The organism is Aeromonas sp. INTO2, assembly GCF_049860605.1.
GTDB lineage: Bacteria > Pseudomonadota > Gammaproteobacteria > Enterobacterales > Aeromonadaceae > Aeromonas > Aeromonas caviae.
In genome coordinates this window covers 4102501-4157731 of sequence record NZ_CP187588.1, presented here as the reverse complement: position 1 = coordinate 4157731, position 55231 = coordinate 4102501, and the positions used below count along the sequence as shown (strand labels likewise).

Here is a 55231-nt window from a genome sequence, read left to right as displayed (position 1 = left end):
AAGGGTACCGGCAACATGGAACTGCACCTCTCGCGCAAGATTGCCGAGAAGCGCGTCTACCCGGCCATCGACATCACCCGTTCCGGCACCCGCAAGGAAGAGCTGCTGACCGCCCCGGACGAGCTGCAGAAGATGTGGATCCTGCGCAAGATCATTCACCCCATGGGCGAGATCGACAGCATCGAGTTCCTCATCGACAAGCTGGCTGCGACCAAGACCAACGACGAGTTCTTCGACTCCATGAAGCGTCAACAGAAGTAACAGCCTCTTCAATGACAAAACCGCGGCCCAGGTCGCGGTTTTTGTTTATCTATTTCACGGCTGGCTTAGTAGTATGAAGCCTCGATGTCACAAGGAAAGGGACGTCATGAAGCTGGTGTTGTTCATATGGATGGGTTGGTTGTGGCTGGCGGCCCCGGTGCATGCCGACTCCCCGCCGCAATTGCAGGCTCCCCTGGTGGCGGACGAGGGACTGGAGGGGCATCGGGCGTACCTGGACGGCCGCATGGCGCTCGGGCAGTTTGATGCCATCGACTCGTTGCTCGAGACCCTGTCGGTGGGGCAGCGGGAGTTCCTGTTGTTCCAGTTGCTGGGGGAGCTCAAGTCATCGGGCGCACCGAGCCCGGCGCTGCTGGCCTGGGTGCGGGCACAAGCGGCCAAGGCGCCACAATGGCTGGTGGAAGGGAAGGTGGACGGTTTCCTGGTGCAGCTACCCGCCTACGACTTCCCCGCCGAGGCCCGGCTGGTGCTGAGCCACTGGCAGCAGCTGGCCTGGCAGGACAACTATCGCCAGTTGCTGGAGCAGGATCGCTTCGACTTCAAGCAGGTCTACTACAGCCGCAATCCCGAGCTGGCACAGCAGCAGCAGGCCCTGCTGGCGGTGCTCGATCGGCAGCCGGTATCCGTGTTGCGCCGGGAGGCGCAGCGGCTTGCCGCCCTCAATCTCTTCCTGCCGGACAACCAGTTGCTGCTGCACTTCATCGAACAGACCGGGGAGACGGCACTCTACCTCAAGCTGTGGCGTCAGCCAGTGGATCACGATAGCCTGACTGCGCTGCACACCATTTCCCGCTTTTATTCAGGTCAGGAGGCGAGCGATCTGCTGATCGCCGCCAGCCAGAACAGCCGCCTGATGGTCCCCGCCCTGCACCAGCTCAGCCGCCTCTCCCCCTTGCCGGACGGGGCCCAGCAGTTCCTCCTGGCCGAACTCGGCAAGCACCAGTATGGCGGGCTGGTGGCCGGCCTGTTGTTGCAGATGGACGAGCCCAGGCTCCTGGGTCAATTGGCAAACCGGTTGACGCTTCAGGAGCGGCGACACGCCTCGTCCGTCATGAGGTCCGATACGGGTACACCGGATACGCCGCCAGGGTTATAATGCGGGACCACCTGATCCCGCTGGGGTACTTGCATGAAATACAAGGACTTGCGTGATTTTATCGCGCAGTTGGAACAAAACGGACAGCTCAGGCGCATCAGTCGCGAGATAGACCCCTATCTGGAGATGACCGAGATCAGCGACCGTACCCTGCGTGCGGGGGGCCCGGCTCTGCTGTTTGAGAATCCCAAGGGCTACGCCATGCCGGTGTTGACCAACCTGTTCGGCACGCCGGACCGGGTTGCCATGGGCATGGGCCAGCCCAACGTCAGCGCCCTGCGCCAGGTGGGGACCTGGCTCTCCTATCTGAAAGAGCCGGAGCCGCCTCGCGGGCTCAAGGAGCTGATGGAGAAGCTGCCCATCTTCAAGCAGGTGCTCAACATGCCGACCAAGCGGCTCTCTTCGGCCCCCTGTCAGCAGGTGGTGCTGGAAGGGGACGCGGTGGATCTGGATCAGATCCCCATCCAGCACTGCTGGCCCGGGGATGTGGCGCCACTGGTCACCTGGGGTCTGACCATCACCCGCGGTCCCTACAAGAAGCGGCAGAACCTTGGCATCTATCGCCAGCAGAAGATCGGCAAGAACAAGCTGATCATGCGCTGGCTGGATCACCGGGGCGGCGCCATCGATTTTCGCGAGTGGCAGGAGGCCCACCCGGGCGAACGCTTCCCGGTGGCGGTGGCGCTGGGCGCCGATCCGGCGACCATCCTGGGCGCGGTGACGCCGGTGCCGGACAGCCTCTCCGAATACGCCTTTGCCGGTCTGCTGCGGGGCAGCCGTACCGAGGTGGTGAAGGCGCTGAGCTGCGATCTGGAAGTGCCCGCCAGCGCCGAGATCGTGCTGGAAGGCTATCTGGAGCCGGGGGAGATGGCCCCCGAAGGGCCTTACGGCGATCACACCGGCTACTACAACGAAGTGGACGAGTTCCCGGTCTTCACCATCACCCACATGACGATGCGCCGGGATGCCATCTACCACAGCACCTACACCGGACGTCCGCCCGATGAGCCGGCGGTGCTCGGGGTGGCGCTCAACGAGGTGTTCGTACCGCTGTTGCAGAAGCAGTTCCCCGAGATCGTGGATTTCTACCTGCCGCCGGAGGGGTGCTCCTACCGGATGGCGGTGGTGACCATCAAGAAGCGCTACCCCGGCCACGCCAAGCGGGTGATGCTGGGGGTCTGGTCCTTCCTGCGCCAGTTCATGTACACCAAGTTCGTGATCGTCTGCGATGACGACATCAACGCCCGGGACTGGAAGGACGTTATCTGGGCCATCACCACCCGGATGGATCCGGCCAGGGACACCACCCTGATCGAGCACACCCCCATCGACTACCTGGACTTCGCCTCGCCGGTCTCCGGGCTCGGCTCCAAAATGGGGCTGGATGCCACCAACAAGTGGCCGGGGGAGAGCAACCGGGAGTGGGGTCAGCCCATCGTCCAGGACGAGGCGGTAAAGCAGAAGATCGATGCCATCTGGGACGAGCTGAAGATCCTCGACTGAGGGATCCCCGATGGGGCGCGGCCATTGTGACGCAAAAGTGCGGTATTGCCTTGCCGAATTGGGTATGCTCGACGGACCTGACCACCAACTGGTCGCCATAAAAACAGTGAAACCATGAGCGAAGCGGGCCGGGCAGGCCCCTCACAAGGACAAGAATGCAACGTATCAAGTGCCGCGTAGAGGAACTGCGCGAATATGTCGACACCATCTGGCACGTGGCGCTGGCGCCGCAGCAGGAGGTGAGCTTCAAGCCGGGCCAGTATCTGCTGGTGGTGATGAGCGATTCGGACAAGCGCCCCTTCTCCATCGCCAACTCGCCGACCCGCTCCGGCGTGCTGGAGCTGCAGATCGGTGCCACTCCCGAGAATGCCTATGCCGGTCAGGTGCTGGCCCGCATGCGCGAGCAGGGGGAGATCGAGGTCGAGCTGGCCGCTGGCAAGGCGTTCCTGCGCGACGAATCCCCCCGACCGCTGATCCTGATGGCGGGCGGCACCGGCTTCTCCTATGCCCGCGCCATCCTGGAATACCTGATCGGCAGCGGCAGCAAGCGTCCGGTGTTCCTCTACTGGGGGGTACGCCAGGCGCACTGGCTCTACGAGCTGGAGCAGATGCAGCAGTGGGAGCGCGACTACGCGCCGCTGACCTTCATTCCCGTGGTGCAGGAGCCCGAGAGCGACTGGACCGGCAGGACCGGGCTGGTGCACAAGGCCATCATGGATGACTTCGTCAGCCTGCATGACTACGACATCTATGTGGCGGGCCGCTTCGAGATGGCCGGTGCCGCGCGGGAAGAGTTCAAGGTGCTGGGCGCCGAGCCCGAGCGCATCTTCGGCGATGCCTACGAGTTTATCTGACCACGGCCAACCGCAGAGCGTCGATCTGCCCCCTTATCGTCTTGCGAGAGAAGGGGGGATGAGAAACTCGTTGTCCCCATAAAAACGACAAACCCCAGCCTGGCTGGGGTTTGTGCTATCTACGGCGGGTCACGCCGGATCATTCGCCCTTGGCAGCGAGCTGCTGCTCGAGCTGGGCCAGCTTGGCCTCGAGGGCGGTCAGCTTCTCCCGGGTGCGCAGCAGCACCTTGGTCTGCACGTCGAACTCCTCGCGGCTCACCAGATCCAGCTTGTTGAGCTGAGCCTGCAAGACCTGACGGGTCTTTTTCTCCACCTCTTCACCCATGCTGCGAATGCCGGGGGGCAGGGCGTTGTGTATCTGTTTGGCGATCTCTTCCAGTTTTTTCGGGTCGATCATGGGGGTCTCCTTAAGCAATGGCGCCATTCTACCGACAAATCGTCCCCTTTGCCGAGATCGGGGCGGCTTTTTGCGCCATGGATCCCATCGGGCTCTGGTCGGGTCTGGTTGATGCACCCTGGCTGCTACCCTGTGACGCCGGGGATCAATTCCAATTCCTTGATGGTGTACACAAAAAAATCAGATCAGATGACTGACCAGAGGCTTATTAATTGTTGCGTTGCTGTTAATATGATTCGGTCGGGTTTGAACCCTACCCCGTCAGGCTCATCATGGATAACAACATAAAAGAGATAAGGATATGAAGAAAAAGCTAATTTACGCGGCCGTCGTCAGTGCGCTGCTGAGCGGTTGTGGTGGCAGTGACGACAACACAGGCGATACCTCAAGCTATCTCGATTATCTGCTGAGCGGCTCCAATGCAGTCCGACCCAGCGCCCTGGCAGCCCGTGCGACCGACGGTACCCTGAAATTCTCCACGGAAACGGCGGATCTCTCCAACCCGGTGTCCGCCCTCTCCACCCTGGATGGCTGGTCGACTACCCAGGCGATCCAGATAGTGCCGGTGACGGCCTCCGGCATCCAGGTCAAGGCGCCGGCCGCTGCTGAATTCGCAGCCTCCGTGGCACCCCTCTACCTGATGGAGCTGGAGTTTGACAGTGCGGCCCTGCGTCCGAGCGGCGTGAAAAAGGTGCTGACCTACGGGGTGGACTTCGTGGTGGCCGAGACGACCGGCAAGCTGAATCTGGTGCCGCTCAAGCCGCTCAACCCCTCTTCCTACTACATGATAGTGGCGACCGATACCCTCAAAGACAGCACGGGTGCCCCCCTGCGACCGGGTAGCGACTACAGCAACTACAAGACCAGCACCGGCAGCAACGCCCAGGAGCAGACCATCAGCGGCCTGATTGCGCTGCAGGAAGGGCTGTTCAAGGCTGCCACCGGTATCACCAGCGACCACGTGATCTTCTCCGACTGGTTCGGTACCCAGTCCGGCGCCGACGTGCTGGTGGCGGTGAAAGGGGCGGCCGCATCCGTGCTCAAGAGCCCGACCCTGGACGCCGCCGCCCTGTGGAAGCAGGACGCCCTGGGCAATACCAGCCTGCCTGGCACCTATACCCTGTCGGTGAGCGGCGGCAGCCCCTTCCTGACCCAGCTGGACGCCGAGAACTTCCTGCCCCAGGAGCAGAAGGATGCGATTGCCGCCGCTTTTGGTGACGGCACTCCACTCCACAATCTGGCCTTGGGTACCACCGTCTACAGCGGTACCGTCAAGCTGCCCTACTTCCTCTCCTCCCCGGCCACCGCCGGCTCCTGGGACAAGGCGAAGACCCAGTCCTGGCACGGTGCCATCCCCAGCCTCTACGCCATCGCGAACGCCCTGAAGGCCCAGGATGCCGAAGTGATCGGCGGCCTGGTGGGGGCGGGCGTGGATCCGGCCCTGCTGGGCGAACTCATCGCCGATCCGAGCCGTCAGGCCGAGCTGCTGGCGGAGGCGAGCAAGCTGATCGGGGTGACCCTCACCTCCGGCGGCAAGGCGCTGGATCCCGAGATGAATATCGGGCGCTTCAACCCGCTGCCGGCACTGGAAGAGGTGCAGTCCGTCCCGATGCGGATCTTCGCCGCCGCACCGCTGGCGAACATCACCGACGTGATCATCTATCAGCACGGCGTCACCTCCGTGAAGGAGAACGCCTACGCCCTGGCCCTTGGCCAGATCGGTGCCGGTGCCCAGGCGAGCAAGAACGTGGCCGTGGTGGTGATCGATCATCCGTTGCATGGTGAACGCGGCTTCGCCCTGACCGGCAGCATGGACTCGGTGACCACCTCCGACAACCCGACCCCCTACCTGAACCTGAGCTACCTGACCGTGGCCCGCGACAACCTGAAACAGAGCGTGGCGGATCTGCTGGGCCTGCGTCTGGCAGTGGGGCTGGCCAATGCCAAGGGCGCCATCGGCACCGCAGGCAGCCTCAAGGTACACTTCCTGGGTCACTCTCTGGGCGCCATCGCGGGGGCCAACCTGCTGGCGGTGGCCAACCAGTCTGTTGGCAACCCGACGGCAGACGCCCTGTTCAAGTTCGACACTGGCGGCCTGGCCATGCCGGGTGGCGGCATAGCGCCGCTGCTGCTGAACTCGCCGACCTTCGGTCCGACCATCCAGATGAGCGTGCTGACCGCTGGCAGTGCGGCCCTGAAGGCAGCTTTTACCGCCTACGCCCCGAACTGCAAGACGGCAGTACCGACCTGCTTCGTCAACGAATTCCTGCCGAGCCAGGATGCGGCCACCCAGGCCACGGCGGCCAGTACCTTGCAGAGCTACAGCTTTGCGGCGCAGTCGGTGCTGGATTCGGCAGACCCCATCAACCTGGGGAGCGGCATCGCGGCGGACTTCCCGCTGTTTGCCACCGAAATCGTCGGCGACGGCGCCCTGAGCCTGTCGGATCGAGTGATCCCGAACAGCATCGCCACCGCCCCGCTGGGTGGCACCGAGCCGCTGTTCAAGGTCCTGGCCCTGCAACCGCTGACCGCCACCGGCGCCGCCAACCACAGAGCGGCCCGCTTCGTGGCCGGGGGTCACAGCTCGCTGCTGGCACCGGACGAGAACTTCGATCCGACCGGCGCCGTCACCACCGAGATGCAGACCCAGTTCGGCAGCTTCTTCGCAAGCGGCGGTACCGCGGTCAAGGTGACCGACGGCAGCCTGCTCAAGCAGTAAGCCGGCCGACCAATAAAAACGCCGCCCCTTGGGGCGGCGTTTTTTTATGGCAAATCGGCTCAGGCTGGCCTGTGGCGCCTGTCCAGCCAGCCTTGGGCAAGGCCGACCAGTAGGCCTGCCAGGTGAGCCATGTTGGTGGTCGCTTTGGTTGCCGAGCAATTGCCGACAACCAGGCCTCACCCCGGCCGATGGCGCCTGTCCAGCCAGCCCTGGGCAAGGCCGATCAGCAGGCCTGCCAGGTGAGCCATGTTGGTGGTCGCTATGGTTGCCGAGCCGTTGCCGGCAACCAGGCTTCACCCCGGCCTGTGTTGCCTGTCCAGCCAGCCTTGGGCAAGGCTGACCAGCAGGCCTGCCAGGTGAGCCATGTTGGTGGTGGCTTTGGTTGCCGAGCCGTTGCCGGCAACCAGGCGTCACCCCGGCCTGTGGTGTCTGTCCAGCCAGCCCTGGGCAAGGCCGACCAGCAGGCCGACCAAATGGGCCATGTTGGCGGTGGGGGTGCCGAGCATGTCCAAGAAGCCGAGCACCAGCCAGACCAGCATGAAGCCCATCAGGGCTGGCGGCATGGCGAGGCCGCAATCCGGTTGCAGCCTGGTTCGCAGCCAGCTGTAGCCGAGCAGGGCATAGACCACCCCGGAGAGGCCGCCAAAGCGCGGGCCGCTGGCAAAGAACTCGGCGATATTGGGCAGGGCCGCCCCGACGATGAGCAGGATGAACAGCTTGCCGCTGCCGAGGCGCTGCTCTATCTGGCCACCGAGATACCACCACCACAACAGGTTGAACACCAGATGCAGCACCGAGAAGTGGATGAAGGCCGGAGTGACGTAGCGCCAGGCCTGCCAGTCGGTGAACTGGGCCAGGGTGGGGTGGAAGGCGAGCTCGTCGAAGATGGGCAGGCCTATGGCATCCAGAGCGTAGATGGCCAGGCAGGCGATGATGACCACCAGGGTCAGGGGGCCCGCCTGGTGGAGGAAGTCGGTGACCGGATCCGTCATCCCCTTGCTGTAGTCGATCCGGGCATCGGCATGGCCGGATTGCCAGGAGGCCTCCATGTAGCGGGGGTGATTGGGTTCGCTCAGGAAGCGTTTGACCTCCTGCTGGGCCTGGGCGAGGCGCCGTTCGTCTGCCAGCCAGACCGAGACGCCGAGCTCGGACTGGGTCAGCTCGCACGGAATGCCCAGGGTAGCGAGATAATCCACCAGCGCCTGGGCCATGCGGGCGTCGCCCAGCACCAGCAGCTGGATCATGCCGGTGGAGGAGGAGCGACCCGCTTCTGTCATGCGTCCCCCGCCTGGATGGGGAACTCCCTGCGCCAGGCCTCGAAACCGCCATCCAGGCTATAGACCTCGTCATAGCCCTGTTGCAGCAGGTACTGGGCCGCCCCCTGGCTGCTGTTGCCGTGATAGCACATCACGATGACGGGGGTATCGAAGTCCACCTCGTTCATAAAGCGAACCAGGGTGCCGTTGGTGAGGTGGAAGGCGCCGACCGCGTGGGCCGTCTCGAAGGATTGGGGATCGCGAATGTCCACGAGACGGGCTTCGCCTGCGCTCAGCTTCTGGTGGGCATCATGGGCGCTGATATGGGCAAACTGGTCCATTGAGATGTCCTGAAAATGGAGTGTTGAAGGGCAGTTTACCGCAAGCGGCGGTTTGCGCTAAGTGTGCAATGGGGGCGGCATCCAGGGGATCGCAATTTTCTTCAATATCGGGCCGCCCGGGCCGGGTAGGCTCGGGCTTCCCTCAATTGAACGAGCATCATCCATGGAATTCAGTCTGCTGTTATCCATGGCCGGGTTTGCCCTGGCCATGTCCATCTCCCCGGGGCCGGTCAATCTGGTCGCCCTTGGCACCGGCGCCCGGTACGGTTTCACGGCCAGCCTGCGCCACGTGGTGGGGGCCACCCTCGGCTTCATCCTGCTGCTCCTGCTGATGGGGCTGGGTCTTGGCGGCGCCCTGTCCCGCTGGCCTGTGGCGCTGGGGGCCATTCACTGGGGCGGCGTGCTCTTTCTCGGCTGGATGGCCTGGCAGTTGCTGATGGACAGCGGCGAGGTGGAGGAAGTGGAGGGCGTACCCCCCGCTTTCTGGTACGGGGCCTTGATGCAGTGGCTCAATCCCAAGGCCTGGCTCGCCGCCAGCATGGGGATGGGAGCCTATGGGATCGCGGGCGGCATGAGCCAGATCGCCCTCTTTACCGGCATCTATCTGGTGATCTGCCTCGGCTCCATCGCCTGCTGGGCCTATGCGGGCAGCCGATTGCAGGGGTGGCTGGTCTCTCCTCGCCGATTGCGCTGGTTCAATCGGGCCATGGCGCTCTTGCTGCTGCTCAGCGCCGCCTATCTGGTGCGCTCGTCCTGAGGGGCGAGCTGCGCTCTGTACTGGCCCGGGGTGGCGGCCACCCGGCGTTTGAACTGGCGCTGGAAGTGGGCCTGATCGGCAAAACCGCTGGCAAGGGCCACTTCCGCCAGGGGCTGCCCCTGGCGCAGCAGGGTGCGGGCGTGGCGAATGCGCTGATCGAGCAGGTAGGCGTGGGGCGTCATGCCGTAGTGGCGGCTGAAGGCGCGCACGAAATGGGAAGGGGTAAGCCCGGCCACCGCACTCAGCTGCGCCAGGGTGAGGGCGCAGGCACTCTCGTCCTGCATCAGCTCGGCGGCTCGCTGCAGGTGCCGGGGAGGGCGGTCATCCCACTTGGCCGGGGTGAGCCTGGCCAGAAGCTGGCGGCTGAAGAGGTGGCAGGCCACTTCGCGAGCCAGGGGATCCGGCTCCTCCACCAGTTGCCGATGAAGCCGGCAGAGCCCCTGGTAGAGCAGGGGATCCCGGCTTGCGGTCATGTCGAAGGGGCGAAACGCGTTGCCGAGCCCGGCCTCCTCCTGCTGGCGCTGCAACCAGAGGTTGTCGATGTAGAACATCAGATAGGACCAGGGCTGGTCAGCGACGGGATTGCAGGCGTGCACCTCTTCCGGGTTCATCAGCACCAGGCTGCCGCGGCCGACCTCTTGCAGGCTGCGCTGGTTGAGGTAGTGGCTGTGGCCGCCGGTGATGGCGCCGATGGAGAAGTGGGGGTGGCTGTGCTTGTCGTAGCAGACGCGCCGGCCATCCTGCACCGCCCTCGCCTCGATGAAGGGCAGGGCGGGATCGTGCCAGAAGTGGTGCTGATCCTGTGTCGCCCGCGCACGGCTCACAATGTGCTCCTCGGCGGGGGGCTGTTCCCCTGCCGGGCTCGGGGAGCGCGGCAGGGGAAGGGTGACGATGGTTGCTGCATCCTCAGCCGCCGAGATAGGCCTGGCGGACGGCGGGGTTGGCCAGCAGGGCCTCTCCCGTGTCTTGCAGCACCACCCGGCCGTTCTCCAGCACATAGCCGCGATCCGCCAGCTTGAGCGCCTGGTTCGCGTTCTGCTCCACCAGGAAGATGGTCATCCCCTTCTGGCGCAGTTGCTCTATGGTGTCGAAGATCTGCTGGATGACGATGGGCGCGAGTCCCAGGGAGGGTTCATCCAGCAGCAGCAGGCGCGGCTTGCTCATCAGGGCGCGGCCGATGGCCAGCATCTGCTGCTCGCCGCCGGACATGGTGCCTGCACGCTGCTCCAGCCGCTCGTGCAGGCGGGGGAACAAGGTAAAAATCTGATCCAGCAGGCCGCGCTGCTCCGCCTTGTCGACGAAGAAGGCCCCCATCAGCAGGTTCTCCTCCACCGTGAGGCGGGCGAAGATGCGGCGCCCCTCCGGCACCACGGCGATGTCCTTGCGCATGATGCGGGCGGTGGTGAGAGAGTCTATCTGCTCCCCCTCGAACCAGATGGAACCGCTGCTGGGCTTGGGCTCGCCACACAGGGTCATCAGCAGAGTGGTCTTGCCGGCGCCGTTGGCGCCGATCAGGGTGACGATTTCCCCCTCTTTCACCTCGACGCTGACGTCGTGCAGCGCCTGAATTTTGCCGTAGTGGGTCGATACGTTGCGAAGTTCTAACATCTTTTTGTCCTTACGACTCGCCCAGATAGGCCTTGATCACTGCCGGATTGCTGCGGATTTCGTCCGGTTTGCCGTGGGCCAGCGGGGTGCCCTGGTTGACCACGAAGATGCGGTTGGAGATCTCCATCACCAGCTTCATGTCGTGCTCGATCAGCAGCACCGAGACCCCGAACTCGTCCCTCAGGTTGGAGATGAGCTCGTTGAGCTCGTCGGTCTCCTTGGGGTTGAGACCTGCGGCCGGTTCATCCAGCATCAGCAGCTCGGGCCGGGTCGCCATGCAGCGGGCGATCTCGAGCCGGCGCTGCTGGCCGTAAGCCAGGTTGCCCGCGGCGCGGTTGGCGAGATCCTTGAGGCCCACCTTTTCCAGCCAGAAGGCGGACTGCTCCAGCCCCTCTTTCTCGGCGCGGCGGAAGGAGGGGGTCTTGAACAGGCCGGCGATGAAGCCGGTATTGAGATGCCTGTGCTGGGCCACCAGCAGGTTTTCCACCGCTGTCATCTCCTTGAACAGGCGCACGTGCTGGAAAGTCCGCACAATGCCCTTGCGGGCGATGAGGTGGCCGGGCAACCCCTGGATCTCCTCACCCTTGTAGCGAATGACACCGCCACTCGGGCGATAGAAGCCGGTCAGGCAGTTGAAGATGGTGGTCTTGCCCGCCCCGTTGGGGCCGATGATGGAGATCACCTCCCCCTTTTCCACATCCAGCTTGACGCCGTTGACCGCGAGCAGGCCGCCAAAGCGCATCGACAGATCTGAGACATCCAACAATGGTTGATTGTTGCTCATTTACGCAGCTCCATATGGGGTCGACTCATGGGCAGCAGTCCCTGCGGCCGCCAGATCATCATGAATACCATCAAGAGACCGAACATCAGCATGCGATATTCGTTGAACTCGCGGGCGAGCTCCGGCAGCACCGTCATCACGATGGCCGCCAGCACCACCCCGATCTGGGATCCCATGCCCCCCAGCACCACAATCGCAAGGACGATGGCCGACTCGATGAAGACGAAGGATTCCGGGCTGATGAAGCCCTGGCGCGAGGCGAAGAAGCTGCCGGCAAAGCCCGCGAAGCAGGCGCCTATGGTGAAGGCGGTCAGCTTGATGATGGTGGGGTTGAGCCCCAGGGACTTGCAGGCGATCTCGTCTTCCCGCAGCGCCTCCCAGGCACGGCCGAGCGGCATGCGCAGCAGGCGGTTGATGACGAACAGGGTCGCCACTACCAGCACCAGGGCCATCAGGTAGAGGAAGATCACCTTGTGGTTGGCGTTGTAGGCGATGCCGAAGAAGTCGTGGAAGGTGCCAAAGCCCCCATCCTTGACGGTGCGGTTGAACTCGAGCCCCCCCAGGGTCGGTTTCGGAATGCCGGAGATCCCGTTCGGACCGCCGGTCAGGGTGGTCATGTTGTTGAGCAGGATGCGGATGATCTCGCCAAAGCCCAGGGTGACGATGGCCAGGTAGTCCCCCCGCAGCCGCAGCACCGGGAACCCGAGCAGGAAGCCGAAGGTGGCCGCCAGCAGACCGGCGATGGGCAGACACTCCCAGAAGCTCAGACCGAAGTAGGTGTTGAGCAGGGCGTAGCTGTAGGCGCCGACCGCATAGAAGCCGACATAGCCGAGGTCGAGCAGACCGGCGAGGCCCACCACCACGTTCAGTCCCAGCCCCAGCATGATGTAAATCAGGGTGAGGGTGGCCAGATCGATGGCGCCGCGAGAGGCCATGAAGGGCCAGCTCACCGCAAACAGCAGCACCAGCACGGCGGTGAGGTTATAGAGCTTGGGGGCCTCTTCGGGGCTTGGCAGCACCAGCTTGGTGAAGCCGACGGAGAAGCCGCTGATGGAGGCCTGGAACAGCCGGCTTATCTGGCCGCGCAGCATCTGGAACCAGAAAACGATAGTGGCGCCCCCCAGCAGCCAGGCCAGCGATACATCGAGGCGGCTCACCACCAGCAGGCGGGAGCCATCGGTCTCCAGCTTGAAGCCGAGCAGCCAGAAGGAGAGCACCAGCAGCACCAGGCTGGCGATGCAGGCATGGATAAATTGACGTTTCATCAGACTTTCTCCACTTCCGGACGGCCGAGAATGCCAGTGATGGTCATGAACAGCAGCACGAGGGCATGCATAGATTGGTTTTTCATACCTTCTCGACCTCCGGACGACCCAGGATGCCGGTGGGCATGAAGAGCAACACGAAGATGAGCAGGGCGAACGCCATCACATCCTTGTACTCGGTGCTGAGATAGCCCGCGGTGAGCGCTTCCACCACGCCGAGCAGCAGGCCGCCCAGTACGGCACCGGGAATGCTGCCGATGCCGCCCAATACCGCGGCAGTGAAGGCCTTCAAGCCTGCCATGAAGCCGAGATAGGGGTTGATGACACCGTAGTACATGCCGAGCAGCACCCCCGCGACGGCGGCCAGGGCGGCCCCCAGCACGAAGGTGATGGAGATGACCACGTGGGTGTCTATCCCTAACAGGTTGGCCATCTTGATGTCTTCGGAACAGGCACGGCAGGCACGCCCCATGCGGGAGCGGCCGATGAACTGGGTCAACGCCAGCATGGTGACGAAGGTCACCACGAAGATGATGAGCTGCATGTAGGAGAGGCTGGCCTGGAAGCCATCCTCGCCGCCGAGGGTCCAGCCCCCGGAGATCAGAGTGGGCATGGCGATGTCACGCGAGCCCTGGGCCATCCGCATCATGTTCTGCAGGAAGATCGACATGCCGATGGCGGAGATGAGGGGGATCAGGCGGTTGCCGCCCCGCAGCGGACGATAGGCCACCCGCTCTATGGACCAGCCATAGCTGCCGGTGATGATGATGCTGACCAGGAAGGCGCCCCCCAGCAGCAGCACGGTGCTGTCGATGCCCATCATCATGAGCCCGGCCATCACCATGAAGGCGACATAGGAGCCGATCATGTAGACCTCGCCGTGGGCGAAGTTGATCATGCCGATGATGCCGTAGACCATGGTGTAGCCGATGGCGATCAACGCATAGGTGCTGCCTATGGTCAATCCGTTCAGCAACTGCTGAACCAGATAAAGAAGGTGTTCGGACATACCGCGTTCCCTGTGTACTTGCCCGCAAGAAAGGAGGGGTGACTCACGTCACCCCGACCGGCAGATTATTTGAGTTGAGTGGAGGTACCGTCGGCGTGCCACTGGAACACACCGAACTCGAAGCCTTTCAGGTCACCGTTCGGTGCCCAGGTCAGGGGGCCCATCACGGTGTCGATCGGTGCGGCCTTGATGGCGGCAGCGACGGCAGCCGGATCATCCTCGCCCGCCTTGGCGATACCGGCCGCCAGGGCCTGCATGGCGGCGTAGGTGGTCCAGACGAACGGACCGGAGGAGTCCTGACCCTTGGCCTTGAACGCTTCTACGATGGGGGCGTTGGCCGGCACCAGGTCATATTTGTTCGGAAGGGTCACCAGCAGGCCTTCGGAAGCCGGGCCGCCGATGGCGGAGATGTCCTTGTTGCCCACGCCTTCCGGACCCATGAACTTGGCCTTCAGACCCTTCTCGCCAGCCTGGCGCAGGATCAGACCCAGCTCGGGGTGGTAGCCGCCGTAGTAGACGAAGTCGACGTTCTCTTTTTGCAGCTTGGCGATCAGGGCGGAGAAGTCCTTGTCGCCGGCGGTGATGCCCTCATAGGCAACGACCTTGACGCCGGCCTTGTCCAGCGCGGCTTTCACGCTGGAGGCGATGCCTTCACCGTACTGTTTCTTGTCGTGGATGACGGCCACGCGCTGGGGTTTGACCTGCTCGATGATGTACTTGGCGGCGGTCGGGCCCTGGTCGCTGTCCAGACCGATGGTACGCAGGGTCAGCTGGTAACCGCGCTCGGTGATCTTGGGGTTGGTGGAGGCGGGGGTGACCATCAGTACCCCTTCATCTTCATAGATGTCGGAGGCGGGCAGGGTGTTGTCGGAGCAGAGGTGGCCGACCACGAACTTGACGCCGTCGTTGATCACCTTGTTGGCGATGGCCACGGCCTGCTTGGGATCGCAGGCATCGTCATAGATGACGGCTTCGATCTGCTTGCCCTTGATGCCGCCCGCCTTGTTGATCTGCTCGACCGCCATCTTGCCGCCGGTGAACTGCATGTCACCGTACTGGGCGACCGGGCCGGTCAGGGGGCCGGCGATGCCGATCTTGATGGTATCGGCCGCATTGGCCATGGAAACTGATCCAAACAGAGCCAAAGAAACCGCTGCTCTGACTGCCATTTTGCTGAAGTTATGCATTGATTCGTCCCTTAATCAGTGAATTGTTTCATTTTATGCACGTCATTCCGAGCCTGTGTCCCGCCAGCCCGGCGATAGATAAGGTTCTATCATTCCTCGCCGGGCAATAACAAGATGTTAAAGATACTAACCGGAGCAGGCGCGAGAGGGGTTTTGTGAAACTAACACGCAGTTTATTGCTGTTTATTGGAGTTTAATGTTGTCGTGATGGTGCAACATACAGATAACAAATTGTCATGGTGACAATTTCCAGAGTAAAAAACTGACGATATTTCATTCTGCGTCCGCTCTCATTTTGACCAAAATCCGTTTGCGCAAAAAGAAATGACCGCATAGATTAGCCAGCATTGATAATTCACTGGCAGCGCCCGTTAAAACCAAGCCTTTATTCGGGAAATCTGCTACTGTTCCGCCTTTGTTATTCAGGAGACAGAGATGGCAACTATCAAGGATGTCGCCTCGCGCGCAGGCGTATCCATCTCCACCGTCTCACATGTACTCAATCACACCCGTCGGGTCAGCGAAGACGCAACCCAGAAAGTGCTTGAGGCGGTGGCAGAGCTGAACTACGCGCCCAACTCGGTGGCGCGCAGTCTCAAGATCAATTCGACCAAGACCATTGGCATGCTGGTGACCACCAGTGCCAACCCCTTCTTCGCGGAAGTGGTACAGGGGGTGGAAGCCTACTGCTTCGAGCAGGGTTACAGCCTGATCCTGTGCAACACCGAGAACCAGCCGCCCCGCCAGCAGCACTATCTGCGCATGCTGATGGAGAAGCGGGTCGACGGTCTGCTGGTGCTGGGGACCGATATCGACACCCAGTTCAGGGACATGCTGCGTATCCACAAAAACGTGCCGCAAGTGGTGCTGGACTGGGGCAACGAGTGCGATTTCGCCAACGTGATCAACGACAACGCCCGCATCGGCGCGCGTCTGGCGGTGCGCCATCTGCTGGAGCAGGGCCACACCAACATCGTCTGCATCACCGGCCATCTCGCCAAGCCTACCACCCAGCAACGGCTGGACGGGGTGCGCGATGCCCTGGCTGAACAGGGGATGACCCTGAAAGAAGAGCAGATCTTCGAAGGGGACTACGAGAGCCAGAGCGGCTTCGATGCCATGCAGCGCATCCTGGCCCTCACCCCTCGCCCGACCGCGGTCTTTGCCTTCGACGATCCCATGGCCATCGGTGCCATCTGCGCCGCCTGGGAGGCCGGGGTCAAGGTGCCGGACGATATCTCCATGATCGGCTATGACGACGTGGAGATGGCGCGCTTCTCCAGCCCGCCGCTCACCACCATCCGCCACCCCAAGGCCGAGCTCGGCCTGCTGGCGGTGCAGCAACTGGTGAGCCGGATCCGCAACAAGGAGCTGGAAGTGGAGTCCATGACGGTGCAGCCCGAGCTCATCGTCCGCCGCTCGGTCAAGTCCCTGCGCTGACGGCGCCACGGGTGCCATGAACAAGAAACCCCCTCGCCAGCGAGGGGGTTTCTGTTTTTGGGCCCCTCTCGTATCTGGGGGCGTCAGGCCTTGAGACCGAGCCGCCTGGCGAGGCGGTGCAGGTTGCCGCCGTCCAGATCCAGCGCCCGGGCGCTGGCGGCCCAGTTGCCGTCATGGGCCGTCAGGGTCTGCTCGATGAGCTGGCGCTGGAACAGATCGGTGGCGGCGCGAAGGCCCAGGCCGGCAATGGCCGGAGAGGCGGGCTGGCTGACGGTGTCGGCGGGAAGGGATGAGCCCGTCGGTCCCAGGTTGAAGTGGTGAGGTTTCAGGGTCGGCGAGGGGCTGCCCTGTTCGGCCCTGGCCAGCACGGCGGCGCGGTGGATGGCGTGCTCCAGCTCCCGCACGTTGCCGGGCCAGTCGTGGCGCTCGAGCAGTTGCAGCGCTTGTGGCTGGATACGCAGCTGCTCCAGCCCCAGGCCGAGCCGGCAGCGCTCGCAAAAGTAACCAGCCAGCAGGGGAATGTCGCCCGGACGTTCCCGCAGTGCCGGGGCGTGGATCGGGAAGACGCTCAGCCGGTGGTAGAGGTCGGCCCGAAACTGCCCCTCGACCACCGCCTGTTTCAGATCCCGGTTGGTGGCCGCCAGGATGCGCACATTCACCTTGAGCGGGGTGTCGTCACCGATCCGCTGCAGATCGCCGTATTGCAGCACCCGCAGCAGCTTAGCCTGCAGCGCCAGGGAGAGCTCCCCTATCTCGTCGAGAAACAGAGTGCCCTTGTCCGCGAGCTCGAACTTGCCCGCCCGATTGTGGATGGCGCCGGTGAAGGCCCCCTTCACGTGGCCGAACAGCTCGCTCTCGGCCACGGATTCGGGCAGGGCGGCACAGTTGAGGTAGACCAGGGGGGCATGGGCGCGGGGCGAGCCGCCATGCACCGCCTTGGCGATCAGCTCCTTGCCGACCCCGGTCTCCCCCAAAATCAGCACATTCAGCTCGGAGCTTGCCACCACGTCTATCTCGTGGCGCAACCGGGCCATGGCGGGGGAGCGGCCAATCATCTCGGGCTGGCCCGGCCCATTCTGGGTGGAGGGAGCGAGGGGTTCGCTGCTCTGGCGGGCGAGCCGCTCCAGCAGCAGGGCGTTGTCGAGGGCGGCGGCGGCCAGAGCCCCCACCAGCCGCAGCTCCTCGTCGCTGATGCCGTCGAACTGGGTCGGGTTCATGCCGTCTATGGTCAGGGCGCCGATCAGCGCCTGATCCGAGAAGAGCGGCAGGCCGACACAGGCGTGCACCTTGAAGTCGTCGTGATCCGGCAGCAGGCCGTCATAGGGGTCGGGCAGGGCGCTGTCGGCAGGGAAGCGCACCACATCCCCGGCGCGGGCGATGGCCTCGAGGCGCGGGTGATCCTTGAGGGCGAAGCGGCGCCCCAGCACGTCCTGCATCAGGCCGTCGATGGCCAGCGGGATAAACTGGCCCCCCTCGTAGCGCAGCAGGGCCGAGGCATCCGAGTTCAGCAGGCTGCGCACGCTCTGGATCAGACGGTGGAAGCGGTCTTGATGAGAGATGCCGAGTTGCAGGTCGAGGGCGATGCGCGCCAGGCTGTCGGTCGAGATCACGATAATTGTCCAAATGACAGTGTGTTTGTGATTTTGACTATAAAGGCATGGTGTCATAATGACAATGTGTGATATGCAAAACCATTAAAAACAACGAGTTACATTTTGGCGCGTCCGCTGCAATAGCTGGTTCAGTTGAACATCCACTATTGCATTCGAGGAACTGCCTGATGAGCATTCACGTCAAGAACAACATCCACTGGGTCGGCCAACGGGACTGGGAGGTACGCGACTTCCACGGCACCGAGTACAAGACCCACAAGGGCACCAGCTACAACAGCTACCTCATCCGCGAAGGGAAAAACGTGCTGATCGATACCGTCGATCACAAGTTCAGCCGCGAGTTCGTGCAGAACCTGGCGGCCGAGATCGATCTCGCCGCCATCGACTACGTGGTGATCAACCACGCCGAGGAGGATCACGCCGGCGCCCTGACCGAGCTGATGGCCCGCATCCCAGGCACCCCCATCTATTGCACCCACAACGCCATCGACTCCATCACCGGCCATCATCACCACCCGGAGTGGAACTTCCACCCGGTCAAAACCGGTGACAGCCTGGACATCGGCAACGGCAAGCAGCTGGTGTTCATCGAGACCCCCATGCTGCACTGGCCCGACAGCATGATGACCTACATGACCGAAGATGCGGTGCTCTTCTCCAACGACGCCTTCGGCCAGCACTACTGCGACGAGCACCTGTTCAACGACGAGGTGGACCAGACCGAGCTGATGGAGCAGTGCCAGCGCTACTACGCCAACATCCTTACCCCCTTCAGCCCGCTGGTGACCGCCAAGATCAAGGAGGTGCTGGGCTTCAACCTGCCGGTGAGCATGGTGGCCACCTCCCACGGCATCGTCTGGCGCGAAGATCCCACCCAGATCATCCTGAAATACCTGGAGTGGGCCGACCACTATCAGGAAGACCGCATCACCCTCTTCTACGACTCCATGTCCAACAACACCCGCATGATGGCCGACGCCATCGCCCAGGGCATCCACGAGGTGGACCCGGGCGTGGCAGTGAAGATCTACAACGTGGCCCGCCACGACAAGAACGAGATCCTGACCCAGGTGTTCCGCTCCAAGGGGATACTGGTGGGCTCCTCCACCATGAACAACGTCATGATGCCCAAGGTGGCGGGTATGCTCGAAGAGATCACCGGCCTGCGTTTTCGCAACAAGCGTGCCTCGGCCTTCGGCAGCTACGGCTGGACCGGCGGTGCGGTGGACCGGATCCAGACTCGCCTGATGGATGCAGGTTTCGATATCAGCATCTCCCTCAAGGCCAAGTGGCGGCCGGATGGCTCGGCGCTGGCCGAATGCCGCGAGCATGGCCGCCAGCTCGCCCGTCAGTGGGCGCTGCACCCGCTCGAGGCGCCCCGCCCGATCACCACAACCCAGGCAACCGTGACGCCAGTATCCGTGCCAGCCAAGACCCCGCAAGCCACTCCGGCTGCCGCCGAATGGGATGACGACCAGGCCATGCTCTGCACCGTCTGCCAGTGGGTTTACGACCCGGCCCAGGGCGAGCCGGATCAGCTGGTGGCGCCGGGCACCCCCTGGGCCCAGGTGCCGGACAGTTTCCTCTGCCCCGGCTGCGGCATCGGCAAGGAGGTATTTGAACCCTGCGCCGTGGAGGCCTGTGTATGAGCGCAGCAACGCAGAGTGACGCCGGCATCAGCCGGGAGATAGTGGTGATCGGCAGCGGCTTCGCTGCCCAGCAACTGGTCAAGAGCCTGCGCAAGCTTAACGCCGAGCAGCCCATCCGCCTCATCACCGCCGACAGCGGCGATGAGTACAACAAGCCCGACTTGAGCCACGTGGTGAGTCGGGGCTGCCCTGCCGCAGCCATGACCCGTCAGAGCGGCAGCGATTTTGCCGAGCAGCAGCGCCTCGCGCTGCTGCCCCACTGCCCGGTGCATGGCATCGATCCAGCCCGGCGGTTGGTGCTGACCGAGCAGGGGGAATTCCCCTACGGCAAGCTGGTGCTGGCCACCGGGGCGAGCGCGGTGCGCCCCGATCTGCCGGGCAGCGAACACCTGGTCACCCTCAACAGCCAGCAGGAGTACGCCGCCATCGAGGCGCAACTGCGCCAGGCCCGCCGCATCCTGGTGCTGGGGGCGGGGCTCATCGGCTGCGAGCTGGCGATGGACATGGCGAGCGCAGGAAAAGAGGTGACGCTGGTGGATCTGGCCGACAGCCCCTTAAGCGCCCTGCTGCCCGCCGCCCTGACCGAGCCGCTGCAACAGGCCCTGCGCAGCCAGGGGGTCAGCCTGCAGTTCGGGACGGGTCTCGCCAGGATAGATGCCCAGCCGGGGGATGGCTGGCGCGTCACCCTGACCGATGGGCGCATCAGCGAGCAGGATCTGGTGATCGCCGCGATCGGCCTGCGGCCGAATCTGGCCCTGGCCCGTGGGGCCGGGCTGGCAGTGGAGTGCGGCATCCTGGTCGATGATCGGCTGCAGACCAGCGATCCCCATATCTTCGCGCTGGGGGATTGCGTGCAGTGGCAAGGTCAGCTGCTCCCCTTCCTGCAACCCATAGTGCTGGGGGCCAATGCGCTGGCGCGCACCCTGCTCGGCACACCGACCCCGCTGGCCCTGCCGCCCATGCTGGTGAAGGTGAAGACGCCGCGCTACCCGCTGCAACTGGCGGGTCGTACCCGGGGTGAAGATCTCGCCTGGCAGTGCCGCTGGAACAGCCACGGCATGGTGGCCGAGGCGCACGGCGAAGATGGCAAGCTGTGCGGCTTCGTGGTGGGGGGCGACCAGATGAGCGCCGCCTTCCCGCTGCTGCGTCAGCTGCCCCGTTGAACCATTAATAGCCGAAGGCCGGGCTGACCCGGCCACTCGAGGAGAACCGATATGGCCATGCAACTGATCCCGTCTCACTGGGTGGTACGCCGTTCCACCCCCTTTTTCACCCGCCAGAACGTGCCCCAGGCCCTGCTCACCCACCACAACACCGCGGCCGGGGTGTTCGGCCAGCTCTGCGTGATGGAGGGAACCGTCACCTATCACGGCTTTGCCGACGAACATGCCGAGGAGCCCGAGGTGAGCCTGGTGATCCGGGCCGGGGAGTTTGCCACCAGCCCGCCCCAGTACTGGCACAGGGTTGAGCTGTCGGAGGATGCCCGCTTCAACATCCACTTCTGGGCCGAGCAGGCCGAATCCGACCAGCCGCTGTTCCACAGCCGCAAATAACGGGGTTTAAGGCTGAGGGGGCGGAGCGGGCAAATGCCCCCTCTGCCCATGCAGATCAAAATCATCAACTCAGATGTTGGTTATCCTGCCCCCTCGATTCGGATGAGCACTGTGAGGGAAGCATGAGCCTGTTGGAAGCCCTGACCATGACCTCGGGTCTGGTCTATCTGGTTCTGTTGTTGTGGCAGGGCCGCAGCGGTTGGGGCTGGACGCTCTCTCTGCTGTTGGCCGCCGCGCTCTGGCTGCTGGTGGCGGATTCGGTACTCTGGCTCGCACTGGGGCTGGTGGCCACGACCCTGGCGCTCTGGCTGCGCTATCGCCCCCTACTCATGCTGGCCCACATAGACAGTCAACGTCTCAGAACGGCCACCAGGCAGCTATTGCTGCTGTGTTGGGTGTTGGTGGCGGTTCAATATGTTGTTCATATCGGACAGTTGGGGCTGGGGATGACCCCCTGGCTGGTGCGCCCCGACGTGGTGGACGGTTTCCTGCCCATCGCAGGTGGTCTCGGGCTGCGGGCCTGGCTCAGGCAGGGGCTGACGGACCCCCACCACCCGGCGGCCACCGTCACCGTGCTGGTGCTCTCCCTGTCGGCCCTGCTGCTGGGTCGGGCGTTTTGTGCCTGGTTCTGCCCGCTCGGGCTGGTGGGGGAGTGGCTGCACGGCCTGCGCTCGCGCCTGTTGCCGGGGGAGTGGACCCCGCCGCGCTGGCTCGATGCCGTGTTGCGCGGCCAGAAGTTTCTGGTGCTCGGCTTTCTGCTCTTCATCATATTGCTGGCGGTACCCGCCGCCGCCCTGCCCGGCTACCTCGCCAGCCCCTACCATCAGGCGGCGGACATGAAGATGGGGGCCTTCTTCTTCAACCTGACCCTGATCTCGGGCCTGTGCCTTGGCTGGGTGCTGCTGCTCACCGCCACCTTCCGGCAAGGGTTCTGTCGCTACCTCTGCCCCTACGGCGCCTGGTTCGCCCTGCTCGGCCTGCTGACCCCACTGCGCATTCGCCGCGACCCGGCCCGCTGCCTGCGAAGTGCGGGCCACGACTGCGACAAGTGCAGCCGGGCCTGCCCCTCGCGCATCCAGGTGCACCAGCTCATCGCGGTGCGCAATCTCGAGTGCACCAGTTGCCAGAGCTGCGTGGCCGCCTGCCCCAAGCGGGCCGATGCCCTGCATCTTGGCACGCAAGGGCAGCGACTCGCCCCCCGCCAACTACTGGGGCTGCTCTGTCTGTTGCTGCTGGTGTTGCCGCTGCTCGCTTACGGCTTGCTGGATCTCTGGGTCAGCCAGACACCGATCCCTGACCGCTACGAGTTGTTGCAGCGGCTGCCCTGGCTGAGCCACTGAGGGGGAAAGGGCAAAAGGTGGATGATGGGGGGATCTTTCGGATTGGCGATAATAAGCTGTATAAAAATCCCCCGCCAAATTGTTAGCGCCATCCCACTTTGCTCATATTGCAATTGATCATATAGCGCTCCCCACCATAATGGGTGCTGTTATTTGGCGTTGTTAATATCAATTGGATGAGCAACAACATGAATATCAAGGTCAGCTATCCCAAGTGGTTTACCCTGGACCATAAGATCGCGTTCTTCTTCCCGCTGTAATTCCCTGCGGCGGCGCGGCATGCCTGCCATGCCAAGAGCCCGCCTCCATTCCTGAACTGAAATAGCTGCACCCGTCTTCGCCTGTTTATTCTGGCGAGGCGATGTCGTGCACCCATTTCCCAATATTTCCCACCTGCCGGACATTCTATTTTCGGCGGGGGAAGAGACTCATTTTGAATATTTAAATCTGGGGTGTTTATATTATGGAAAACTTCAAGCATCTGCCCGAACCCTTCCGTATTCGTGTCATCGAGCCGGTCAAGCGCACCACCCGTGCCTATCGGGAAGAGGCCATTGTCCGGGCGGGCATGAACCCCTTCCTGCTGGACAGCGAAGACGTCTTCATCGACCTGCTGACCGACAGTGGCACCGGCGCCATCACTCAGGACATGCAGGCCGCCATGCTGCGCGGTGACGAGGCCTACAGCGGCAGCCGCAGCTACTATGCCCTGCAACAGGCGGTGCAGGAGATCTTCGGCTACTCCCTGACCATCCCCACTCACCAGGGGCGCGGCGCCGAGCAGATTTACATCCCCGTGCTCATCAAGAAGCGGGAGCAGGAGAAGGGGCTGGATCGCAAGAAGATGGTGGCCCTCTCCAACTACTTCTTCGACACCACCCAGGGCCACACCCAGATCAACTGCTGCGTGGCGAAGAACGTCTACACCAGGGAGGCGTTCGATACCTCGGTCACCGCCGACTTCAAAGGCAACTTCGATCTGGTGAAGCTGGAAGAGGCCATCCTGGAGGCGGGCCCCGCCAACGTGCCCTACATCGTCAGCACCATCACCTGCAACTCCGCCGGGGGGCAGCCGGTCTCCATTGCCAACCTGAAGGCGGTGTACGAGATCGCCAGAAAGTACGACATCCCGGTCATCATGGACTCCGCCCGCTTCGCCGAGAACGCCTACTTCATCCAGCAGCGGGAGCCTGGCTACGCGAACTGGACCATCGAGGAGATCACCAGAGAGTCCTACAAGTACGCCGACGGCCTCGCCATGTCGGCGAAGAAGGATGCCATGGTGCAGATGGGGGGGCTGCTGTGCTTCAAGGATGACAGCATGCTGGACGTCTACACCGAGTGCCGCACCCTGTGCGTGGTGCAGGAGGGCTTCCCGACCTATGGCGGCCTGGAAGGGGGCGCCATGGAGCGCCTGGCGGTGGGCCTGCGGGACGGCATGCGCCAGGACTGGCTGGCCTATCGCATCGGCCAGGTGCAGTACCTGGTGGACGGGCTGGAGGCCATCGGCGTGGTGTGCCAGCAGGCAGGGGGCCATGCGGCCTTCGTGGATGCGGGCAAGCTGCTGCCCCACATCCCGGCGGATCAGTTCCCGGCCCACGCCCTGGCCTGCGAGCTCTACAAGGTCGCCGGCATCCGGGCGGTGGAGATAGGTTCCCTGCTGCTGGGGCGCGACCCCGCCACCGGCAAGCAGCACCCCTGCCCGGCGGAGCTGCTGCGCCTGACCATCCCCCGTGCCACCTATACCCAGACCCACATGGACTTTGTCATCGAGGCCTTCGGCGAGGTGAAGAAGAACGCCCACCGGGTGAAGGGGCTCGACTTCATTTACGAGCCGGCCGTGCTGCGCCACTTCACCGCCAGACTGAAAGAGGTCGAGCATAACGACCCGTCAGCCGGCAAGACGCAGAAAAAATTGATAGAAGCATAACGAGTCAGGGGCACAGATTTTTCTGTGCCCTTTTTTTCACTGCTCTGTGAAAGATTTGGAGTGACACACATGACATCAACACCGTCCGTCATCGGAGGGGCCTGCATCATTGCCAGCGTCTGTGTCGGTGCCGGCATGCTGGGGCTGCCGAGCGCGGGAGCCGGGGCCTGGACCAGCTGGTCAACCCTCGCCATCATTCTCACCATGGTCATCATGACGGTTTCAGGCTGGATGCTGCTGGAAGCCCTGAAACCCTACGCATTGACTGCCTCCTTCAACTCGGTGACCAAGGATCTGCTCGGTCGCAGGATCAATCTCTTCAACAACCTCACCGTCTATTTCGTGGGCGGCATTTTGCTCTATGCCTATATCACCTCGTCGGGTCTCATCCTGGGCGGCCTGCTGGGCATCAATAGCCAGCTGGCCTCGGTGCTGTTCGTGCTGGTGTTCTCCTGGTTTGTCTGGCATTCGACCCGGGCGGTGGACAGGATTTCGGTCGTCCTGATCGTCTTTATGGTGCTGAGCTTCGTGTTCGGGGTCTCCGGGCTTGCCAGCAAGGTCGACACCGCCAAGCTGTTCAACTCCTTTGCCGAGGAGCTGGGCCGCGCCCCCTATGCCCTGGCCATGTTGCCGGTGGCGCTCACCTCGTTTGGCTACCACCACTCGGTGGCCTCCATGCGCGCCTATTACGGCGAGGAGCAGAAAGCCAGGCAGGCGATCCTGGGGGGGACCCTGATCGCCCTGGCGCTCTATCTGCTGTGGCTGCTCAGCATCTTCGGCAACCTGCCTCGTCCCGCCTTCGGCCCCGTCATCGCCAAGGGGGGTGACGTGGATGTGCTGCTGGGGGCGCTGGCCTCGGTGATAGAGTCCAGGCAGGTCTCCCAGGCCATCAACCTCTTCTCCATGGCGGCCATCCTCTCCTCCTTCATCGGGGTGGGGCTCGGGGTGTTCGACTATCTGGCGGATCTGTTCCGGTTCGACAACAGCCGCCGGGGGCGGGCCAAATCCTGGGCGGTGACCTTCCTGCCCCCCCTGGCGCTCTCCCTGATGTTCCCGTTCGGCTTCGTGGTGGCCATCGGCTATGCCGGGGCCGCGGCGACCGTTTGGGCCTGCATCATCCCGGCCCTGCTGGTGAAGAAGTCCCGGGAGCTGGCCCCGGACGAGGCTGGGTTCAAGGCCCCCGGCGGCCAGCCCATGGTGGTGGCCGTCATCGTCTTCGGGGTGCTTACCGCCATCTTCCACCTGATGGCCATGGCGGGTCTGCTGCCCGTCTACACCGGTTGACCCTGGTGTGCTGAACCTGGCCCCATCCCGAACATATTCCACGGATGGGGCGCAGGATCCGGTCCGTTTCTCCCCATTTTCCCTCCGGATTTGATACCCGAAGGCATGCAGGGTAAAGTCCCCCGGCGCCAGCAGTGGCGAACGCAGGAGAAGCACGGCGGTGTGCCGTGACCAGTCGACAATCCGTTTGGGGGAGTAATGGAACAGAAACCATCGTTGGTGGGCGGGGCATGCATCATTGCCGGCGTCTGTGTGGGGGCCGGCATGCTGGGGCTGCCGAGTGCGGGGGCGGGCGCCTGGACCCTCTGGTCCATGCTCGCGGTGGCACTGACCATGGTGGTGATGACGGTCTCCGGCTGGATGCTGCTGGAGTCCTATCGGGGCTATCCCCTGCGCGTCTCCTTCGATACCGTGACCCGGGATCTGCTGGGGGAGAAGGTCAACGCCCTCAACAATCTCAGCGTTTATTTCGTCGGCGGCATCCTGCTCTATGCCTACATCACCTCGGCCGGCCTCATCATCGACGGCATGACGGGGATGGGCAGCCAGTGGGCGTCCGTGCTCTTTACCCTGGCCTTCTCCCTGCTGGTGTGGCACTCCACCCGGGCGGTGGACCGCATCTCGGTGCTGCTGGTGGTCCTGATGGGGCTGAGCTTTGCCTTCGGCATCTCGGGCCTGTCGATGAACGTGCGCCTCGATCTGCTGCTCGACCGGGTGGGCAGCGAAGTGAGCTACGCCCCCTATGCCCTGGTGATGCTGCCGGTGGCGCTCACCTCGTTCGGCTACCACCATTCGGTCTCCTCCATGCGCGCCTACTACGGTGAAGAGCGCCGTGCCAGCCGCGCCATTCTGGGGGGCACCCTGATCGCGCTCGCGTTTTACCTCATCTGGCTGGTGAGCGTCTTTGGCAACCTGCCCCGCAGCGAGTTCGGCCCGGTGATCGCGGAGGGGGGCAACGTGGATGCCCTGCTCAAGGCTCTCGGTTCGGTGATCGAGTCCAAGGCGGTGGCCAGCGCCCTCAACGCCTTCTCTATGGCGGCCATCCTCTCCTCCTTCATCGGGGTGGGGCTCGGGGTGTTCGACTACCTGGCGGATCTGTTCAAGTTCGACAACAGCCGGGGTGGCCGCGCCAAGTCCTGGGCGGTGACCTTCCTGCCGCCCCTGGTGCTCTCCTTGCTGTTCCCGTTCGGCTTCCTGGTGGCCATCGGCTATGCGGGCGCCGTGGCGACCCTGTGGACCTGCATCATCCCGCCCCTGCTGGCCTGGAAGGTGCGGGCGGCCCGGCGCGAAGAAGGTGGCGAGGGCTTCCGCGCCCCCGGCGGCCTCTTCATGATCGTCCTGGTGATCCTGTTCGGCGTGCTGACCGCCGCCTTCCACCTGCTCAACATGGTGGACCTGCTGCCCGCCTACAAGGGCTGAGCCGTTACCCGGGTCGCAGTGCCAGCACACAATGACAAAGAAGGAGCCTCATGGGCTCCTTCTTGCTTGTCACACAGGCAATATTGGCGTCGGTTACTGAATGCCGACCGACAGGGAGTGGGGGACCTTGGCGCCTTTACGGGCGGTGGAGCGCATCTGGTAGACCTGGATCAGGTACTTGCCCGACTTGGGCAGGGTGCCTTGCCATTTTGTGTCCACGTTGCCGCCGCCCAGTGCCTCGGCCTGACCCGGGATGGCGCCCGGCGCGAAGACGTTGAAGTTGGCATTGGTGCTGCCGGTGATGGCGACCGTCATGGTCTGGCCTTCTTTGGCGCCCAGGGTGTAGTTGATGGTGTCATAACCGGAGAAGGTGCCGTCAACCTTGGCGCTGTGCGTGCCTTTGGCGAAGTGCACCGGCACCGTGGTCACCTTGTCTGCCGCCTGAACCGAGGCCGCCATCATCATGGCCAGCAAGGCGGCCGTTACTGCTTTTTTCATTATGTATTGCTCCTGTGATCGGGCCCTGGCACGGGCCTCGAGGGGAAGATATGCCTGAACGATGACGCGACTCCATCGAAATGATGGGGCGGTCGGAGCGGGGGATGTTGCAAGATTTGGGGTATGCACAGACGGACATGGTGCCTTTTGGCCGCAAGCCAGATGAACACAAGGTCGATGGGGTTTTATATGGCGAGTTCCCTGATACAGGGGGCGTTTTTGTCAACGTGGTGTTGACGAACAGGGTGCCCGCTGCGGCCATGAGTCTGCGACAGAATTGATCGCCCCGGGTCTCCTGCATGGTCAGGGCGCGGGAGGGCGTGCGGAAAAAGAGGACGTTAAGGTTGGCTGGTGCCCTCAGCCGCCATGGCCTGCTGCTGATAGCGCGCCACCGTGCCGTCCTGCTTCATTTGCCGGATCACGCTGGCAAGGGGGGCCAGCAGATCCTGATGCCGTTCGTGCAGGTAGACGTAAGAATCGGCCAGCTCCATCACCCCGGCGGAGTAGATGCCGGCATAGCCCGGGTCCTGGCGCGTCAGGGCGGCCAGGGCCTGGCTGGCAATCAGGGTCTGCTCCACATAGAGGTCACTGCGCCCCTTGAGCAGCTTGCCCATCCCCTGCTCGGCGGTGGTGATGGCAAAGAGCCGGTTCGGTGCCACCACCTTGCCCAGCATCATCTCCGGCAGCTTGGCGCCACGGCGAAACTCGACCCGATAACCGGTGCCCAGCAGGCTGTGCCACCCCTGCAGCTGGATCCCGGGCTGGTGGGCATAGGCCTGATAGGAGACGGCGAAATGGGGCTCGGGCACGCGCTGGAGGGTGCGGGTCTGCTGCTGGTAGCTGGCGGCGCGGTGGATCTCGCCATCGACCTGTCCCTGCTCTGCCAGCAGGGGGGCCCGTCCCCCGGGGTAGCCCTGGTACTGGAAGTCATAGCCCAGGCGGGCGAACGCGTCCCGATAGATGAGATCGAGCCAGCGACCATAGGGGGACTCCCTGGTTTCAAGGGAGCTCACCAGTGTGATGTTGCCCCTGCCTTGCGCCCCCCATACCTGGAAGGCCAGCAGCAAGAGCAGTGAAAGAGCGAAGAAGCGGTATCCTGAAACCTGCGCCATGGTGTCCCTGTCAGAGCGGTGGTTGCAAAGGGTGACAGTCCTATCCTAGCCCAGGGGGTTGCCCGGTCCAGCGCTTTCTGCCGTCCGCCCGTGGATACCCTCCGGGCCGCCTTGCCCGAATGAACGACAACAAAGGGAGATAGCCAGCGCCGCTCACAGGCTGGCGAAATCCACCTCGGGCAGGGTTTCGAAGCCGGGGCGGGCAAACAGATAGCCCTGCATCAGGCTGACGCCCATCTCCCGCAGGCAGGCCATCTCGTCGCGGGTCTCGACCCCCTCCGCCAGCGGGGTGATCTGCAACTCCGTAAACAGCGCCAGACAGTGGCGAACGATGGCCTGACGGATCGGGTCCTGGTCGATGCCGCGCAGCAGGTGCATATCGAGTTTGATGATGTCGGGGCGAAAATCGGCCAGCAGGCTCAGGCCCGAGTAACCGGCGCCAAAGTCGTCGATCGCCGTCTTGAAGCCAAGGGCCTGATAGTGATCGACGATGCCGCGAATATGGCGGTTGTCCTGCACCTGTTCCACCTCGGTGAACTCGAACATGATCTGCTCGATGGGGAAGAGGTGCTCGCGGGCCGCCTGCAACGTGGTGCGAATGCAGCGCTCCGGGCGATAGACCGCATTGGGCAGGAAGTTGATGCTCAGCATGCCCCGCATGTCGAGGCGGGCGGCCAGCGCAATGGCCTTGATCCGGCACAGCTGATCGAAGCGGTAGCGGTTGTCATCGTTGACCCGGTCAATCACGCTCTGCGCCGACTCGTTGTTGAGCCCCCGCACCAGGGCCTCATAGCCGAAGAGGGTGCGCTGGCTGCAATCGACAATGGGCTGAAAGGCCATGGTGAAGTCGAAGTCGAGATCTGCTTTCTCCTGACACAGCTGGCAGATAGCGGGGGACGGGGCGGCAGGTATATCCATGACTCTCCTCTCGGGGCGTGGCGGCGCTGGGGACTGACTCAAATGATAACAGCTCGGCTCCGCCAGCAGGGTAATTTCCCGGTAATACGCAGCCACTCCCCTTGAGGCACCAAACGTTACCCCGTTTTCTGCAAGATATGCGGCAAGGGCGGGTGAGGGTTGTTCCGCTTGTTTGCCAGAGATCGGGCGATGCCCCGCAGGCACCCGTTAGCGTTGCTGGTGGCCGCCAACTCAGCCAAGGTTGTCGGTATAAACAAAATTTATGGGTTTTCGGATAATGACCAAATTTTTACTTATGTATGCTCGCAGTGTGCCCTGATGCCGCAGTTTGGCCCGTTCACCGCCCGCAAGGGGCAATGGCCGATCTTGATCAACCGGCATAGCGCGTCAGCCAATGCCCTGCAGGTTCGATTAGGGAAGGTGCGAATAAGCGGGGAAATTCTTCTCGGCTGACTCAGTCATTTCATTTTTTCAGTTTGAGCCGATCTTTTCTCCCGTAAATGCCTTGAATCAGCCTATTTAGACCGTTTCTTCGCCATTTAAGGCGCTATTCCCAGTTTTTAGTGAGATCTCTCCCACTGACGTATCATTTGGTCCGCCCGAAACAGGTTGGCCAGCGTGAATAACATCGCCAGTTGGTTATCGTTTTTCAGCAACCCCTTGTATCTGGCTTTCACGAAGCCGAACTGTCGCTTGATGATGCGAAACGGGTGCTCCACCTTGGCCCGGATGCTGGCTTTCATGTATTCGATGTTGATGGCCGTTTTGTTCTTGCGTGGATGCTGTTTCAAGGTTCTTACCTTGCCGGGGCGCTCGGCGATCAGCCAGTCCACATCCACCTCGGCCAGCTCCTCGCGCTGTGGCGCCCCTTGGTAGCCGGCATCGGCTGAGACAAATTGCTCCTCTCCATGCAGCAGATTACCCAGCTGATTGAGGTCATGCTCGTTGGCCGCGGTGGTGACTAGGCTGTGGGTCAGGCCACTCTTGGCATCGACACCAATGTGGGCCTTCATGCCAAAGTGCCACTGATTGCCTTTCTTGGTCTGATGCATCTGCGGATCGCGTTGCTGCTCTTTGTTCTTGGTCGAGCTGGGTGCCTCAATGATGGTGGCATCGACCAAGGTGCCTTGAGTCATCATGACGCCTGCTTCGGCCAGCCAGCGATTGATGGTCTTGAACAATTGGCGGGCCAGTTGATGCTGCTCCAGCAGGTGGCGGAAATTCATGATGGTGGTGCGGTCCGGCAAGGCGCTATCCAGGGATAACCGGGCAAACAGACGCATGGAGGCGATTTCGTACAGAGCATCTTCCATCGCGCCATCGCTCAGGTTGTACCAATGCTGCATGCAGTGAATGCGTAGCATGGTTTCCAGCGGATAAGGTCGCCGGCCATTACCAGCCTTGGGATAAAACGGCTTGTATGGAGATGGTATTCACCTGACAGTTGCCCACAAAAGGGAGTGGTCATACGGCTTCAAACCGGATAACAAAACGGTACCCCTACCGTGTTATCCGGAGTCACCGTATGACCACCAACGAGAAAGTAGCACGTCGTAAACTCAGTCTGCTAGAGCTCGCCAAAGAGCTCAATAACGTCAGCAAAGCCTGCAAGCTCATCGGCTACAGCCGTCAGCAGTTCTACGAAATTCGCCGTAACTATCAGACCTATGGCGCCGAGGGCTTGCTCGACAAACTACCCGGCTGTAAAGGGGCGCATCCCAACCGGGTCGCTCCCGAGATTGAACAGGCTATCCTCGATTACTCTCTCACCAGACCAACCCATGGCCCGCTGCGGGTCGCGCAAGAACTGGCTCTGCAAGGCATCAACGTCAGTGCGGGCGGTGTGCGTGGCGTGTGGCAACGTCACGACTTGCTCTCCAAGCATGACCGCTTGTTGCGCCTCGAGAAAACCCACAGGGAACAGACGATTGAGCTCAATGACGAGCAGATCCGCCTGCTCGAGCGCTTCAGCCCCGAGTTTCGCGAACGCCAAATTGAGGTTCACTACACCGGGGAACTGGTGGCGGTCGACACCTTTCGTCGGCGCACTCAAGGGGTGGGCAAGGTGTATCTGCAAACCGTACTGGACTGCTACAGCCGCCACGCCTGGGGACGGCTCTACACCAGCAAGCTGCCGGTGACCTCGGTCCATGTGCTCAACGAAACGGTCCTGCCGTTCTTCGAGGCTCACGAGGCGCGGGTCTATACCATCCTGTCGGACAACGGGCGCGAGTTCTGCGGGCGCCCTGACCATCACCCCTACGAGCTGTTCCTGCAACTGGAGGGGATTGAGCACCGGACCACCAAGGTACGCAGGCCGCAGAGCAACGGCTTTATCGAGCGGCTACATCGCACCCTGCTGGATGAACACTTCCGTATCAAGGGGAGGACAACCTGGTATGAGTCGGTAGAGCAGATGCAGACAGACCTGGACAGCTATCTGGATCACTACAACACCCAGCGGCCACATCAAGGCAGGATGATGGAAGGACAGACTCCCTACAGCATGTTCAAAAAGGGTCTGAAATTGATACCGAAGGAAGTGCGCACTAAAGTAGCGTAAACAAGACACCGGTTTGAGGCCGGTGTCAGGTGATAACTAGATCTGTACAAACGGCTCGATGACTTCCACCATGTTTTGCCATGGCAGAATCTGCTCCATGCGGGACAAGAAAATCTCTTTTCTGGTCTGACGGCGCTTACTGCTGAATTCACTGTCGGCGAAGGTGAGCTGATGACTCATGATGAACCCTTTTTCATGGCTCCAGATGACAAACATGATCTCATATCAGGGACTTGTTCGCACCTTCCCTAGGGATTGTGAATCAGTTCAGTGTTTTTCAATTATATAATTGATTTCATTGTTTCTCTGTGTTCTATATACATGACATCCCACCATTTTTAGAAGGAGCTAAACAATGGTTAGATTTTCAGTGTTTTTATTTTCGATAAGTTTGATAACTCTTCCTGCATATGCAGTTCCTAACATATGGAAAAGTGAGTTTGGGCAGGGTTTTTTAGTAATTAATATTAATAATGAGTCTGGGGATGAGTTCACCATTACGTGTGATCTTGGCTATACAGAAACAGGTGAAAAAACCTCAGCCAGTTTTAAACTGGGAAATGGAAGTGACTTATCTCCTTCATCCGAAAATAAAGTCGAGATAGTTATTGATGGGAATTCATATTTTATCCCTGAGGGAGTTGGATCTCGAAGTGGAGACATTTCGTGGGGGAGTTTTATCAGTGTGATAAATACTGCCAATAACTTCGATGTCTATGTTAATGATAAAATCAAGGCCAGTTTTCATCCGACGCCACAAAGTTCCAAGAAAGAACTTTCTGATCTAACCCAATGTACTTATCGACCAAGAGATAGTTAGTTTTATAAAACTCAATAGATATTATTATGTTTATTTGGAGCAAATGGAATTGATATGGTATTTTAATTTCTTATATAAAAACGGCGCCTTACGGCGCCGTTTTTAATATCACTTACTCAACCAAGATCACTGCAGCAGCGAGATATCCGCGACTTGCAGGAACAGGTTGCGCAGGTTGTTCAGCAGTGCCAGACGGTTGGCCTTGAGGGCTTCGTCGTCGGCCATCACCATCACTTCGTTGAAGAAGGTGTCGACCGGCTCGCGCAGGGCGGCCAGACGGGTGAGGGCAGCCTGATAGTCACCGGCAGCGAACAGCGGGGCCAGTTCGGCTTGCAGTTCGGCAACCTGGGTGGCCAGCGCCTTCTCGGCGGCATCGACCAGCAGTTCCGGTTTGACGGTTGTGGGCAATGGAACCTCGACCTTGGCCAGAATGTTGCTCACGCGCTTGTTGGCGGCAGCCAGTGCCAGTGCGGCATCCAGCGTGCGGAAGTGGCTGACGGCCTTGACGCGACGATCGAAGTCGAGCGGACGGGTCGGGCGGCGGGCCAGTACGGCCAGCACCACGTCGGCACCGATGCCTTCGTCCTGATAGGCGGCGCGGAAGCGGCCCAGCATAAAGTCGACCACGTCGGTGACGACGGTTTTGTTGGTCAGCTTGTCGCCGTAGACGCGTACCGCTTCTTCAACCAGTTCAACCAGATCCAAGTCCAGCTGCTTCTCGGTCATGATGCGCAGGGCACCGATGGCGGCGCGACGCAGGGCGAACGGGTCCTTGTCACCCTTGGGCAGCATGCCGATGCCGAAGATACCGGCCAGGGTGTCGAACTTGTCGGCCAGCGCGACGGCGCAGGCAACCAGACCGGACGGCAGGGCATCACCGGCAAAGCGCGGCATGTACTGCTCGTTGAGGGCCACAGCCACTGCTTCGTCTTCGCCATCGTGACGGGCGTAGTGCATCCCCATGACACCCTGGGTGTCGGTGAACTCGCCGACCATGTTGGTCATCAGGTCACACTTGGAGAGCAGACCGGCACGCTTGGCCTGAGCCACGTCGGCACCGATGCGCTCGGCGATAAAGCCGGCGACGGTCTCGATACGCTCGACCTTGGCCTTGACGGTACCCAGCTGTTGCTGGAACAGCACGGTTTCAAGGCGTGGCAGGCGGGAGGCCAGGGTCTGCTTGAGGTCGGTCTTGAAGAAGAACTCGGCGTCAGAGAGACGGGGACGAACCACCTTCTCGTTGCCGCTGATGATCTGGCTCGGGTCTTTGGACTCGATGTTGGTGACGAAGATGAACTTCGGCAGCAGCTTGCCGTTCTTGTCGTAGACCGGGAAGTACTTCTGGTCACCCTTCATGGTGTGCACCAGCGCTTCAGCCGGAACGGCCAGGAACTTCTCTTCGAAGTTGGCGGTCAGCACCACCGGCCACTCGACCAGTGCGGTTACTTCTTCCAGCAGGGCGTCGTCCAGATCGGCCACGCCACCGAAGGCGGCAGCGGCCGCTTCGACGTCAGCCTTGATCTTGGCCTTGCGCGCCATGAAGTCGGCAATCACCATGCCGCGCTCCTGCAGGATCTGCGGGTACTGGCTGGCGTTGTCGATGGTGAACTCGCTCTCACCCATAAAGCGGTGACCGCGAAGGGTGCGGGCAGAATCGATACCCAGAATGTGAGCGGGCACCAGCTCGCCATCCAGCAGCAGGGTCACGGTGAAGACCGGACGCACGAACTGGATGGTCTTGTCGCCCCAGCGCATCATTTTTGGGATCGGCAGTTTGGCCAGCGCCTGGCTAACCAGCTCGCCCAGCAGATCGACGGCCGGACGGCCTTCGACCTTGGCGGTGTGAACCAGCCACTCGCCCTTGTCGGTGACCAGACGCTCGGCCTGCTCAACGGTGATGCCGTTGCCACGGGCCCAGCCTTCGGCAGCCTTGGTCGGCTTGCCTTCGGCATCGAACGCCTGAGCCACGGCCGGGCCGCGCTTCTCGACGCTCTTGCTCGGCTGTTCGCCAGCCAGCTCGCTTACCTTCAGCGCCAGACGGCGCGGTGAAGCAAACCACTCGACGTCGCCAAAGGCCAGATCGGCCTTGGTCAGTTCGGCTTTGAAGTTGTCGGCAAAGGCTTCGGCCAGGGAGCGCAGGGCTTTGGGCGGCAGCTCAGCAGTACCGATCTCTACCAGAAATGTATGTTGTGCCATGTCCGTTCCTTAACCTTGCTTGTTCTCTGTGCGCTGACACATGGGGAAACCCAGCGCTTCGCGGGAGGCGTAGTATGCCTCTGCCACAGCCTTGGTCAGGGTGCGAATGCGCAGGATGTAGCGCTGACGCTCGGTGACCGAGATGGCCTTGCGGGCATCCAGCAGGTTGAAGGAGTGAGCGGCTTTGAGGATGCGCTCGTAGGCAGGCAGCGGCAGCGGTTTTTCCAGTGCCAGCAGATTCTGGGCTTCCTTCTCGTACTGCTCGAAGCAGTGGAACAGGAACTCCACATCGGCGTGTTCGAAGTTGTAGGTGGATTGCTCCACTTCGTTCTGGTGGAACACGTCGCCGTAGGTGGTCTTGCCCAGCGGGCCGTCAGACCAGACCAGGTCGTAGACGCTGTCCACGCCCTGAATGTACATGGCCAGACGCTCGAGACCGTAGGTGATCTCGCCGGTGACCGGCTTGCACTCGAGGCCGCCAACCTGCTGGAAGTAGGTGAACTGGGTCACTTCCATGCCGTTCAGCCACACTTCCCAACCCAGACCCCAGGCACCCAGCGTCGGGTTTTCCCAGTTGTCTTCCACGAAGCGGATGTCGTGGATCTCGGGATCCATGCCCAGCTCTTTCAGGGAGCCCAGATAGAGTTCCTGAATGTTGTCGGGAGAAGGCTTGATGATCACCTGGAACTGGTAGTAGTGCTGCAGGCGGTTCGGGTTTTCACCGTAGCGGCCGTCAGTCGGACGGCGGGACGGTTGTACATAGGCGCAGGCGATGGGCTCCGGGCCCAGGGCGCGCAGGCAGGTCATGGGGTGGGAGGTACCGGCACCCACTTCCATATCCAGCGGCTGAATGATGGTACAGCCCTGGCGGGACCAATAGTCCTGCAACTGCAGGATCAGGCCCTGAAAGGTTTTGACATCGAATTTTTGCATAGTGTTTTTCGCGCGAAATGAAATCAGAGCAAGATTTGCTGAATGTGAACCGAGGGAGTATACCGTCTGGCATGGTCGGATAATAGGCGAAATTACAGGGGATTAGTGGGGCTATGTTGCCGCTTGCCCTATGATGTCGCCGACGCAAGCGGCCTGCCGATGGCCGATGAAAAACAGGGGAGAGGAAATGGAACTGCGCTGCGCCTGGGTGACCAGAGACCCGGAATACATCGAATACCATGACAAGCAGTGGGGCAGGCCGGTGTATGACGCCCGCGAGTTGTTTGCCAAGCTCTGCCTCGATGGTCAACAGGCGGGGCTGTCGTGGATCACCATCCTCAAGCGCACCGAGAGCTACCATCGCGCCTATGCGGATTTTGATCCGGTGCGCATCGTGCAGTTCGACGACCAGGACGTGGCGCGGCTGATGCAGGATACCGGCATCATCCGCAACCGGCTCAAGGTGCAGTCGATCATCAAAAACGCCCGCGCCTATCTGGCGCTGGAGGCGGAAGGCATCGACTTCGTCGATTATCTGTGGGGCTTCGTGGGCGGCGCCCCCATCGTCAACCAGCGTCAGGGCAACGGCGACATTCCGGCGACCTCAGCGGAGTCGGATGCCATGTCCAAGGCGCTCAAGAAGCGCGGCTTCACCTTCGTCGGCAGCACCATCTGCTATGCCTTCATGCAGGCGGTGGGCATGGTGAACGATCATCTGGTGACCTGCCCCTGCCACGCCGAGTGCCAGCAAGCAGCGGCGACGTGAAGGGGAAATGCACGAAGAAGGGAGGCTCAAGCCTCCCTTCATTTTTTGCTCTGAATCAGCAGGGCTCAAGGGTGCGGTCGAGCGCCTCGCACACCTCGTCGCTGCTCATCAGCCGCACGAAGGGGCCGGCCAGGGTGGCGTTGTGATGGGCGATGATCTGGGGGGCGGTCAGTTGCGGCGTGTCCATGCAGGTGTGGGCATCGCTCACCAGCACTACGGTGTAGCCGAGATCTGCCGCCGCCCGGCACGTGGTGTCGATGCAGTACTGGGTCTTCATGCCGGTGACGATCAGGGTCTGCACGCCGTCCTCTTTCAGCCAGCCATCGAGACCGGTGCCATGGAAGGCGCTGGGGCGCTGCTTGTCGAACACCCGATCGGCCTCGCCGACGACCAGCTCAGGCGCAAGCTGCCAGAACGGACTGCCGGCGGCGATGGGGCTGCCGGCCGGGCCCGTGTGGCGGCGTTGTTGATCAAATCCGTCGCTGGATGGCCGTTCCCCAACCCGTTGATACCACTCAATTCACTGGCTGGCGAACAGGCATACCAAGCCCTGTCAGCTTGTTCATCACCTTCACGCCAGCCAGGATTTCGCCCACCTGGGCGTTGTAGTTCCGCAGGCTCAGCGTTGGCCCGATGAGTTGCTTGAACCGGTACATGGCGGTCTCGGCTATCGAGCGCTGGTGATAGCCGGAGTCTTTCTTCCATTGCTTCAGTTCACCGGCCTTGAGCGCCGTCACCGCCTCGTTGCGGGGATGGCCTTCCTCCCACGGTGCCGCATTTTTTCTCGGCGGTATGGTGGCTTTCGCCCCCTTCTTCTTCAGTAGCGCATGACAGGCCTTGGTGTCATACGCACCATCGGCGCTGACCTGTTTTATCTTGCGTCGTAAGGGGTTGAGCAACGTCGGTAACACCTCGTTATCCGCCACCGTCTCCAGGCTGACTTCGGCAGCGATGACCGCATGGGTTGTGGCATCCACCGCCAAGTGGAGCTTGCGCCACACTCGTCGCTTCTCCTTGCCGTGTTTGCGAATTTTCCATTCGCCTTCGCCATAGACCTTGAGGCCGGTGGCATCAATGACCAAGTGAGCCACCGGGCCTTGGCTGGGGACGCGGTACTTGATGTCGACGGTCTTGGCGCGCTTGCTGATACAGCTATAGTCCGGCGACTGCAAAGGCACCGCCATCAGTTGGAACAACGAGTTAATGAAGCCTTCTAGCGCCCGCAGCGGCAACTTGAACAAGCCTTTTAGCATCAGGGCCGTCTCAATGGCGGTGTCACTGTAGTGGAAACCTCTCCCTCGGCGGCCATGGTGGACCAGGCAATGCCACTGCTTAATGGCTTGTTCGTCCATCCAGATGGTCAACGAACCGCGTTGCACCAAGGCTTGGTTGTACTGCTGCCAGTTGCTGATCTTGTGCTTGGACTTGCCCATCTGATGCTCTCGGAGACTGCGCTACAGGATCAGATCACCGAGATGTCAGATAGTTCCCCGATTTGAGCAACAAGGCCCCGTGTGGCGCACCGCCAGCACAGGGAGAGCGGCACTGCGGGCCGCCTGGCCCAAGCGATTGATGTTGGCCAGGGTCTCGGCCCCGGCATGGGGGGCTTCCGGGCCGTGAAGGAGGCCCACCTGGATGTCGATGATGAGCAGCGCGCGGCGGGAAAGGGACGACATGGTCATGGCTCCGTGAGAAATGTCACCCACTCTGGGGCCATGGGCTCTAATGAGACAACCCCGCATCTGGGGGGCAACCACTCCAGACTCCGGGAGCATGTTCCGTTGCGCCGGGCCAGGGGCCTTTTCGCCCCTTGGTACAGCCGGGATACAGTCACACGGGTTCACCATCGGGAGCGTCATCACGAGGGAGTCCCGTGTCACTGAGCGCCGTTCGCCCTCTCTTCCCCGGCCTGATCGGCTGCACTCTGGGGATGACGTTGCTCGTCAGGGCAAACATGAGGGGAAGCCGGCCCTGTGCAAGAAGGTCTGAGGCTGCACAAACGACGCCCCCGAGGGCCGAGTCTGCGCTACCGGGATCTTGCCCCTCCCCTATCATTGAAAGACGCCGGACCGGTTCAGGTTGTCTGGCGAAGGAGCCATCATGAAGAAGTCCGTATTGGCGCTGCTTGCCGCCACCGCCTTGCTGGCCGCCCTGCCTGCACAGGCCACCAAGCAGGCCCAGGAGCGCCGTGACGCCCGCGATGTGCGTCAGGATACCCGTCAGGAGTCCCGTGACGCGAAACAGGAGTGTCGTGAGGGGCTGGTGGGCAATGCCGACTGCCGCCAGGAGCATCGTGACAACAAGCAGGAGGGGCGAGACAAGGCCCGGGATATCAAATATTGATGCGGGCCCGTCCGAAGAGGGCCTGCACCGGGTAAGTCGCTAGGGGCAGGGGGGCGTGTTGCCCCCCTGCCCATCTTCGCAATGCGCGCGTCACACTCTGGCGCCTCTCTGGGTTAGAATGCGCGGCCATCGGCTAGAGTCGTTCTTTTTCAGAGGTTTTTCATGCATTTCAAGAAACTGGTTCCTGCACTTGCCCTGACCGTCGCCATCACTGGCTGTACCACCAACCCCTATACCGGTGAATCCCAGACCTCCAAGGGCGCCTGGGGCGCGTTGGCGGGTGCGGCGACCGGCGCAGCCGTGGGGGCGCTCTCCTCCAGCAAGGGCGATCGCAAAAAGGGCATCCTGACTGGCGTCGCCGCCGGTGCGGCCCTGGGTGGTGGTATCGGTTACTACATGGATGTGCAGGAGGCCAAGCTGCGTGAGAAGCTGCAAGGCACCGGCGTCAGCGTGACCCGCAACGGTGATCAGCTGATCCTCAACATGCCGAACAACGTCACCTTCGACAGCTCCAGCGCCCAGCTGAAAGCCGCCGGTGCCAACACCCTGTCCGGCGTGGCCCTGGTGGTTGCCGAGTTCGACAAGACCCGTCTGAACGTGGTCGGCCACACCGACAGCACCGGCTCCCGCGAGCTGAACATGAAGCTCTCCCGGGATCGCGCCGATGCCGTCGCCGCCCAGCTGATCGGCCAGGGCGTGTCCGGCAGCCGCATCGCCATCAGTGGTGTGGGCCCGGATCAGCCGGTGGCCAGCAACAGCACCGCCGAAGGCAAGGCCCAGAACCGTCGGGTGACCATCACCCTGACCCCGACCGCCTAAGAGGTCCGGTTCGATGCCATGAAAAAGGCCCCGCCAGCGATGGCGGGGCCTTTCTATTGGCGCCGGTGCGTGCCCTTTGCTCCTTGCCCCCTTCTCCCCTTGCGGGAGAAGGGTCGGGGATGAGGGGATAACCGCCTCTTAGACAGCGGCTGTGAGCTGCGCTTCTACCCTGTAGCCCTCGTGGGCGAGACGGGCCTGCACGCAGGCGCGGCCCGGGGCTGTGTCGGCATCAGGGGAGCCAGGCATCCCGCTTTGTTTAGACAGCGGCTGTGAGCTGCACTTCTACCCTGTAGCCTTCATGGGCCAGACGGGCCTGTACACAGGCGCGCACGGGGGCGGTGTCTGCATCAGGGGAGCCAGGCATCCCGCTTTGTTTAGACAGCCGCAGTCAGCTGCACTTCCACCTTGTAGCCTTCGTGGGCGAGGCGGGCCTGCACGCAGGTGCGCACGGGGGCGGTGTCTGCATCAGGGGAGCCAGGCATCCCGCTTTGTTTAGACAGCCGCAGTCAGCTGCACTTCCACCTTGTAGCCTTCGTGGGCCAGACGGGCCTGCACGCAGGCGCGAACGGGGGCTGTGTCTGCATCAGGGGAGCCAGGCATCCCGCTTTGTTTAGACAGCCGCAGTCAGCTGCACTTCTACCCTGTAGCCTTCGTGGGCCAGACGGGCCTGTACACAGGCGCGAACGGGGGCTGTGCCGGCCGGGATCCAGGCATCCCACTGCGCGTTGAAGGCGGCGATGTCTTCAATGTCCTTGAGATAGATGTTGGCCATCAGGATCCTGTCGACGCCGGAGCCGTTGGCTTCCAGCAGACGCTGCAGGCTTTCCAGCACTTCACGGGTCTGCTGGTGGATGTCGGCGGTCTCGGTGGCGGGCACTTCCACCACGTAGAGGGTGCCGTTGTGGATGACCACATCAGACCAGCGCTGGGTGGTCCCGATACGGGTAATGGATGTCATGTTTGCTCCGGTACGGGGTTATTGACCCTTGCGGATCAGGTAGCGGTAAGGGGCCTGCTCAGTCTCGCTGGCGACCAGGGTATGGTCCATGAAGCGGCAGAAGCTGGGAATGTCGCGGGTGGTGGAGGGGTCGTCGGCGCTGACCAGCAGGGTCTCCCCATCCGCCATTAGCCGCACTTTCTTGCGAACCATCATCACGGGTTCGGGGCAACGAAGCCCGATTGCGTCCAGCTCGTGGGTCGCATTGCAGAATTCAGTACTCATGAATAATCAACCTTCAGCCGCACCTTCTTGCGCGCTATCGTCACGGGTTCGGGGCAACGAAGCCCGATTGCGTCCAGCTCGTGGGTCGCATTGCAGAATTCAGTACTCATGAATAATCAACCTTCAGCCGCACCTTCTTGCGCGCTATCGTCACGGGTTCGGGGCAACGAAGCCCGATTGCGTCCAACTCGTGCGTTGCGTCGCAGAATAAAGCACTCATCAATAATCAACCTTCAACCAATTCGGCCAGTAATGATACTCACGGCGAAAAAATAATCAAACCACGGGGCGGTTATGCAGCATATGCTACCAAAATGTGAACCGGCTCTACCCAGGCTTCGCTCGATGAGTAATATAAAAATTGAACCATATTCAACAAGGAGGTGTGAATATGCAGGTCTCCTACGGCAGATTGCAAGCCTACGCAGGCATGGGGTTCTTGTCGTTCGCCATGATAGTGCTGGGCAGCCCGATCGGTAATACCGGTACCTGGTTCGGCTCCATGGTGATGATAGGGCTGGGGCTCTGGATCGAGCTCAGCGACTACTACGACGAGGATGAGGACGAGAACGATCCCTCCTGAGAGCCTGGCTCTCGGCACTCAAAGGCGGACGATGTCCGCCTTTGTCATTTCTGCTCCGCGCCGGAACGGGTCGAGCGCATGGCGCGCTCCAGCTGCTGTGCCGTCTGCTCGGGGTTGGCCCTGGCGTCGTTGAAGAAGCTGCTCAGCACATCCATGATCCCCTGGCGCATGTTGGTGGGCACCGCCATCCCCTCCGCCATGCTGGGCAGCAGGTTGTCCTGTTGCTCGGCGTGGAGGAAATCCTGATAGGAGCGGATGGCGCAGCGATCGAACTTGCTCATGTCCGGCTTGATGAGTGCCGGGATGGAGCCCTTCACCCGGTTGAACGCTTCCTGGAAGCGCGGTGTCATCAACAGCCTGGCCAGCTCGCCCTGGGCCTGCAACTGGGCGGGATCCCGCTGCTTGAACATGGCGATGGAGTCGAGGTTGTAGCTGAACAGCCCCTGGCTGCCCGGGCTTGGCAAGCACTCGATATCCTCGCCGGGGCGGTAGTTGCCTGCACTCAGCTCTCCCTTCACCCAGTCCCCCATCACCTGCATGGCGGCGCCGCCGCTCTCCAGCAGGTTGGTGGCCTGGTGCCATTTCAGGCCAGCGTATTTCTCGGGCACATAAGCGCGCAACTGCTGGAAGCGGGTCAGCACCCGCACCATGTCGGGGCCGGTCAGGGTGGCGCTGTCCTGTTCGAGGAAGGCCTTGCGATAAAAGGTCTTGCCCCCTTCGCCGAGGGCCACCGTTTCGAACAGCACCGCGATCTGCCAGGGTTCGTTACCGATGGCGAGGGGGGTGATGCCCTTCTCCTTGAGCTTGTCCGCCACCGCCACGAATTGGGCCCAGTCGGTGGGGGGCTTGAGCCCCTGTTGCTCGAATACCTTGCGGTTGAGCCACAGCCAGTTGACCCGGTGGATGCCGGTGGGGACCGCCATCAGGGCGCCGTTCTGGCTGAGGGTATCGCGCACCATGGGGGGCAGCTGAGGGTACCAGCCGAGGTGCTCGGCCATGGGGGTGAGATCGCGCAGAAAGCCCAGGCTGCCCCACTCGTGCAGCTCGAACCCCTTGAGGTGGGCCGCCTCCGGCGGGTTGGCCGCCAGGGCCCGGCTCTTGAGCACCGTCATGGCGCTCTTGCCGCCGCCCCCCTGTACCGCGAAGTCGTTCCACTGGTTGCCCTGCTCGGCCCACTCGGACTTGAGCACTTCCACAGCCCTGGCCTCGCCGCCGGAGGTCCACCAGTGCAATACCTCCACCTGGGAGGCGCAGACGGGCAGGGAGAGCAGGGCGATGACAGAAAAAGACAACCACTTCATACATTACTGCCTTGGTAGGGAGAGGGTGGCCTGCAGGCCGCCCTGGGGGCGATTTTCCAGCACCAGGTCGCCGCCGTGGGCGTGGGCTATGTTGCGGGCGATGCCAAGGCCCAGCCCGGTGCCGGCGGCATCGGTGCTGAGGCGGTAGTAGGGCTCGAAGATGCGCTCGAACTGATCGTCCGGCAGGCCGGGCCCCTCGTCCATGATGAAGAGGATCAGCATCTCCTCGTCATCCATGATGATGATGCGCACCTTCTGGCCGTACTTGATGCCGTTGTCCACCAGGTTGCCGATGCAGCGCTTGAGGGCCAGCAGCTTGCCGCGATAGGGCCACTTGCAGTGCCCCTCGATGGTGAGCAGATCCTCGTGCAGGTTCATGGCCTCCGCCATCTGCTCCAGCAGGGCGTTGACGTCGATCTGCTCAAGGTTCTCGTGAATGTCCGTCTCTTTGACCGTCTGCAGCGCCCCTTTGACCATCAGCTCCAGCTCGTCCAGGTCCTTGTTGAACTTGGCGATCTGCACCTCGTCGTCCAGCAGTTCGACCCGCAGTCGCAGCCGGGTGATGGGGGTCTTGAGGTCGTGGGAGATGGAGCTGAAGAGGCGCTCCCTGTCGTCGATGAAGCGGCGAATGCGCTGCTGCATGATGTTAAAGGCGCGGGTCGCCGCCACAATTTCGGAGGCACCCTCCTCTTTGAGGGACGGCTGGTCGATGTCCTTGCCGAGGTTGACCGCCGCCTTGGCGAGGCGACGCAGGGGGCGGGTCTGCCAGCGCACCAGCATGAAGGTGAAGAAGCAGAGGAAGACCGTCATCAGGGCGATGAAACGCACCTGGTTGCTCGGCATCACGGTGTCATCCAGCGTCATGTAGGGGGCGGGCAGCAGGGCCGCCAGATAGAGCCACTCCCCCGGTTCTATCTCGATCTGGGTCACCAGCACCGGCGGATTGATGGGCTCCAGAGACAGGGTGTAGCGGGCCCAGGAGGAGGGGAGATCCGCCAGCAGGGTGTCGTTGTTGAAGACGTGCAGCTCCTCGGGGCGAGAGAAGTCCACCTTGATCGCCATGGCGTCGGAGAGTTTGCGGCTGAGCACCTCCTGTACCTCTTTGAGCACCAGCGTCTTGCGCTCGCTGTCGGGGATGGCGCTGATGTGGATCTCTTCCTCGTTCAGGGAGACGAAGAAGCGGCTGCCCCCCATGTTGCGCAGCTGATCCAGGGCGATGTGGCGGTATTGCAGGGGCAGGGACTTGAAGAAGTTGACGGTGGAAGCCGCCGACAGCGCCAGGTTGCGGGTGGTACTGAGCATGCCCTCCAGCTCCCGCTTCTGGATCTGCTGCATCCAGATGCCGGTGAGGATGGTCTGGGAGAGCAGGATGGCGAGCAGCAACAGCAGCAGCATCCGCGACAGCAGGGAGCGGGGCACCAGGGCCCGCCAGAACTTCTGCCCCGTCATGGCAGCGTGTGTCTCTTGTCGATCAGCATGGGGTGCTTACCTCTGTGCCTTGCCGTTGCCCGTGATGGGTCTCTCTTCTGCCCGTTCAAGGTCTCGCCGTAGCGTCTGTCTGTTACGGGATCTCGTGGACTTCGGCGATCAGCATGTAGCCGCTGCCGCGAATGGTCTTGATGATGCGCGGGCTCTTGCCGTTGTCACCCAGCTTCTGGCGCAGGCGGCTGATCTGCACATCGATGCCGCGCTCCATGGGCAGGCTCTCGCGACCGCGGGTGGCGTCCGAGATGGTATCCCGGTCCAGCACCACGCCGGGCTGCTGCAGGAACATGCCGAGCAGCAGGGCATCGCTGCCGGAGAGATCCAGCAGGCTGCCATCTTCGTGGGTCAGCTGGTGGCTCAGGGTGTCCAGGGTCCACTCGGCGAAGCGCAGCCGACGGCTCGGTTCCTTTTCTTTCTCCGGCTGGCGGAATTCGGCGCGGCGCAGCAGCGCCTTGATGCGGGCCTGCAGTTCGCGCGGGCTGAACGGCTTGGCGATGTAGTCGTCGGCGCCAAGTTCCAGACCGATCACCCGATCCGCTTCGTCGGAGGCGGCGGTCAGCATGATGATGGGTACCTGGGAGTCGCGGCGTATCTGCTGGCAGAGGGTAAAGCCGTCGTCGCCGGGCATCATGATGTCCAGAATGATGAGGTCCGGGCTGTGCTGGGCCAGTTGTTGGCGCATCTCGTTCCCTTCGGCCGCGGTCAGTACCTCGAAACCAGCCCGGGTCAGGTACTCGTTGAGCAGCTCGCGGATCTCCCGATCGTCGTCGACGATAAGCAGTTGTTTGCTCGTTGACATATGTATGTGCATCCACCCATTTTTTTGTGCAGATTGAACCTGTCGGGGGAGCAAAATGCAAGCAAGCCCCCCCTCTAATGTGAAGTTATGGGCAATATAGCCTCAGGATTGGCCCCGATCGCGGGAAAAGAATAAAAAAGGCCGACCCAAACGGGCCGGCCAACACGCAGATTCCGACGGCAGGAGCGCACCCCGTGTGGCGCGTTCCACAGACTCGACAGCAGGGTCGGCAGGCCGACCCGGTATTCGTGATGGGGCCGCTGTGCCGGGAAGCAGGGCCGCCTTCTGTCTGTTGTTGCCGCCCCGAGGCGGCATCCCTGACCGGTGAGCAGTCAGGGGCGATTCACTTACACCCGTTCGAACACGGTGGCGATGCCCTGACCCAGGCCGATGCACATGGTGGCGACTCCCAGGGTGGCGTCCTTCTCTTCCATCAGGTTGATCAGGGTGGTGGAGATGCGGGCACCGGAGCAGCCGAGCGGGTGACCCAGGGCGATGGCGCCACCGTTGAGGTTCACCTTCTCGTCCACCAGGTCTTGCAGACCCAGATCCTTCACGCAGGGGAGGGACTGGGCGGCAAACGCCTCGTTCAGCTCGAAGAGGTCGATGTCGCCGATGGTCAGCCCGGCCCGCTTGAGCGCTTTCTGGGTGGCCGGCACCGGGCCGTAACCCATGATGGCGGCGTCACAGCCGGCGATGGCCATGGCGCGCACCCTGGCGCGGGGCGTGAGGCCGAGGGCCTTGGCGCGATCCGCACTCATCACCAGCATGGCGGCGGCGCCATCGGACAGGGCCGAGGAGGTGCCGGCGGTGACGGTGCCGTTGACCGGGTCGAACACCGGGCGCAGCTGGCTCAGGGTTTCTACCGTGGTCTCCGGGCGGATCACCTCGTCATAGTCGTAGAAGAAGCGGGCGCCGCTGGCGTCATGGCCTTCCAGCCCGACGATCTCCTTGGCAAAACGCCCTTCCACGGTGGCGGCGTGGGCACGGCGGTGGGAGCGGGCGGCAAACTCGTCCTGCTGCTGACGACTGATGCCGTGCAGCTTGCCGAGCATCTCGGCGGTCAGCCCCATCATGCCGGAGGCTTTTGCCACCGACTTGGCCATGCCGGGGTGGAAGTCGACGCCGTGGCTCATCGGCACGTGACCCATATGCTCAACGCCGCCAATGATGAAGATATCCCCATCACCTACCTGAATGGCGCGAGAGGCATCATGCAGCGCCTGCATACTGGAGCCGCACAGACGGTTGACGGTGACCGCCCCCACCTGTTTCGGGATGCCGGCCAGCAGGGCGGCGTTGCGGGCGATGTTGAAGCCCTGCTCCAGGGTCTGCTGCACGCAGCCCCAGTAGATATCCTCGATCTCGTTCGGGTCGAGGTTGGGGTTGCGCAGCAGGATGGATTTCATCAGGTGCGCGGACAAGTCTTCTGCACGCACGTTGCGGAAGGCGCCGCCCTTGGACCGGCCCATGGGGGTCCGGATACAGTCGACAATGACTACGTCTTTCATGAATGGATCTCCTTTCCGCAATCAGTAGAAGGTGTTGCCCTGGGCAGCCATCTCGCGCAGCTTGTCGCTGACGCGGTAGAGCGGGCCCAAGTCGGCATACTGGTCGGCCATGGCCACGTAGCGATCCAGGCCAATGGTGTCCAGATAGCGGAACACGCCGCCGCGGAAGGGAGGGAAGCCCAGACCGTAGACCAGCGCGATGTCGGCTTCGGCTGGCGTGGCGACAATGCCCTCTTCCAGGCAGAGCACCACCTCGTTGATCATCGGGATCATCATGCGGGCGATGATGGCCTCCTTGTCGAAATCCTGCTTCGGCTTGACGATGGGGGCCAGCAGCTCGTAGCTGGCTGCGTCGGCCACCTTCTTCGGCTTGCCCTTCTTGTCCTGCTCGTAGGCGTAGAAGCCCTTGCCGTTCTTCTGACCGAAGCGGCTCGCCTCGTACATCACGTCGATGGCGGTGCGGCCTTCCTTGCTCATGCGTGCCGGGAAACCCTGCGCCATCACGTCACCAGCGTGGTGGCCGGTGTCGATGCCGACCACGTCCAGCAGGTAGGCGGGGCCCATGGGCCAGCCAAACTCCTTCTCCATCACCTTGTCGACGGCGGCGAAGTCGGCGCCATCGGCGACCAGCTTGTTGAAGCCGAAGAAGTAGGGGAACAGCACGCGGTTCACGAAGAAGCCGGGGCAGTCATTGACCACGACCGGGGACTTGCCCATGGCGGCGGCGTAGGCCACCACGCGGTTGATGGTTTCATCGGAAGTTTGCTCGCCGCGGATGATCTCCACCAGTGGCATGCGGTGCACCGGGTTGAAGAAGTGCATGCCGCAGAAATTCTCGGGGCGCTTCAGTCCCTTGGCCAGCAGGGAGATGGGGATGGTGGAGGTGTTGCTGGCGAGCACGGCGTCTTCGCCGATGATCCCTTCCACTTCACTCAGCACGGCCGCCTTCACTTTCGGGTTCTCGACCACGGCCTCGACCACCACGTCCACATGCTTGACGTTGTCATAGCTCAGGGTCGGCGTGATGGCGGAGAGCACCTGGCCCATCTTGATGCCGTCGATGCGACCGCGCTCGAGCTGGCCGTTGAGCAGCTTGGTGGCCTCATTCATGCCAAGTGCCAGCGCCTTCTCGTTGATGTCCTTCATCACCGCCGGGATGCCTTTGCTGGCAGACTGGTAGGCGATGCCGCCCCCCATGATGCCGGCACCCAGCACGGCGGCATGGCCGGTGGCCTTGTTTGCCTGCTTGGCGGCCTTCTTGGCCAGCGCCTTGATGTGTTGATCGTTGAGGAAGATACCGACCAGCGCCTTGGCCACGTCGGTTTTCGCCAATTTGATGAAGGTGGCGGCCTCGGCGGCCAGCGCTTCGTCACGGCCCATGCCAGCGGCGGCTTCCACCGTCTTCACGGCGGCCATGGGGGCCGGATAGTGTTTGCCCGCCACGGCGGCAACCATGCCGGCGGCGGTGGTGAAGCTCATCATGGCTTCCAGTTTGGAGAGGCGCAGCGGGGCCTTCTTGGCGGCGCGGCGGCCCTGCCAGTCCAGCTTGCCTTTGATCGCGTCCTTGATCATCTGCACGGCGGCGCTGTGCAGCGCGTCGGGGGCGACCACGGCATCGATGGCACCCACCTTGAGGGCGTCATCGGCACGGTAATCCTTGCCGGTGGTGATCCACTCCAGTGCGTTGTCGGCACCGATCACCCGCGGCAGACGGACGGTGCCGCCAAAGCCCGGCATGATGCCGAGCTTGGTCTCGGGCAGGCCGATCTTGGCCGTGGTGTCGGCCAGCCGGAAATCGGTGGAGAGAATAGTCTCGCAGCCGCCGCCCAGAGCATGGCCCTTGATGGCGGAGAGGGTGGGCACCGGCAGATCTTCGATGGCGCTGAAGATGTCGTTGGCCTTCTTCAGCCAGCCGAGCAGGTCTTCTTGCGGCAGATCGAACAGTTCCAGGAATTCGGTGATGTCGGCGCCGACGATGAAAGCGTCTTTGCCGGAGGTGAGGATCAGACCCTTCAAATCGGCTTGTTGCTGTAATGCGGCGATCGCTTCGCTCAGGGAGAGCAGGGTAGCGCGATCCAGCTTGTTGACTGAACCCGGGGCATCGAACCTCAGCTCGGCAATGCCGTCTTCGAGGTAGCTGACCGTCAGGGTTTCGCCTTGGTAGATCATGAGAGTGTCTCCTTGTTCCCACTCTGTGGGGAATGGTGCTCCTTTATCCCCAGCAGGGGGCGAGGCTCACTATTGATCCAAAAGGAGACATTTTCAACACCTATTTAAAACATTTGTTTAACAGTTATCGAGTAAAAGCTCTTCATCACAAAACGGGCAAAAAAGAGGCGCCTTGCGGCGCCTCCGATGGAGATGAGCGTGGTATCAACTGGCCAGTTCCGGCCGATTGCGATACTGGTTCAAGACCTCGGGATCGGCGAGGGCGTGGGTGTTGTTGACGGGGCGGTTGTGCACCACTTCCCGGACCGCCAGCTCCACTATCTTGCCGGACTTGGTGCGTGGGATGGCATCCACCTGCAGGATGCGGGCAGGCACATGACGGGCGGTGCAGTGCCGCTTGATCTGCTGGCAAATCCGCTCACGCAGCCCGTCGTCCAGCTTGCAACCCGCCTTGAGCTTGACGAACAGCACCACCCGCTCGTCCTGTTTCCATTGCTGGCCGATGACGATGCTCTCCTCCACCTCGTCGAGTTGTTCCACATAGCGGTAGATCTCGCTGGTGCCGATGCGCACGCCGCCCGGGTTGAGGGTCGCGTCGGAGCGGCCGTAGAACAGAATGCCGCCGTTCGGGGTCAGCTCGATCCAGTCCCCGTGGCACCAGATGTTGTCGAACCGCTCGAAGTAGGCGGCGTGGTACTTGTCGCCGTTTTCGTCCCCCCAGAAGTAGATGGGCTGGGCCGGGAACGGCTTGGTGCAGACCAGTTCGCCCTTTTCACCCAGCACCGGCTGGCCCGCCTCGTTGAATACCTGCACCGCGAGACCGAGGCCGCGCCCCTGGCTCTCGCCGCGATAGACGGGGCTCAAGGGGTTGCCGATGACGAAGCAGGAGCAGATGTCGGTGCCGCCAGAGATGGAGCTGAGCTGCACATTCTGCTTTATCTGCTGGTAAACGTAGTCAAACCCCTCCGGCGACAGCACGGATCCGGTGCTGCAGATGAGGCGCAAGGCAGGCAGGTCGTGGGTATTGATGGGGGCATAACCCTGTTTGTGCAGCGCATCGAGATACTTGGCCGAGGTGCCGAACAGGGCGACCTCTTCGTCCCGTGCCAGATCCCACAGCACGTTGCCATCCGGGTAGAAGGGGGAACCATCGTAGAGCACCAGGGTGGCGCCGGAGGCGAGGGCGCTTACCAGCCAGTTCCACATCATCCAGCCGCAGGTGGTGAAGTAGAAGATGCGCTCCCCCGGCTTGATGTCACAGTGCAGTTGGTGCTCTTTCAGGTGTTGCAGCAGGGTACCGCCGATGCCGTGCACTATGCACTTGGGTTTGCCGGTGGTGCCGGAGGAGTAGAGGATGTAGAGCGGATCGTTGAAAGCCATGGGTTCGAACTGGAGGCTGGCGTCCGGCTGGCTCGCCAGCACTTGCTGCCAGTCGTGACCAAGCTGCAGCGGGTTGCCGAGCAGGGGGATCATCACTGTCTGCTCTATGCTGCCGATCTGGCTGACGACCCCTACTACTTTGTCCTGAATATCGATAGCTTTGCCGTTGTAGCGATAGCCATCCACCGCAAACAGCACCCGCGGCCGGGTCTGGCCGAAGCGCTCTACCACGCTGGCCTCGCCAAAGTCGGGGCTGGTGGAGGTCCAGATCGCCCCGAGGCTGGTGGTTGCCAGCATGGCCACCACGGTTTCCGGGATATTGGGCAGGTAGGCTGCGACCACATCACCCCGGCCTATACCCTGGCTGCGAAGCCAGTGGGCCAGGCGGGCGACCTGATCTGCCAGCTGATGCCAGCTCAGGGTACGGCTTGGGCCCCCTTCGATGCGGGAGATAATGGCCGGGCTCTCATCCTGACGGCGCAGCAGGTTCTCGGCGAAGTTGAGCCGGCTGTCGGGGAACCAGCGGGCGCGTTGCATATCCTGGCGGTTCTCCGCCACAATGTTGCCAAGTTCGCCCTTGACGCCGCAGTGCTGCCACACCAGGGGCCAGAAGCGGGTGGTCTTCTCCACCGACCATTGATACAGGTCGGCATAGCTGCGCAGTTGCAGACCATGGAAGTGATTGACCTCGGCCATGAACTGGTGGAGGTTGGAGTGCTGCATCCTGTCCTGATCCGGTGTCCACAGACAAAGGTTTTGCATGAGTCGTTCCTGACGGCTGATATCTACTGTCTATGGGCAGTGTATTGAATTGTTCTTTGTTTGTTAATTGTCTGTTTTATCTTCATAACAAAAAGCCTGTAACCTATGCGTTACCTCACGAAGCGAAAGCCGGGTGGCTCGAGCCTTGATTCGCTTGATGTTATGCTGAAGTCACATTCGCCCGGAGCAGGACGCCATGAGCAGTTACAGCCAACTTTTTGCCCAGCATCTCGACACCCTTCAGCAGCGTACCCGCGACATCCTGCAACAACAGAGTCTTGGCGGTCTCGCTATCCACTCCGGCCAGACTCATCGTATCTTCCTCGATGACCAGGATTATCCCTTCAAGGTGAATCCCCAGTTCAAGGCCTGGCTGCCGGTGCTGGACAACCCTCACTGCTGGTTGCTGGTGGATGGCGTGAGCAAGCCGGTGCTGCTGTTCTACCGGCCGGTGGACTTCTGGCACAAGGTGGCGGAGTTGCCCAACGCCTTCTGGGTCGACTTCTTCGACATTCGCTTCCTGACTCGCCCGGAGCAGGTTGCCGATCACCTGCCGGCCAACAAGCAGGAGTGGGCCTATCTGGGCGGCCATCTGGAAGTGGCCGAGCTGCTGGGACTGGGTCAGCCCAATCCGGAGGCGGTCCTCAACTACCTGCACTACCACCGTGCCTACAAGACGCCCTATGAGCTGGAATGTCTTCGCGATGCCAACCGCATCGGCGTGCGCGGCCACATCGCGGCCAAGGACTCCTTCATGGCGGGGGCGAGCGAGTTCGAGATCAACCTGGCCTACATGAAGGCGGTCGGACAGGGGGCCAATGAGGCGCCCTACGGCAACATTGTTGCCATCAACCGCAATGCGGCCATCCTGCACTACACCCATCTCTCCACCCAGCGGGTGCCGGATGCGGAGCGTTACTCCTTCCTCATCGATGCCGGTGTGGACGTGCACGGTTATGCCTCCGACATTACCCGGACTTGGGCCTGGCGCCGCGGTGAGTTCGCCGATCTGATCGCAGCGCTGGATGCACAGCAACAGGAGATCATCGACGAGATCAAGCCGGGCCGCCGCTACAGCGAGCTGCACCTGCAGATGCACCACAGGCTGGCGCGCCTGCTGCAAGCCACCGAACTGGTAGACATGTCGGTGGACGAGATGATCCACACCGGGGTGACCAATGTCTTCTTCCCCCACGGTCTCGGCCACTTCCTCGGCCTGCAGGTACACGATGTCGGCGGCTTCATGCAGGATGAGCGCGGCACCCACCTGGCGGCCCCCGAGCAGTTCCCTTATCTGCGCTGCACCCGGGTGATGGAAGTGGGTCAGGTCTTCACCATAGAGCCGGGTCTCTACTTCATCGACAGCCTGCTGGAGCCGCTGCGCCAGGGTGAGCAGGGCAAGCGGGTCAACTGGAACAAGGTGGAGGCGCTGCGCCCCTATGGTGGCATTCGCATCGAGGACAACGTGGTGCTGCATGCCAACGGGGTGGAGAACCTGACCAGACAAGCAGGGCTCTGATGGCGACGGATTACCCCATACCGGCAGCCCCACTGGAGGTGAGCGAAGAGATCAAGAAGAGCCGCTTCATTACCTACATCGCCCACACTCCGACCGTCGAGGCCGCCAAGGCCTGGATAGACGAGATCAAACAGCAACACCCGGGAGCCCGGCATCACTGCTGGGCTTTTGTCGCCGGCGCCCCCCAAGACAGCCAGGTTTATGGTTTCAGTGATGATGGCGAACCCTCGGGCACAGCGGGCAAACCCATGCTGGCCCAGTTGATGGGGGCCGGTCTGGGTGAAGTCGCCGCCGTGGTGGTGCGCTATTACGGTGGAGTGCTGCTGGGGACCGGTGGCCTGGTCAAGGCCTATGGCGGTGGTGTGGGGGCAGCACTCAAGCAACTTGAAACCTGTATCAAGCGTCAGCTGACCTCTTCCGTGATCCAGTGTGACTACACCGACATGGGGGCCGTGGAGTCCCTCATCTCTGCCCATCAAGGGCAGTTGCTGGTGGCCGATTATGGTGCCAGCGTCACCCTTCAGGTAGCGTGGGAGTCTGCGCTCTGGGCCCGTATCGCACAGGAATTGACCGACCGGACCCAGGGTCGGGTATCCCTTCGTCCCTTAGATGGCTAGAATCCATCGCTCTTTTAGTCTGAAGAGGGAGCCGGAATGCAGATTCTGAGCATCATTCGTATCGTCGGTCTGCTGGTTGCCCTGTTCAGCTCGACCATGCTGCTGCCCGCGATGGTCGCTTTTGGGTATCGTGATGGCGGTGGTACCGAGTTCGTCAACTCCTTCGTCATAGCCCTCCTGCTCGGCCTCCTGCTCTGGTTCCCCAACCGCCACCAGAAAAAGGAACTCAGGTCCAAGGAAGGCTTCCTCATCGTGGTGCTGTTCTGGGTGGTGCTGGGGAGCGTGGGTGCCGTCCCCTTCATCATGAGCGACACGCCTGACATGTCGGTCTCGGAGGCCTTCTTCGAGTCGTTTTCCGGCCTGACTACCACGGGCGCAACGGTGCTGACCGGGCTGGACAATCTGCCCAAGGCGTTTCTCTTCTACCGCCAGCTGCTGCAATGGCTCGGTGGCATGGGGATCATCGTGCTGGCGGTGGCCGTGCTGCCACTGCTGGGTATCGGGGGCATGCAGCTCTATCGCGCCGAGATCCCGGGGCCCGTCAAGGACAACAAGGTGACCCCGCGCATCGCCGAGACGGCCAAGGCGCTCTGGTTCATCTATCTGTTGCTGACTTCCCTCTGCGCTCTCGCGTACTGGATGGCGGGAATGACGTTGTTCGATGCCATCTGCCACTCCTTCTCCACCTTGTCGGTTGGGGGGTTCTCGACCCACGACGCCAGCATCGGTTTCTTCGACAGCCCGGCCATCAACCTGATCACAGTGGTGTTCCTGTTGCTGGCGAGCGTCAACTTCGCGCTTCACTTCATGGTATTTGCCCACAAGCCGGTGCGCGTGAGCAGCTATCTGCGTGACTCCGAGCTCAAGGTGTTTCTGAGCATCCAGTGCGTGCTGGTGCTGATCTGTTTCGTCTCTCTGCTGTTCCACGGCCACTACGATACCTGGCAGGATGCGCTCAACCATGGCCTGTTCCAGGCGGTGTCTCTGGGCACGACCACGGGGTACAGCACCACCAGCTATGCGGATTGGCCCTCCTTCCTGCCCATGCTGTTGATGTTCTCTGCCTTCATCGGCTGTTGTGCCGGCAGTACCGGGGGGGGCATCAAGGTGATGCGTTTCATGATCCTGTTCCTGCAGGGGATGCGTGAACTCAAACGGCTGGTGCATCCGCGGGCCATCTACACCTTGAAGCTGGGACGCCGTGCCGTACCGGAACGGATCGTGGAAGCGGTCTGGGGCTACTTTGCCACCTACATCATCCTGTTCTTCATCTTCATGCTGTTGCTGCTGATGACGGGGCTGAACGAAGTGACGGCTTTCTCCGCCGTGGCTGCGGCATTCACCAACGTGGGGCCGGGTCTGGGGGAGGTGTCGGCCAACTTCGGCAATATCTCGGCCACTGCCCAGTGGATATTGATCGTGGCCATGTTGTTTGGTCGATTGGAAATCTTCACACTTCTGGTACTGTTTACTCCTGCATTCTGGCGTAGTTGAGGTTGGTATGGACAAGATTTTGGTGCTTTATTCTTCCCGGGACGGGCAAACGCGGAAAATCGTGGATGTCATGCTGGAGGAAATATCAGGATGCGAAGTGGTGATGCACGACCTGCACACCCTGCCTATGTGCAACCT

54 protein-coding genes and 3 pseudogenes (2 of these 57 running past the window's edge) are annotated in these 55231 nt (G+C 62.1%); 27 read left to right on the top strand and 30 right to left on the bottom strand.

Going from position 1 to position 55231, the window contains the following annotated elements:
* From rho to fre, 4 genes are all read left to right on the top strand, one after another.
* Window positions 1-261 carry the 3' end of a transcription termination factor Rho gene (gene rho / locus ACPW74_RS19670; RefSeq protein ID WP_010672370.1) on the top strand. Its footprint begins 1005 nt before the window's first position, so only the last 261 of its 1266 coding nucleotides appear in the window; its start codon lies beyond the left edge, outside the window; it ends in the stop codon at window positions 259-261.
* 106 nt (window positions 262-367) lie between these two features.
* Window positions 368-1375, top strand: a complete 1008-nt coding sequence (locus ACPW74_RS19665; protein WP_048209335.1) for a hypothetical protein — start codon at window positions 368-370, stop codon at window positions 1373-1375.
* A 33-nt stretch (window positions 1376-1408) separates the two neighbouring features.
* On the top strand, window positions 1409-2878 hold the full coding sequence (gene ubiD / locus ACPW74_RS19660; protein ID WP_134997273.1) for a 4-hydroxy-3-polyprenylbenzoate decarboxylase: 1470 nt from the start codon (window positions 1409-1411) through the stop codon (window positions 2876-2878).
* A 155-nt stretch (window positions 2879-3033) separates the two neighbouring features.
* Window positions 3034-3732: an NAD(P)H-flavin reductase gene (fre, locus tag ACPW74_RS19655; protein ID WP_010672373.1), complete on the top strand. Its 699-nt coding sequence runs from the start codon at window positions 3034-3036 to the stop codon at window positions 3730-3732.
* Window positions 3733-3871: 139 nt separating this feature from the next.
* On the opposite strand, the gene ubiK is transcribed toward fre, so the two are convergent.
* Window positions 3872-4129, bottom strand: a complete 258-nt coding sequence (ubiK, locus tag ACPW74_RS19650) for a ubiquinone biosynthesis accessory factor UbiK (RefSeq protein WP_010672374.1) — start codon at window positions 4127-4129, stop codon at window positions 3872-3874.
* Window positions 4130-4430: 301 nt separating this feature from the next.
* On the opposite strand from ubiK, the gene ACPW74_RS19645 reads away from it, so the two are divergent.
* Window positions 4431-6848, top strand: coding sequence for a VolA/Pla-1 family phospholipase (locus tag ACPW74_RS19645; protein WP_042864705.1), 2418 nt, complete (start codon window positions 4431-4433; stop codon window positions 6846-6848).
* A gap of 410 nt (window positions 6849-7258) precedes the next feature.
* Here ACPW74_RS19645 and glpG read toward each other — a convergent pair whose 3' ends face one another.
* Entirely contained in the window at window positions 7259-8092 is an 834-nt protein-coding gene (gene glpG / locus ACPW74_RS19640; protein WP_049636383.1) for a rhomboid family intramembrane serine protease GlpG, read from the bottom strand.
* A 29-nt stretch (window positions 8093-8121) separates the two neighbouring features.
* Window positions 8122-8445 carry a thiosulfate sulfurtransferase GlpE gene (gene glpE / locus ACPW74_RS19635; protein WP_005307320.1) on the bottom strand — a complete coding sequence of 108 codons (324 nt, stop codon included), beginning with the start codon at window positions 8443-8445 and terminating at the stop codon, window positions 8122-8124.
* A gap of 163 nt (window positions 8446-8608) precedes the next feature.
* Here glpE and ACPW74_RS19630 point away from each other — a divergent pair, with 163 nt between their 5' ends.
* The gene (locus tag ACPW74_RS19630) at window positions 8609-9202 is read left to right on the top strand and encodes a LysE family translocator (RefSeq protein ID WP_223920168.1); all 594 of its coding nucleotides are present in this window, start codon (window positions 8609-8611) and stop codon (window positions 9200-9202) included.
* Here ACPW74_RS19630 and ACPW74_RS19625 read toward each other — a convergent pair.
* From ACPW74_RS19625 to ACPW74_RS19600, 6 genes are all read right to left on the bottom strand, one after another.
* Entirely contained in the window at window positions 9181-10026 is an 846-nt protein-coding gene (locus ACPW74_RS19625) for an AraC family transcriptional regulator (RefSeq protein WP_069652902.1), read from the bottom strand. The genes ACPW74_RS19630 and ACPW74_RS19625 overlap by 22 nt on opposite strands.
* An 82-nt stretch (window positions 10027-10108) precedes the next feature.
* Complete coding sequence (locus tag ACPW74_RS19620; protein WP_010672380.1) at window positions 10109-10810, bottom strand: ABC transporter ATP-binding protein; 702 nt, start codon at window positions 10808-10810, stop codon at window positions 10109-10111.
* 10 nt (window positions 10811-10820) lie between these two features.
* Window positions 10821-11594 carry a high-affinity branched-chain amino acid ABC transporter ATP-binding protein LivG gene (gene livG / locus ACPW74_RS19615; protein WP_010672381.1) on the bottom strand — a complete coding sequence of 258 codons (774 nt, stop codon included), beginning with the start codon at window positions 11592-11594 and terminating at the stop codon, window positions 10821-10823.
* Window positions 11591-12859 (bottom strand): high-affinity branched-chain amino acid ABC transporter permease LivM, encoded by a 1269-nt coding sequence (locus tag ACPW74_RS19610; RefSeq protein WP_039041002.1) that lies wholly within the window; start codon window positions 12857-12859, stop codon window positions 11591-11593. Before ACPW74_RS19610 ends, livG begins: the two co-directional genes overlap by 4 nt.
* Before the next feature lie 82 nt (window positions 12860-12941).
* The gene (gene livH / locus ACPW74_RS19605) at window positions 12942-13868 is read right to left on the bottom strand and encodes a high-affinity branched-chain amino acid ABC transporter permease LivH (protein WP_010672383.1); all 927 of its coding nucleotides are present in this window, start codon (window positions 13866-13868) and stop codon (window positions 12942-12944) included.
* Between the two features lie 65 nt (window positions 13869-13933).
* Complete coding sequence (locus ACPW74_RS19600; protein ID WP_039041003.1) at window positions 13934-15055, bottom strand: branched-chain amino acid ABC transporter substrate-binding protein; 1122 nt, start codon at window positions 15053-15055, stop codon at window positions 13934-13936.
* A gap of 435 nt (window positions 15056-15490) precedes the next feature.
* Here ACPW74_RS19600 and ACPW74_RS19595 point away from each other — a divergent pair, with 435 nt between their 5' ends.
* Window positions 15491-16495, top strand: coding sequence for a substrate-binding domain-containing protein (locus ACPW74_RS19595; RefSeq protein WP_010672385.1), 1005 nt, complete (start codon window positions 15491-15493; stop codon window positions 16493-16495).
* Between the two features lie 83 nt (window positions 16496-16578).
* Here the strand turns inward: ACPW74_RS19595 and norR are convergent, their stop codons facing one another.
* Window positions 16579-18105 carry a nitric oxide reductase transcriptional regulator NorR gene (gene norR, locus ACPW74_RS19590; RefSeq protein ID WP_069784339.1) on the bottom strand — a complete coding sequence of 509 codons (1527 nt, stop codon included), beginning with the start codon at window positions 18103-18105 and terminating at the stop codon, window positions 16579-16581.
* Between the two features lie 170 nt (window positions 18106-18275).
* On the opposite strand from norR, the gene norV reads away from it, so the two are divergent.
* The 8 genes from norV to ACPW74_RS19550 all read left to right on the top strand — a co-directional run bounded on the left by norV (window position 18276) and on the right by ACPW74_RS19550 (window position 27283).
* Window positions 18276-19757, top strand: coding sequence for an anaerobic nitric oxide reductase flavorubredoxin (gene norV, locus ACPW74_RS19585; protein ID WP_425858447.1), 1482 nt, complete (start codon window positions 18276-18278; stop codon window positions 19755-19757).
* Window positions 19754-20920 carry an NADH:flavorubredoxin reductase NorW gene (gene norW, locus ACPW74_RS19580; protein WP_279982202.1) on the top strand — a complete coding sequence of 389 codons (1167 nt, stop codon included), beginning with the start codon at window positions 19754-19756 and terminating at the stop codon, window positions 20918-20920. Before norV ends, norW begins: the two co-directional genes overlap by 4 nt.
* Window positions 20921-20971: 51 nt before the next feature.
* Window positions 20972-21310, top strand: a complete 339-nt coding sequence (locus ACPW74_RS19575; protein WP_109112737.1) for a DUF1971 domain-containing protein — start codon at window positions 20972-20974, stop codon at window positions 21308-21310.
* A gap of 122 nt (window positions 21311-21432) precedes the next feature.
* Window positions 21433-22650 (top strand): 4Fe-4S binding protein, encoded by a 1218-nt coding sequence (locus ACPW74_RS19570; RefSeq protein ID WP_279982200.1) that lies wholly within the window; start codon window positions 21433-21435, stop codon window positions 22648-22650.
* Window positions 22651-22826: 176 nt separating this feature from the next.
* Window positions 22827-22910, top strand: a complete 84-nt coding sequence (gene tnaC, locus ACPW74_RS19565) for a tryptophanase leader peptide (protein ID WP_069652909.1) — start codon at window positions 22827-22829, stop codon at window positions 22908-22910.
* A 203-nt stretch (window positions 22911-23113) separates the two neighbouring features.
* Window positions 23114-24580, top strand: a complete 1467-nt coding sequence (gene tnaA / locus ACPW74_RS19560; protein ID WP_010672391.1) for a tryptophanase — start codon at window positions 23114-23116, stop codon at window positions 24578-24580.
* 69 nt (window positions 24581-24649) lie between these two features.
* Complete coding sequence (locus ACPW74_RS19555; RefSeq protein ID WP_425858446.1) at window positions 24650-25864, top strand: aromatic amino acid transporter; 1215 nt, start codon at window positions 24650-24652, stop codon at window positions 25862-25864.
* Window positions 25865-26062: 198 nt separating this feature from the next.
* Window positions 26063-27283: an aromatic amino acid transporter gene (locus ACPW74_RS19550; RefSeq protein WP_279982197.1), complete on the top strand. Its 1221-nt coding sequence runs from the start codon at window positions 26063-26065 to the stop codon at window positions 27281-27283.
* A 93-nt stretch (window positions 27284-27376) separates the two neighbouring features.
* Here ACPW74_RS19550 and ACPW74_RS19545 read toward each other — a convergent pair whose 3' ends face one another.
* Window positions 27377-27781: a hypothetical protein gene (locus ACPW74_RS19545; protein ID WP_052814744.1), complete on the bottom strand. Its 405-nt coding sequence runs from the start codon at window positions 27779-27781 to the stop codon at window positions 27377-27379.
* Window positions 27782-27885: 104 nt separating this feature from the next.
* Between ACPW74_RS19545 and ACPW74_RS19540 the strand changes: the two genes are divergently transcribed.
* Window positions 27886-28062: a hypothetical protein gene (locus ACPW74_RS19540; protein ID WP_154676073.1), complete on the top strand. Its 177-nt coding sequence runs from the start codon at window positions 27886-27888 to the stop codon at window positions 28060-28062.
* A gap of 57 nt (window positions 28063-28119) precedes the next feature.
* Here the strand turns inward: ACPW74_RS19540 and ACPW74_RS19535 are convergent, their stop codons facing one another.
* The gene (locus tag ACPW74_RS19535; protein WP_052814740.1) at window positions 28120-28893 is read right to left on the bottom strand and encodes a hypothetical protein; all 774 of its coding nucleotides are present in this window, start codon (window positions 28891-28893) and stop codon (window positions 28120-28122) included.
* 153 nt (window positions 28894-29046) lie between these two features.
* Window positions 29047-29811: an EAL domain-containing protein gene (locus tag ACPW74_RS19530; RefSeq protein ID WP_052814738.1), complete on the bottom strand. Its 765-nt coding sequence runs from the start codon at window positions 29809-29811 to the stop codon at window positions 29047-29049.
* Between the two features lie 168 nt (window positions 29812-29979).
* On the opposite strand from ACPW74_RS19530, the gene ACPW74_RS19525 reads away from it, so the two are divergent.
* Window positions 29980-30264 carry a hypothetical protein gene (locus ACPW74_RS19525; RefSeq protein WP_279982195.1) on the top strand — a complete coding sequence of 95 codons (285 nt, stop codon included), beginning with the start codon at window positions 29980-29982 and terminating at the stop codon, window positions 30262-30264.
* A gap of 107 nt (window positions 30265-30371) precedes the next feature.
* Here ACPW74_RS19525 and ACPW74_RS19520 read toward each other — a convergent pair.
* Window positions 30372-31229, bottom strand: a pseudogene (locus ACPW74_RS19520) (IS5-like element IS5 family transposase); the annotation flags it as partial.
* A 107-nt stretch (window positions 31230-31336) separates the two neighbouring features.
* On the opposite strand from ACPW74_RS19520, the gene ACPW74_RS19515 reads away from it, so the two are divergent.
* Window positions 31337-32374, top strand: a complete 1038-nt coding sequence (locus ACPW74_RS19515) for an IS481 family transposase (protein ID WP_425858445.1) — start codon at window positions 31337-31339, stop codon at window positions 32372-32374.
* A 48-nt stretch (window positions 32375-32422) separates the two neighbouring features.
* Here ACPW74_RS19515 and ACPW74_RS19510 read toward each other — a convergent pair.
* Window positions 32423-32554, bottom strand: a pseudogene (locus tag ACPW74_RS19510) (IS5/IS1182 family transposase); the annotation flags it as partial.
* A gap of 175 nt (window positions 32555-32729) precedes the next feature.
* On the opposite strand from ACPW74_RS19510, the gene ACPW74_RS19505 reads away from it, so the two are divergent.
* Window positions 32730-33194, top strand: coding sequence for a hypothetical protein (locus ACPW74_RS19505; RefSeq protein ID WP_124812786.1), 465 nt, complete (start codon window positions 32730-32732; stop codon window positions 33192-33194).
* A gap of 126 nt (window positions 33195-33320) precedes the next feature.
* On the opposite strand, the gene glyS is transcribed toward ACPW74_RS19505, so the two are convergent.
* Window positions 33321-35390, bottom strand: a complete 2070-nt coding sequence (gene glyS / locus ACPW74_RS19500; RefSeq protein WP_279982194.1) for a glycine--tRNA ligase subunit beta — start codon at window positions 35388-35390, stop codon at window positions 33321-33323.
* A 9-nt stretch (window positions 35391-35399) separates the two neighbouring features.
* Window positions 35400-36323: a glycine--tRNA ligase subunit alpha gene (gene glyQ, locus ACPW74_RS19495; protein WP_041212022.1), complete on the bottom strand. Its 924-nt coding sequence runs from the start codon at window positions 36321-36323 to the stop codon at window positions 35400-35402.
* A 187-nt stretch (window positions 36324-36510) separates the two neighbouring features.
* Between glyQ and ACPW74_RS19490 the strand changes: the two genes are divergently transcribed.
* A complete protein-coding gene (locus ACPW74_RS19490; RefSeq protein ID WP_425858444.1) occupies window positions 36511-37089 on the top strand; it encodes a DNA-3-methyladenine glycosylase I in 579 nt (192 codons plus the stop codon).
* Between the two features lie 55 nt (window positions 37090-37144).
* Here ACPW74_RS19490 and ACPW74_RS19485 read toward each other — a convergent pair whose 3' ends face one another.
* From ACPW74_RS19485 to ACPW74_RS19475, 3 genes are read right to left on the bottom strand one after another with little or no spacing between them, the layout of a single operon-like run.
* Window positions 37145-37609 (bottom strand): isochorismatase family protein, encoded by a 465-nt coding sequence (locus ACPW74_RS19485; protein ID WP_425859225.1) that lies wholly within the window; start codon window positions 37607-37609, stop codon window positions 37145-37147.
* Complete coding sequence (locus ACPW74_RS19480) at window positions 37605-38522, bottom strand: IS5 family transposase (RefSeq protein WP_336580497.1); 918 nt, start codon at window positions 38520-38522, stop codon at window positions 37605-37607. Before ACPW74_RS19480 ends, ACPW74_RS19485 begins: the two co-directional genes overlap by 5 nt.
* Window positions 38523-38567: 45 nt before the next feature.
* Window positions 38568-38765, bottom strand: coding sequence for an isochorismatase family protein (locus ACPW74_RS19475; protein ID WP_425858443.1), 198 nt, complete (start codon window positions 38763-38765; stop codon window positions 38568-38570).
* Between the two features lie 424 nt (window positions 38766-39189).
* On the opposite strand from ACPW74_RS19475, the gene ACPW74_RS19470 reads away from it, so the two are divergent.
* The gene (locus ACPW74_RS19470; protein WP_041212021.1) at window positions 39190-39432 is read left to right on the top strand and encodes a hypothetical protein; all 243 of its coding nucleotides are present in this window, start codon (window positions 39190-39192) and stop codon (window positions 39430-39432) included.
* 162 nt (window positions 39433-39594) lie between these two features.
* Complete coding sequence (locus ACPW74_RS19465; protein ID WP_010672405.1) at window positions 39595-40251, top strand: OmpA family lipoprotein; 657 nt, start codon at window positions 39595-39597, stop codon at window positions 40249-40251.
* 256 nt (window positions 40252-40507) lie between these two features.
* On the opposite strand, the pseudogene ACPW74_RS19460 reads toward ACPW74_RS19465, so the two are convergent.
* The 4 genes and pseudogenes from ACPW74_RS19460 to tusA all read right to left on the bottom strand — a co-directional run.
* Window positions 40508-40597, bottom strand: a pseudogene (locus ACPW74_RS19460) (endoribonuclease L-PSP); the annotation flags it as partial.
* 28 nt (window positions 40598-40625) lie between these two features.
* Window positions 40626-40733 (bottom strand): endoribonuclease L-PSP, encoded by a 108-nt coding sequence (locus tag ACPW74_RS19455; RefSeq protein WP_053288898.1) that lies wholly within the window; start codon window positions 40731-40733, stop codon window positions 40626-40628.
* A gap of 128 nt (window positions 40734-40861) precedes the next feature.
* The gene (locus ACPW74_RS19450) at window positions 40862-41209 is read right to left on the bottom strand and encodes a RidA family protein (RefSeq protein ID WP_128297086.1); all 348 of its coding nucleotides are present in this window, start codon (window positions 41207-41209) and stop codon (window positions 40862-40864) included.
* An 18-nt stretch (window positions 41210-41227) separates the two neighbouring features.
* Window positions 41228-41473, bottom strand: coding sequence for a sulfurtransferase TusA (gene tusA / locus ACPW74_RS19445; RefSeq protein ID WP_041214136.1), 246 nt, complete (start codon window positions 41471-41473; stop codon window positions 41228-41230).
* A 391-nt stretch (window positions 41474-41864) separates the two neighbouring features.
* Between tusA and ACPW74_RS19440 the strand changes: the two genes are divergently transcribed.
* Window positions 41865-42056, top strand: a complete 192-nt coding sequence (locus tag ACPW74_RS19440; protein ID WP_010672410.1) for a hypothetical protein — start codon at window positions 41865-41867, stop codon at window positions 42054-42056.
* A gap of 44 nt (window positions 42057-42100) precedes the next feature.
* Here the strand turns inward: ACPW74_RS19440 and ACPW74_RS19435 are convergent, their stop codons facing one another.
* From ACPW74_RS19435 to ACPW74_RS19410, 6 genes are all read right to left on the bottom strand, one after another.
* Complete coding sequence (locus ACPW74_RS19435; protein ID WP_045522564.1) at window positions 42101-43357, bottom strand: ABC transporter substrate-binding protein; 1257 nt, start codon at window positions 43355-43357, stop codon at window positions 42101-42103.
* Window positions 43358-43360: 3 nt separating this feature from the next.
* On the bottom strand, window positions 43361-44806 hold the full coding sequence (locus tag ACPW74_RS19430; protein ID WP_010672412.1) for an ATP-binding protein: 1446 nt from the start codon (window positions 44804-44806) through the stop codon (window positions 43361-43363).
* Window positions 44807-44918: 112 nt separating this feature from the next.
* Window positions 44919-45641 (bottom strand): response regulator, encoded by a 723-nt coding sequence (locus ACPW74_RS19425; RefSeq protein ID WP_010672413.1) that lies wholly within the window; start codon window positions 45639-45641, stop codon window positions 44919-44921.
* A gap of 347 nt (window positions 45642-45988) precedes the next feature.
* Window positions 45989-47152 (bottom strand): acetyl-CoA C-acyltransferase FadA, encoded by a 1164-nt coding sequence (gene fadA / locus ACPW74_RS19420; RefSeq protein ID WP_182935051.1) that lies wholly within the window; start codon window positions 47150-47152, stop codon window positions 45989-45991.
* Between the two features lie 21 nt (window positions 47153-47173).
* Window positions 47174-49321, bottom strand: a complete 2148-nt coding sequence (gene fadB, locus ACPW74_RS19415; RefSeq protein WP_279982187.1) for a fatty acid oxidation complex subunit alpha FadB — start codon at window positions 49319-49321, stop codon at window positions 47174-47176.
* 204 nt (window positions 49322-49525) lie between these two features.
* Window positions 49526-51463 (bottom strand): acetoacetate--CoA ligase, encoded by a 1938-nt coding sequence (locus ACPW74_RS19410; protein ID WP_279982185.1) that lies wholly within the window; start codon window positions 51461-51463, stop codon window positions 49526-49528.
* Window positions 51464-51659: 196 nt separating this feature from the next.
* Here ACPW74_RS19410 and pepQ point away from each other — a divergent pair, with 196 nt between their 5' ends.
* The 4 genes in view from pepQ to hemG are tightly spaced (at most 36 nt apart) and all read left to right on the top strand, a layout consistent with a single transcriptional unit that may run on beyond the window.
* Complete coding sequence (pepQ, locus tag ACPW74_RS19405) at window positions 51660-52982, top strand: Xaa-Pro dipeptidase (protein WP_279982184.1); 1323 nt, start codon at window positions 51660-51662, stop codon at window positions 52980-52982.
* Window positions 52982-53599 (top strand): YigZ family protein, encoded by a 618-nt coding sequence (locus ACPW74_RS19400; protein ID WP_010672418.1) that lies wholly within the window; start codon window positions 52982-52984, stop codon window positions 53597-53599. The genes pepQ and ACPW74_RS19400 overlap by 1 nt, the downstream gene beginning before the upstream one ends.
* 36 nt (window positions 53600-53635) lie before the next feature.
* Entirely contained in the window at window positions 53636-55093 is a 1458-nt protein-coding gene (locus ACPW74_RS19395; RefSeq protein WP_109112326.1) for a TrkH family potassium uptake protein, read from the top strand.
* A gap of 7 nt (window positions 55094-55100) precedes the next feature.
* On the top strand, window positions 55101-55231 hold the 5' end (the start) of the coding sequence (gene hemG / locus ACPW74_RS19390) for a menaquinone-dependent protoporphyrinogen IX dehydrogenase (protein WP_042017378.1). 394 nt of this gene lie beyond the right edge of the window; the window shows 131 of its 525 coding nt (coding positions 1-131); it begins with the start codon at window positions 55101-55103; its stop codon lies beyond the right edge, outside the window.

What these genes read in the sequence shown, in the direction of transcription:
- ACPW74_RS19665 (WP_048209335.1), top strand. Translation starts at nt 368, where the DNA reads ATGAAGCTGGTGTTGTTCATATGGATGGGTTGGTTGTGGCTGGCGGCC.
- ubiD (WP_134997273.1), top strand. Translation starts at nt 1,409, where the DNA reads ATGAAATACAAGGACTTGCGTGATTTTATCGCGCAGTTGGAACAAAAC.
- fre (WP_010672373.1), top strand. Translation starts at nt 3,034, where the DNA reads ATGCAACGTATCAAGTGCCGCGTAGAGGAACTGCGCGAATATGTCGAC.
- ubiK (WP_010672374.1), bottom strand. Translation starts at nt 4,129, where the DNA reads ATGATCGACCCGAAAAAACTGGAAGAGATCGCCAAACAGATACACAAC.
- ACPW74_RS19645 (WP_042864705.1), top strand. Translation starts at nt 4,431, where the DNA reads ATGAAGAAAAAGCTAATTTACGCGGCCGTCGTCAGTGCGCTGCTGAGC.
- glpG (WP_049636383.1), bottom strand. Translation starts at nt 8,092, where the DNA reads ATGATCCAGCTGCTGGTGCTGGGCGACGCCCGCATGGCCCAGGCGCTG.
- glpE (WP_005307320.1), bottom strand. Translation starts at nt 8,445, where the DNA reads ATGGACCAGTTTGCCCATATCAGCGCCCATGATGCCCACCAGAAGCTG.
- ACPW74_RS19630 (WP_223920168.1), top strand. Translation starts at nt 8,609, where the DNA reads ATGGAATTCAGTCTGCTGTTATCCATGGCCGGGTTTGCCCTGGCCATG.
- ACPW74_RS19620 (WP_010672380.1), bottom strand. Translation starts at nt 10,810, where the DNA reads ATGTTAGAACTTCGCAACGTATCGACCCACTACGGCAAAATTCAGGCG.
- livG (WP_010672381.1), bottom strand. Translation starts at nt 11,594, where the DNA reads ATGAGCAACAATCAACCATTGTTGGATGTCTCAGATCTGTCGATGCGC.
- ACPW74_RS19610 (WP_039041002.1), bottom strand. Translation starts at nt 12,859, where the DNA reads ATGAAACGTCAATTTATCCATGCCTGCATCGCCAGCCTGGTGCTGCTG.
- livH (WP_010672383.1), bottom strand. Translation starts at nt 13,868, where the DNA reads ATGTCCGAACACCTTCTTTATCTGGTTCAGCAGTTGCTGAACGGATTG.
- ACPW74_RS19600 (WP_039041003.1), bottom strand. Translation starts at nt 15,055, where the DNA reads ATGCATAACTTCAGCAAAATGGCAGTCAGAGCAGCGGTTTCTTTGGCT.
- ACPW74_RS19595 (WP_010672385.1), top strand. Translation starts at nt 15,491, where the DNA reads ATGGCAACTATCAAGGATGTCGCCTCGCGCGCAGGCGTATCCATCTCC.
- norV (WP_425858447.1), top strand. Translation starts at nt 18,276, where the DNA reads ATGAGCATTCACGTCAAGAACAACATCCACTGGGTCGGCCAACGGGAC.
- norW (WP_279982202.1), top strand. Translation starts at nt 19,754, where the DNA reads ATGAGCGCAGCAACGCAGAGTGACGCCGGCATCAGCCGGGAGATAGTG.
- ACPW74_RS19575 (WP_109112737.1), top strand. Translation starts at nt 20,972, where the DNA reads ATGGCCATGCAACTGATCCCGTCTCACTGGGTGGTACGCCGTTCCACC.
- ACPW74_RS19570 (WP_279982200.1), top strand. Translation starts at nt 21,433, where the DNA reads ATGAGCCTGTTGGAAGCCCTGACCATGACCTCGGGTCTGGTCTATCTG.
- tnaC (WP_069652909.1), top strand. Translation starts at nt 22,827, where the DNA reads ATGAGCAACAACATGAATATCAAGGTCAGCTATCCCAAGTGGTTTACC.
- tnaA (WP_010672391.1), top strand. Translation starts at nt 23,114, where the DNA reads ATGGAAAACTTCAAGCATCTGCCCGAACCCTTCCGTATTCGTGTCATC.
- ACPW74_RS19555 (WP_425858446.1), top strand. Translation starts at nt 24,650, where the DNA reads ATGACATCAACACCGTCCGTCATCGGAGGGGCCTGCATCATTGCCAGC.
- ACPW74_RS19550 (WP_279982197.1), top strand. Translation starts at nt 26,063, where the DNA reads ATGGAACAGAAACCATCGTTGGTGGGCGGGGCATGCATCATTGCCGGC.
- ACPW74_RS19545 (WP_052814744.1), bottom strand. Translation starts at nt 27,781, where the DNA reads ATGAAAAAAGCAGTAACGGCCGCCTTGCTGGCCATGATGATGGCGGCC.
- ACPW74_RS19540 (WP_154676073.1), top strand. Translation starts at nt 27,886, where the DNA reads ATGTTGCAAGATTTGGGGTATGCACAGACGGACATGGTGCCTTTTGGC.
- ACPW74_RS19535 (WP_052814740.1), bottom strand. Translation starts at nt 28,893, where the DNA reads ATGGCGCAGGTTTCAGGATACCGCTTCTTCGCTCTTTCACTGCTCTTG.
- ACPW74_RS19530 (WP_052814738.1), bottom strand. Translation starts at nt 29,811, where the DNA reads ATGGATATACCTGCCGCCCCGTCCCCCGCTATCTGCCAGCTGTGTCAG.
- ACPW74_RS19515 (WP_425858445.1), top strand. Translation starts at nt 31,337, where the DNA reads ATGACCACCAACGAGAAAGTAGCACGTCGTAAACTCAGTCTGCTAGAG.
- ACPW74_RS19505 (WP_124812786.1), top strand. Translation starts at nt 32,730, where the DNA reads ATGGTTAGATTTTCAGTGTTTTTATTTTCGATAAGTTTGATAACTCTT.
- glyS (WP_279982194.1), bottom strand. Translation starts at nt 35,390, where the DNA reads ATGGCACAACATACATTTCTGGTAGAGATCGGTACTGCTGAGCTGCCG.
- glyQ (WP_041212022.1), bottom strand. Translation starts at nt 36,323, where the DNA reads ATGCAAAAATTCGATGTCAAAACCTTTCAGGGCCTGATCCTGCAGTTG.
- ACPW74_RS19490 (WP_425858444.1), top strand. Translation starts at nt 36,511, where the DNA reads ATGGAACTGCGCTGCGCCTGGGTGACCAGAGACCCGGAATACATCGAA.
- ACPW74_RS19480 (WP_336580497.1), bottom strand. Translation starts at nt 38,522, where the DNA reads ATGGGCAAGTCCAAGCACAAGATCAGCAACTGGCAGCAGTACAACCAA.
- ACPW74_RS19475 (WP_425858443.1), bottom strand. Translation starts at nt 38,765, where the DNA reads ATGTCGTCCCTTTCCCGCCGCGCGCTGCTCATCATCGACATCCAGGTG.
- ACPW74_RS19470 (WP_041212021.1), top strand. Translation starts at nt 39,190, where the DNA reads ATGAAGAAGTCCGTATTGGCGCTGCTTGCCGCCACCGCCTTGCTGGCC.
- ACPW74_RS19465 (WP_010672405.1), top strand. Translation starts at nt 39,595, where the DNA reads ATGCATTTCAAGAAACTGGTTCCTGCACTTGCCCTGACCGTCGCCATC.
- ACPW74_RS19455 (WP_053288898.1), bottom strand. Translation starts at nt 40,733, where the DNA reads ATGCCTGGCTCCCCTGATGCAGACACCGCCCCCGTGCGCACCTGCGTG.
- ACPW74_RS19450 (WP_128297086.1), bottom strand. Translation starts at nt 41,209, where the DNA reads ATGACATCCATTACCCGTATCGGGACCACCCAGCGCTGGTCTGATGTG.
- tusA (WP_041214136.1), bottom strand. Translation starts at nt 41,473, where the DNA reads ATGAGTACTGAATTCTGCAATGCGACCCACGAGCTGGACGCAATCGGG.
- ACPW74_RS19440 (WP_010672410.1), top strand. Translation starts at nt 41,865, where the DNA reads ATGCAGGTCTCCTACGGCAGATTGCAAGCCTACGCAGGCATGGGGTTC.
- ACPW74_RS19435 (WP_045522564.1), bottom strand. Translation starts at nt 43,357, where the DNA reads ATGAAGTGGTTGTCTTTTTCTGTCATCGCCCTGCTCTCCCTGCCCGTC.
- ACPW74_RS19430 (WP_010672412.1), bottom strand. Translation starts at nt 44,806, where the DNA reads ATGACGGGGCAGAAGTTCTGGCGGGCCCTGGTGCCCCGCTCCCTGCTG.
- ACPW74_RS19425 (WP_010672413.1), bottom strand. Translation starts at nt 45,641, where the DNA reads ATGTCAACGAGCAAACAACTGCTTATCGTCGACGACGATCGGGAGATC.
- fadA (WP_182935051.1), bottom strand. Translation starts at nt 47,152, where the DNA reads ATGAAAGACGTAGTCATTGTCGACTGTATCCGGACCCCCATGGGCCGG.
- fadB (WP_279982187.1), bottom strand. Translation starts at nt 49,321, where the DNA reads ATGATCTACCAAGGCGAAACCCTGACGGTCAGCTACCTCGAAGACGGC.
- ACPW74_RS19410 (WP_279982185.1), bottom strand. Translation starts at nt 51,463, where the DNA reads ATGCAAAACCTTTGTCTGTGGACACCGGATCAGGACAGGATGCAGCAC.
- pepQ (WP_279982184.1), top strand. Translation starts at nt 51,660, where the DNA reads ATGAGCAGTTACAGCCAACTTTTTGCCCAGCATCTCGACACCCTTCAG.
- ACPW74_RS19400 (WP_010672418.1), top strand. Translation starts at nt 52,982, where the DNA reads ATGGCGACGGATTACCCCATACCGGCAGCCCCACTGGAGGTGAGCGAA.
- ACPW74_RS19395 (WP_109112326.1), top strand. Translation starts at nt 53,636, where the DNA reads ATGCAGATTCTGAGCATCATTCGTATCGTCGGTCTGCTGGTTGCCCTG.